We start from the raw sequence: 56827 nt of genomic DNA, 5'->3' as shown, positions 1-56827 counted from the left end.
ATAGAGGATACCGATCGTGATGCCTGCGAAAAACCAAGGCAGCTGGTTGCTGTGCAGCTTCAAAACAGACGAAATGTAAACGGTCATAAATGCGATCATCGATAATGAAAAATACCGCACACCAAACCGCGTCAAATAAAAACTGCAGAAAATAATAATGATCATCATCGCATCGATGTAATACGCATTACCAGATAAAGAGCCGATCGTTATCCCAAACATGGCAGAAGGGGCCATCAGTAAGGTGGTAATCTTCATCTTTTCCTTCGTGTCATCCATGACCGCCATGATTCCGAGCAATCCAGCCATACCGGAAACGATGGCAGGTGTGATCACGGAATTTCCAGTAGTCCGCAAGATCAATAGCGTTGTGAAAACGGAGGCGATCAAGCTGATCGTCGCGCGGCTCGCTTTATAAAAGCGGATCTGTCCCGGGTCAGATGCGAGCAGCCTTCCGAGCCAGTCATTTTTTCTATGAAGTTCTCTCATCCATTTCACCCTGTTTCTCCCTATAAATAATAAGTATCATCCTACCACACGCTTATTTATTATCCCAAGTTATTGCCTTTTACTCCTCTAAACATGCATGGGAGAAAGCAGTTTACTTATTTGGAGAGGAATATCCTTCCAAACAATGGAATATAGAGAGGATAGGTTTTTTAATGCAAAAGCAGCATCTACTTTTAAATAGAGGTGATAACTATGGAAAAGTGCGTATACTTCAATGACAATTTTTTCTCTTCGGGGAAAACGGATATTTACAATGAATCACAAGAAAGAATCGGAGAAATTGATTTAAAGAGTGCATTCGGTTCGAGTTTGAACGTAGAGAATGAAAGAGGAGAAGTTGTGGTCGAAGGAAGCTTTCCTTTCTTCTCGGGAAGATGGAATATCAAACAGTCAGATGGGACTGAGTTAGGCGAAGTGAAATCGTCATTCCCTTTTTTCCAAAGCGGTATCATTATCTCACCTATGACGCCACATATGAGATCGAATCCCCTGCATTTTCAAAAGAATACACCATTCTTAATGAAAATAAATCGGAAGCAGCAACGTTCAAAAAAGTGAACGGTTTCTTTCAATCTGCAGCTTTCGAATTGAGAAATTACTCAGATTCACTAACAACAGAAGAACTGATCGCGGTTGTAATGGGAGTTAATGCGATCGAGAAACGCAATAGTTCAAATGCCGGCGGAGGAGCCGTTACATAAAACGAATCTTAAAGGAGAGTAACGAGTTTTGATTACTAGATTCCTTATTATATTAGTAGTCCTGTTTCTAACCGCTTGCCAAGATCATGAAAACAGAGTGTACGTGCATTGGGGAGAAGCAGGAGAAAATGTGGTTGAGAGATTGAGCGAAAACGGGATTGATTACAAGTTGAAAAATGGAGAAGTCTATATTCCAAGAGATCAATTGAAAAAAGCGACGTATTGCTGTACATAGCGTATTAAAAGCCTTTTAACTCAGTAGAAATTTAAAGTAAAACGTACTTGTTTACATAGGAGGGGTGGCCGTGATATACGGGTTCATTGCTTTTCTTTTGATTTTTATTACACTTTTAGGAATCGAGGTCCAGCTCAAAAAGAATCATAAACAAAATGAAAGAATAGCAGAATTGCTGGAAGAAATAAAAGAAAATCAGCGTTACTAAACAAATAGGATTTTGATCAGCAGGAGGTACAGGTTGAAAAGAAGAACAAAAATAATATTTGCTTCACTAATCGGTTCTATTTTAATAGCAGCGTGTTATGTGAAATATGGACTTATCTGGAACTACTTTTATTACAAACAAGAATTTGAAGATGTGCTTGAATACAAGTACGATAAGCCTGTAATCATCAAAAACATGAGTTTTGAAATGCTTTATAATGAATATCATGCTTACGCTTATTTTGAAGAGAATCCTGAAGTCGTCTTCCATGTCGGACAAACCGGAAAAAACAAACAGATAGAAGACGCTTTTGAATATGAGCTTTTTAGAATAAAAGTTTCCTCAGATATTAAATCGGTCGTGGATAGATTGTTGCCAGACAACAAGCATGCTCGAGCCGAATTGATGGATGAGACGAAAAAAGAAATCGAAGTGGTTATCTGGCATGATAAGGGTGTTAGTATAGAAACAAAAAAGAAATTAATAAAAGCTATTACAGACCAAGGATACGAAGTTAAAAACATGACGATCACAAATGAGTACCAAGAACGCTAGTACCTCACTCAATAAAATAAGATGACCGACCGTATAAAGGAAAAGGGGAGTTGAAATATGACTTATATCGTGCAATATGCGATAGCCATCTTTACGTTTTTGTTTTCAACATTTTCAGCTTGGTATGAAGGAAGCGAGTTAAGAAATGTTCAATGGGAGTGGAATCACACGGCTATTTTCTCGAGATGGATGAACGGAACGGTAACAGCTCCATCAGATATTTCCGGACTCGACCATTTTATTTATGCAGCGAAATTCAAGCCGGTCTTTCCAATGCTCATGGCAGTTAGCGGATTGTACATAATGATACTAACAGCAACATGGCTGCTAAAGAATCAAAGGAACAAACTGTTTATGTTCTTTAGTATACTGGGACTGTTATTAATCTTTACGAGTTTACTTACTTATCAATCACCAACAAAAGGACTGGAATTGTTTACGTTGCTGTTTATCGTAACCGGGTTAATGAGTATCATGGCTTCGGCTGTTATCAAAGTAAAGTTGCCAATAAAAGAAAATATCTATTAATTGTTTTTGCTCATTGCACACAATCTTGAGAAAAAAGAAAGACTTATAAACCATTTTGTTTTCTTGTAACGTTAATGATGGTAATGAACAGTTAGAAGAAAACAGAGGTGGAATATGTCAAATATAAAAATAGAATCACCCAAAATTCATCCTGACCAAAAGAGTGCGAACTTCCAGGATATCTTCTATGAAGAAGAACAGGAACTCATAAACTGTACAGTCGTTAATTCCCAAGCAGACAATGAGGTAATGGATAAGGTTGTATTTTCAAAAGTTTTTTTTAAGAATACCACTTTTATAAATTGTACGTTTATGAACATCGATATGACGGATGTGGTTTTTGAAAATTGTAATCTATCGAATACACGGATGTGTGAAGGGATTATACATAGAGTCACGTTTAAGGAATGCAAATTGTTAGGTGTGGATTTTTCAGGCGCTCATATTGGAAACGTCCTTTTCGAAAATTGTGATTTGAAACTGAGCAATTTTACAGAGGCGCGGTTCAAACAAGCTGGATTCGAGGGAGCGTCATTAAGAAGTGCTAATTTTTTCGATGCTAAGTTGAATAAGGTTCGTTTGCAAAACTGCGATCTGAATGATGTGGACTTTACACAAACGATGTTAAAAGGCATTGATATAAGCACGTGCATCTATGAGCAGATCAATGTCACTGCTGAAAGTTTAAAAGGATACGAAGTTTCACCCCACCAAGCGATAGGATTCTCAAGATTGTTAGGACTTAAAATTAAAGAGTAATAGAAAAAAGACGTCCAACAGGACGTCTTTTGTGCGTATTGCGGCGAGAGACAGCACTCCACATAGTGCCTTGCCAAAAAGGCGCGTCAATCTCGTCTTATGCAAATTAGCTCATCGCATGATTTAGTATATCACCCTTCACGCTGAATGAGAAGGGGGTACCTATCTTTTGATATAGGCATATGATAATCCCATAAGTCTTTGAAGGGAATGAGCAGAGTGTATAATTCTTACTACCGGAATGACCATTCACAAGCAGAAGCTTTACTAATGAGTATTCAAAGAGAAGCTTCAGCGATCAATTTATACCAGAGGCTAGCACATACTGCACCTAATGAGCATCATAGGAATCACATTCTTTATGCACTTGAAGGCAAACAAAATCATCTACAGCAATTTACAGAGCTTTATCTTTCTCTTACGGGATCTCAGCCAGAATATCGCGTAGATCCGATAGCGTTTTATAGTTACAAAGATGGATTAAGAATCGCTTATGAAGCGGAATTAGAAGGTTCTCATGCTTATCAGAACCATTTCCAGCGCAGTGAAAACCCTTATGTTCAGCAAGTTTTTATGCAAGTTTTCTCAGAAAAAAAGGAAAGTGCAGCTCGAATGGAATGGTTATACAGAGATACTCCAGCGGAAATTAGAGATTATGGAGGAAAACCGTTAGTTATTAATATTGATGAGGCTTCTAAACAAAATAATACGTATCGTACGGCTTTATGGACTGGCGAGCATCTGCAAGTAACCTTGATGAGTATAGATGTTGGAGATGACATCGGATTAGAAGTTCATCCGAATACGGATCAATTTTTACGGATCGAAGAAGGTGAAGGAATCGTTCAGATGGGAGATTCCCAAAATCAACTTGATTTTGTAGTTCAAGCATATGACGATTTTGCCATCATGATTCCTGCGGGGAAGTGGCACAACTTAACGAATACAGGGAATAAACCACTCAAAATTTATGCGATCTATGCACCGCCTGAACATCCATTCGGAACCGTTCACCCTACAAAAGCGGCGGCCATGGCTGCTGAAGCAAGTGAATAAATAAGAGCCCAGATAACCTTATCTGGGCTCTTATTTATTAAATTCTTGAAACAGTTTCCTCTGTTTCATATAATCAATGGCTTTTGTTTTGTTTTTCTGATTAGCAATATGTTCTGCTTCTTTCTTCTCCCTGTAATAGTTGTGAAATGTTTCTTCAAGTAGAATACCTTCTGAAATAGCTGCTTTAACTGCACACTCATTCTCACTTGTATGTGTACAATCAGTATACTTACATCTTGTAGATAATTCTAAAATCATAGGATATTCTTTCTCAATGTTTTCAGAATTAGTTACATCGGATCCCTTTTTATAAGATTTCATTATTAAATCCCCCTTTAATAGGTATTCGATTGGATATATCTTAATCCTTTATCAAATATCGCTAAGAAAGGTTTTATAAAAAGTTATATAATAATTTCTTGTGAAATATTTTATGAACGTATTGACACACTGGAAGCATTCCAATAAAATGAAAATCGAGATTGATAATCATTTTCAATTGGGATATTGATTTACTATTACCAGTACAAAAGGGAGGGCTACAACATGTCCAGACTGTATGCGGAACAATTACATATTGCTTATGGTGAACGGGACATTGTGAAAGATCTCAACATTTCTATTCCTGATGGGAAGATCACTACGATTATCGGACCAAACGGTTGCGGAAAATCAACGGTTTTGAAAACGTTGTCGCGCATATTAAATCCGAAGTCGGGTTCTGTTTACTTAGATGGAAAAGCTGTGAGTAAAGAATCAACGAAGAAAATCGCACAAAAGATGGCGATCTTGCCACAGTCTCCAGATTCACCAGAAGGACTTACAGTAGGTGAACTTGTTTCTTACGGAAGATTTCCATATCAAAAAGGATTTGGAAAGCTGACAAAGAGGGATTTTGAAGTGATCGATTGGGCTCTCCATGTGACGGGTGTTTCTGAGTTTAAGGACCGTCCGGTAGATGCACTCTCAGGGGGTCAGCGCCAGCGTGTTTGGATTGCGATGGCTTTAGCACAAGAGACAGATATTATTTTGCTGGATGAGCCGACTACATACTTGGATCTGTCTCATCAGTTAGAAGTCCTTGAGTTATTGCACCAGTTGAACCGTGATGAGAAGCGCACGATCGTCATGGTCATTCATGACTTGAATCATGCTGCAAGGTTTGCTCATCATATGGTGGCGATGAAAGATGGCTCGATCTTAAAAGAGGGGACAGCAGAAGAAGTGATGACACGGTCAGTGCTTCGGAACGTTTTCCATATCGACGCTGAGATTGGTGTCGATCCAAGAACGAGAAAACCTGTCTGTCTGACGTATGATCTAATCAAAAATGTTCAGCTAGTTGAGAACTTGGCGTAATTGATCGCCTTTCTTTTTTACTGTTAATTGAGAATGATTTTTATTATCGAATATTTGGGGGATAACAAAATGACGAAACGCACTAAACAACTACTAATAACTTTTATGACAATGCTGCTCGTGTTCGCACTTGCTGCATGCGGAAATAAATCAGAAGAGGGTGCAAGTTCAGGAGAAAAAGACGCCAAAAAAGAAACAAGAATTTATAAAGGCGAGAATGGTGACGTAGAAGTACCAGCTGAACCGAAACGAGTTGCGATGATGGCAGCAACATACGCTGGTAACTTACTAGATTTAGGAATCACGCCGATTGCGGTGAACGAATATCCGAAACAAAACAAATTCTATGGAAACAAACTGGACAAAGCAGAAGTGGTTACAGCAGATTCATATGAAAAGCTTTTAGAACTAAATCCAGATCTAATCATTACGTATTCTGATGACAAAAACATTAAAAAGTACGAAGAAATCGCTCCAACCGCTACAATGACTTATGACAAATACGACTATAAAGAACAGCACGTTGAAATCGGTAAGATGGTAGGCAAAGAAAAAGAAGCAAAAGCATGGGTTAAAGAGTGGGATAAGAAAGCAGCTGAGGCTCGTAAAAAAGTAAAAGACGCGATCGGTGAAGACAAAACGTTCATGGTTATGGAAGCTTACGGAAAAGACATGTATGTGTACGGTGAGAACTGGGGTCGAGGAACAGAAGTAATCTATCAAGCTCTTGAACTAAAAGCTCCTAAGAAACTAGAAGAAGATGTTTTCGGCCCTGGCTGGAAAGCGATCTCTACTGAAACGATTCCAACATATGCAGGAGACTATATTTTTGTTGGAACAGGTGCGGGTAATCCAGATAACTCATTCATGGAGTCAGCTGTTTGGAAAGAGCTTCCGGCTGTTAAGAACGGAAACGCAATTAAGTTCGATTCAGAGTCATTCTATTTCAATGACCCGATCTCACTAGAAAAAGAATTAGATTTTATTGTAGAAGAATTAACGAAAAAGAAATAATAGGTTGTTTTTCTTTTCGCTCCTTCATTGACAAAGTTGATTGGAGTGTAAGATGCGAGACTCCTCGAAAATGAAAATCAATTTTCTTCGTGCGATGAAACGCTGTCGAAGCCTTCCTTGTCCTGCGGGACGAGTGGGACAGGTGAGACGCCTAAAGGCGCAAAGCGGCAGAAGGCTCACCGCCCGCCCCGCGGAAAGCGAGCATCTGGAACGGAAATCAATCACTTACAATAGCAAAAATAAAAGCCTCAAAAAGGAAAATAGGCCATGTTCAAAACAAAGACCAAGCTCATAAAAAATAATAAAGTGTACTCGAGGCCAGCCGTTGGTTTAGTGATTCTGCTTTTTGGATTCATTCTCTTGTTGGCGAGTATGGGTCTTGCGATTTCAGTAGGTGCTGCCCAGATTAATTTTCCGACCGTGTGGAATTCTATCTTAAACTATGATCCTAGCAGGGAAGCGGACCGTATAATAATGAGCCTCCGATTACCGAGGGAGCTTGGAGCTGCGATCGTCGGAGCGGCATTTGCGGTCAGTGGTGCAATCATGCAGGGGATGACGCGAAATCCCCTTGCAGACCCTGGCTTGCTTGGTTTGAACGCAGGAGCGAGTTTAGCTCTAGCGTGTGTGTTCGCTTTTAACACGGGTGCAGATTATTTTACCGTGATGCTAATTTCCTTTATTGGTGCAGGAATAGGTGCAGGCATGGTGTTCGAATTAGGCTCGATGAGCAGAGGAGGACTTTCTCCCATCCGGATCACTCTAGCCGGTGCAGCTGTTTCTGCACTGCTTTCTTCATTAGGAGAGGGAATTGCGCTTTATTTTAAACTCTCACAAGACTTAGCATTCTGGACAGCAGGCGGTGTTTCGGGAACAAACTGGGCACAGCTGAAGCTGATCGTACCTGTGGTCATTGTGGGGATTCTCATTGCCGTTATGTTTTCAAGACAGCTCACGATCCTTAGTTTTGGTGAAGAAGTGGCAAGAGGACTCGGGCAACGCACGCTGCTCACAAAAGTGGTACTCATGACGGTCGTGCTGATTCTTGCAGGTGCAGCAGTCTCACTTGTCGGTGCCATCGCATTCGTTGGTTTGATGGTTCCGCATATCGTACGTTTCCTTGTTGGGACGGATTACCGCTGGATTATTCCATGCTCGGCGATGTTCGGCAGTGTGCTGATGGTGTTGGCAGATACGTTCGCACGGACGGTTAACGCTCCTTATGAAACGCCAGTCGGCGCGGTCGTTGCAATGATCGGTGTTCCTTTCTTCCTATACCTTGCTAGAAAGGGAGGGAGGAAACTGTCATGATGAACCCAGCTCAAATTAAGAGAATTAGAATAACAACGATTGCAGCTATAATTCTGCTTTTAGCCGTTTTTATCATCAGTGTAGCAACAGGTTTTGCGTCACTCACTCCTGCAGAACTGTTTCGGACCATCATCGGACAGGGCACTCCTCGCGAAAATCTGATTTTGTTTGAGTTTCGGCTGCCAAGAATATTTGTAGCGATCTTAGCAGGAATGGGGCTTGCGGTTTCTGGTGCCATCCTCCAAAGTTTGACGAAGAACCCGCTTTCTGACCCTGGTATTTTAGGAATTAATGCCGGTGCAGGTTTGATGGTAGTGGTGTATATCATGTTCTTCACAGTTGAAACATCAAGCTTCTTATACGTTCTGCCGCTCTTTGCATTAGCAGGCGGTATGGCAACAGCGGCCGTCATCTACATCATGTCTTACATAAAAGGCGAGGGAGTCGAGCCAACACGGCTTGTGCTTGTCGGGGTGGGTCTTGCCGCGGCATTATACGGAGCAACGCTAACTTTATCAACAAGATTAGATATGGAAGATTACTCATTTATGGCGAACTGGATAGCGGGAAGAATCTGGGGTGATGATTGGATGTTTGTCCTATCATTGCTGCCATGGATCTTAATCCTGATTCCGATCACAATCTTGAAGTCAAATGTGCTCAATACATTGAACCTTCATGAGAATGTTTCAATTGGTGTGGGAGTGAATGTAGAGCGGGAGCGAATCATCTTGATTGTGATCGCGGTCGCACTTGCATCTGCATCCGTTGCGGTGAGCGGCGGGATCGGTTTTGTTGGACTGATGGCCCCACACATCGCAAGGTCACTTGTAGGTCCGAGGCATCAGGCTTTCTTGCCCGTTGCCGCATTAATCGGAGGAATCTTGCTCCTTGTTGCAGACACGATAGGAAGAGTCGTCCTCGATCCAAGTGGTATCCCAGCAGGGATCATTGTAACGATAATTGGGGCGCCTTATTTTATGTATTTACTAGCCAAAAAGTAATAAAAAAGAAAGCTGCCTTTAAAGGACATGAATTACGTCCTTTACCTTGGCAGTTTTTGTTTATATAATTTCTTTTCCAGTATTAATATCATTATTCTATATTGGCAGTAACCTTAAAATTCACTTTCAGATTAGGATAATATTCATTTCTCCAGTCTTTTAATTCATTGTATGAGAACTGCTGGCGAAATTGTTGGCCAAACCCAAAAATATCAGTGTGATTTTGCTGGGATTGTTTAAGTATGTGGTAAAATCTCTTTTCAGTAACCTTTTCAAGTTCCTTCTTAATTCTCCTATTTGTGATTCCCGCTTTTCTTTCTAAAATGTATATTTTTAAATTTAAGTCGCTTGTTACCAATGGTGTATTGTTATTCAATGATGTTTTATTTTGAATTGAACTGTTGGTGACTATAATACTGGCAAAGCCCAGACTCTCTATTCTTCCTTTTTCATTTTTGTTTTGGAACACATTTACTAATTGACCTTCATCTGGTCTTATCCTTCCAATTAGAATTCCTTTCTTCATAATAGCTGCACCCTCAAATGTTAATACTGTATCTTTTCCCGAACGAACAACAGGAATGGCTAAATCTTTCGTATAGGAATACAGACTTCGATAAACTTCCCAAATAGGAACACTAAAGATCTCTGGTGCCCAGCCAGCTCCTTTATTAAAAAAATCATAAATAGAGGAAGCATGTACACCTAATTTTTTATTAATATTTGATAAAACATTCTCAATGTTATCATCTGTAATGGAGACTAATGCTCTTGACGGGATATCTTCTGAAACCATTAGGAACTTAATAAGTTTCTTTAACTCTTTTTGGTTTTTTGCCAAATTCTTATGAATAACAATTAATCGTATTTGAGAATAATCAATAGCATCTTCGAAGTTTGTACGAAGTTGTCCAAGTACACTTGCAACGGTTTCTCCACTTCCTGTAACGGTTCTTGATAAATGGGCATCTTCTTGTGGGATAGGGATTTGCAAGGTTACTTTATAATCATCATTGTTTTCTTTGGAAATTCCTATCACTAAAGGAAGGGCTCGTTTATCTATATCTTTAATATCCCAACAGCCGGAAAGTAGGATTATCGAAATGCACCCTATCAAAAGTTTGAAACCTCTACTTTTCATATTTCAACACGCCTCTTTTCGACAGGAAACCATAGATGAAAACGATAAATGGAGTAGTAACCATAAAAAAGGATTGAGCTCCTATACTCCACAAAAAGTATTGTTCGTTTAACGATTTATTCGGAACAATCACCGCCAAAACAAAGGAGAGTACAGAAGCCCCAATGATCCAATGAGGGGCTCTCACTTTTCGAGGTTGAAACATTTTCTCCATGACATGACCGATCATCAAAAGGATGACTGCGTTTGCAAATATCACTAATCCGACCAAAGATACACCAAAGAACACTGTTTGCCTGTTAAACGAGAACCAACTAATGTCCACTGAATCCATCGCTTCTAAAAAAGGATTGGAAAGTCTAACAACGGTTTCTTGTCCAAAAATAAACAACGGTATATAAACTACTGAAAGTAAAAATAGTATTACGCTAATCCACGCTACAATAAGCTTGCGGAATGATATGTTTGTTTCAAAAGTGATAAATCCTAAAAATAAAAACGGAGATAATCCCAACAGATAGAAAAATTTTATATCTAACCAAGATTGAATAGGTAAGTCCCAAACTTGCGAAAGATTGTGTAAATCAAAATTTACTGTAGAAGAAAAAATGTTAAAGGCCACTAAGGGAATAACCAATAAGGAGATAAAGACCGAGCAGCGCAAAATGGTTCCAATTCCTTTTGTAGCCGTATATGCCGAAATGAAAAATAATAGTATTAAAATTGACCAATAGGGAGTACGGGGTAGAAATATTGAAATAATGACTTCGGTATGTAGGCGATTATTAAACGCAACAATCAAGATTAAGTTGATAACAAACGGGATGAAGTATAGGAATGTAACCCATCTGCCAAGTTTTAAATAAACTTCAACGACATCACTTTGTGGAAAATAACTTAGACCTTTAAAATACATCCAAATTAAAAACAATTGGAAAATCCCAAGGCACATAACCAACTCCCAATGGGCTGTGTTGGTTATGTCATATATGAGATCAGGAAAGATTAAATAACCAAAACTCAACTGTATGATAATGAATGTTAATCCTATTTGGAGTGGTCGAGTCACTTTATGTCTCCTTTTCATCAATACGAAACGTTGTATAGGGAATGTCGTTCGATGTTAAGCTAGCTAAATATATAATCGTGAAAATTAAACCTATACAGACACCTAGAATCCCAAAAATGGATGCTAAGATTAAGATGGGATACTTTAGTAAACGAATGTACAAAGAGTTTTGCATTCCGATTACTGCAGAACTAGCAATTACAACAGCTGTAATCACGATAACTAATAAATTACTGACCAACTTTGCCTCAACCATCGCTTGTCCCAAGATGATTCCTCCTACCATTGTAATAGCGGGACCAACGCTCTTAGGAAGTCTCACAATCGCCTCTAGTATTAAATCCACGAGAACTACCATAGTAATTGTTTCAAGAAAAGCAGATAATGGAATACCTTCCCTGCTTTTTATTACAAACAATGCAAGATCTGTTTTAAATACTTCAGGGTTGACTGAAACCAAAGCGACATAAAGAGCGGGCAGTATAAGCGTTGCAACAGCTCCTATAATTCTAAAGACTCGAAGCATAATCGACAGTGAAAAGGTAAAATTGCGATCGTTGACACTACTAAACATGTCCCAAAGTAGATGTGGAAAAACAAGCGCAAAGGGACAATTGTCAATAAAAAGAACGATTCTGTTCTTTTTTAAGGAATGAATGGCTTGAATCGGAAGTTCAGTAGAAAACAAATGACTGACAGGACTCAACTTACGTTTACCAAAATGATTATTTAGATCATCAATGGTTCCAATATCTGAATTGATTTGCCTTAACTGTTGGTTGACTCTGTCAACAAGAGCAACTGGGGCACTTCCTTTAATATAAAGCATTGATAGTTTTCTCTTTTCAAGCTTTCCAACTTGATAGGAACAATGGCAAAGGTGTTCAGTACTCAATCTTTTTCTAATCATCCCAACATTAATGTTAATATCATCTCCAAAGGCATCCACTGAAGCTTGAATAGGACTTTCATTCTTAGGCTCTTCAATGCCTCTATTCAGATTTTGGAAGATCGGATCAACAATGGTATTCCATTCACCGTTTTCAGAAATAAGTACTAATTTTCCTTCTAATACTGATTCAATTATTTTTTCTTTATCAACGTTAATCTGGTCACTAAGATTTTTGAAAAGTGCTATTACTGACGGGGATGAAACCGCTATTTGCTGAAGATATAATTTAGATCTTGTTAAATCAACTAGCGTCCTAAATCCAATAAGAGAGATTTCTGTTTTATCTACTAACTCTTTTTCGATGAAAAAATCATCGTGATTGATAAACAAGGATTCCATTTCTTTCACTAAATTCCTCATTAACTCTCCCCTTAACAAATAGTTATCTAAAAAAATTATGTGCAATTAGGAACGTTTATATACGATTACTGATGTATAGCTAACCAAAACTAGCAAGCTTGGTAAATGATTATAAAAACTATTATTTTACTTATTGTTTTTTATCCCAAGAGGACCGTTTCAAATAGCGGCTTTTAAGTTTTAGGTAACTATGTTATTCAGCAACAATCGGGTGCATATCTGTTTCAAGATATGTGCTATTTTTTTAGGTATTGGAAGCTTCGATGTTAATTTCATCCTTACTTAATTAATTAAGAAAGTCTTAAGATTTTTGCTAGGAAATTATAAAGGAATGCCATGTAGAATGAAGATAATTTCAAATATATACCATGCTATAATGCAGAAGGGAGAGTGAGAACATGAATGGATTTACTGTGTTAGTCGTGGATGATGAAAAAGAAATTCGCGATGCCATTGAAATATATTTAAAAAACGAAGGAATAACCGTTGTGCAGGCAAGTGACGGAATTGAAGCGATTGAAAAATTGGATGAGCATCAGATTCATCTCATTATAATGGACATCATGATGCCGAAATTAGATGGCATCTCTACCACGTTTAAAATACGAGAACAAAAAAACATTCCGATCATCATCTTAAGTGCGAAAAGCGAAGATACCGACAAAGTACTGGGACTTCAGATTGGTGCAGATGATTATGTGACAAAGCCTTTTAATCCTTTGGAGCTGATCGCCCGCGTTAAATCGCAGCTCAGGCGGTACGTCACACTTGGTACATATGAGGGGAGAACAGAACTGATCAATCTTAACGGCTTGACCCTTGATAAGGAAGCGAAAGAAGTAGCTGTAAATGGCGATCCTGTAAAATTAACACCTATCGAATATAAGATAGTGGAGCTACTCATGTCTTATCCGGGAAGGGTATTTTCCATCAATGACATTTATGAGCGGGTATGGAAAGAGCCTAGTTATAATGCGGAAAATACAGTTGCTGTTCATATTCGGAAAATTAGAGAAAAAATAGAGATTGATCCGAAAAATCCAAGATATTTAAAGGTGGTATGGGGGATTGGATACAAAATGGAAAAGTAGAATAAAAGTCTCTGTGTGGGTCTTGTTGGTAACCTTTGGTCTAAGCGGAATTCTATCAATATTAGATAATGGTCATTGGTACTTGAATAAAGATTATTTTCATACGGATGATTTCAACATGCACGTAAATGAATTTATAGAATACATCACCATCGCTGATATTAATCATATTTCTGAAAAAGAATTAAAGAACGATATCAAGGTGTCAAAAGAAGAAATTGAGGAACATCGCAATCGCTATGGTACTTTATCGGAACAAGTTACAAACATTAAAGAGCAGTACCAGCCGAAGATAGAAGAAGCTAAAGCTGCAGAGAATAAAGATGTTGTGAAGCTCTATGAACAGCAAAGAGATGAGAAGATTAGCGATATTATTGAAAACTTTAAAAGTGATGAACATGTCAAAGCTAAAGTAATAAAAGAGAAGGAAAAGCAAATTGATGCATTTCTTAAGCAAAGAGAAGAGTTCATTGCCAATTACGATGATAATCTGTTGGGCTTTCACTACTATCTGGAAGATGCGAAAACGGGAGAAGTTTTCACAAATGTTAAAGAAGCCAATAAACCTGAAGATCTGAAGGAACAGCCAAATTTATATACAAAACAATATTCCTCATCCGTAAATGGTTCTTTGCAGTTAAATGGTCTTTATCCATTTTTAGATTTCATACAAGACGAGAACTTTGCTCAAAAACCAAGAATCATTCAAGGGATTATTACATTGCCAAATTCCGGTCCAACAGGGAACTGGATCAGAGAACAAAAAGAAGAATATGAGAACAGGCAAATGTTTTTTTATATAACATCCATAAGCAGTCTCTTAATCCTCTGCTTTGCGGTGTTTTGGGCAAGAAAATTGCATCCGTTCCAGGTGATTGCAGCTTCGGATAAAAGGAACTATTACAAGAGGCTGCCTATTGATATTAAGCTTGTGGGTCTTCTGCTTTCCATTTTCTTGATGGCTGTGGCACTTGTAGCCAATGGCCAGAATTACGATAACCTGTATTTTTCTTTTCTCTATAGCAGCGGACTCTTTGAATTTCTGTTCGCGTTTCTAATGGTAGGGATTACCCTTATACAAATGGTATGGATCTACAGAGAACTCGGCAAAAGACAACTGTATAAAGAAGCTTTCGTAATAAAAATGTCACGATGGTTCTACCGATTAGGGTCAGATGCGTTTTATGATAAAAGTGTGGGAATTCAAATTCTGCTGCTCCTCATTGTGATCTTCTTATCCGGGTTCGGTGCAGGAATCGTTTTTATAGAACCTGAGCCCGATTTGTTTGGAATTTATGCAGTCCTATTTCTTGTTGTCACCATTCCTGTTCTGTTATACATGTTTAAACACATCGGAAATTTTAATCGAATTATTCAACATTCCAATGAGCTTGCGGGAGGAAAACTGGAACAAGATCTTCCTTATAAGGGGAAGTCGTCATTAGCAATGCTTGCTGGGAATCTTAATCTTTTAAAACACGGTGTAAAAACCTCCAAAAAAGCAGAAGCGAAAAGTGAGCGCTTAAAAACCGAGCTGATCACAAATGTTAGTCATGATCTCCGAACACCGTTAACCTCAATCATTACGTATACAGAACTGCTGAAGGCAGAAGGGGTTACAAAAGAGGATCATGATTCTTATTTGGAAATTATCGACCGCAAATCAAAACGGCTAAAAGTCCTTATTGATGATTTGTTTGAAGCTTCTAAAATGGCAACCGGAAACATTGAACTGAATAAACAAAAAGTAGATATTTTACAGCTGCTGCAGCAAGCACTGGCTGAATACAATGAAACGATAAAAGAGTCTTCATTAACCTTCAGACTTGCAACTCCTAAAAGTCCAATCTTCACATATGTAGACGGACAAAAGATGTGGCGAGTATTTGATAATTTAATTGGTAACGTTCTAAAGTATTCGATGGAAAACACAAGAGTCTACGTTTCCGTTGTTCATGAAAAACAGAAGGTACTGATTTCTTTTAAGAACGTTTCTAAATATGAGTTAGGCGCAAACATTGAAGAATTGTTTGAACGATTCAAGCGAGGAGATACTTCCCGTCATACAGATGGGTCGGGTTTAGGTCTTGCCATAGCGAAATCCATCGTAGACCTTCACGAAGGAAACATGGAGATTGATGTAGATGGAGACTTATTCAAAGTCACGATAGAATTGGATGCAATGGAGTCATGAAGATGAACAAGAAACTTTTTGTTGGTATAACAATTGTAATATATAGCATATTTGGGTTTGCCGATAATGCTGGAACCCCGGGACTTAAAGAATCGATTCAAACGAAACAAATCTCTGAGATTGCTGAATGATTAGGTGAACGACCAGATGGAATTCTGGTCGTTTTGACTTTTCGTATAAAAATGGATCTTCTTTCATAGGTGGGAAAGAGCTTAATTATTGATTTCCTTTATTCTCTGCATTTTTTACGGATTCACTTAATTTATTCATTTTCGAATTAAGAACCATACCAAAGACAAAAGAAGTAACAAGACTCAGGATAGTAAAGAAAATTATTGCTGCAAAGCCAGTTTCATTACGCATAACTAAACCTCCAAGTGATTGTTAGATTTAGTTAGTATTTGTTTTCAACTATCTTTTATCCCATCAAAAAAGAGGCTGCCGGCAAAAAACGATCCGGTCAGCTTCTTTTACTTTTTATTGTTAAGTCTTCAACAAATACCAAAGCATGTTCGTGAATAACTGAGCTTGTGATTGAACGGGAGTCTCATGGAACAGCTTCTGAAAAGGTTTTAACAATGGCTGAAGAACGACTTTACGCATTCTTTCACGCTGTAATTCACCAACGATGACATCGAATAAATCCTGCTGTTCTTCGTTAAAGGTGTGATGATCCTGCAGCTGAATCGCAAGTTTCATGACATCTTCCTTGGTTACGACATTTCTACTCACATTCGTTCGGAGCAGATCTATAGCTGAATGATTTACCATCACTTTCTGATTCATAATCATTTTGGGCGCGATCAATTCGATATACGACAAAATAGTATCAACCACTTCATTTAATGAATACGTACTGTTTGTAACTCGCAACGTAAATAACATATGCTGCACCATGCCAAAAAACAATATGGTCGCTTCAAACGCGTGATCGCGAATGTCTTCACCCATGATATCTATAAAGCGATTCGACAGCCATTCCATCTCATAAACACGATGCTGCATCACCAATTTTTTCAGGTCAGCTTCATTGGATGAAAGAATAGCCTCAAAAAGCGGTGTTACATTTCGCTCTTGATTCAAACGCATGATGATTGTGATCTGGTCGATAAAAACTTGGCGGTCACTAGGATCCTTGCCGATCTGCAGCGCGATCCGCTGCTGGCTTGCATCATAGCGCAGGAACTCCAGTATATCTGCAATACAATCACTCTTCGAGGAAAAATAATTATAAAACGTACCTTTTGAAATGTTCGCTTTTTCAATGATCTCCTGTATAGAGGTTTGCTGAATACCTTTTTCTATAAACAGTCTTAGTGCAATGTCCGCTACTTTTCTTTTCTTATTATTCATGTATTCAAGCCATCCCCTTGGTTTTCTTCTACTTGTAGTATAAATTTCTTCTGCTGGAAAAACAAATATTTTTTAGACTCTTAGTATAAAAGTGTTGCCTTTTTTGAACCTCGAGTATAAACTTAATAAAGTTAAGTATTAATTTTATAAAACAGAGGGGAAAATACATGAAAAATACGGATACAGCTTTAGAGCTTAAAAAGCCTCCTTATCTAATGCTCGCTATTTTGTTCGTCGGAGCATTTGTTTCGTTTTTGAACAACTCATTGCTGAACGTAGCACTTCCAACAATTATGGTGGATTTAGAAATAAAAGATTACTCAACGGTACAATGGCTCGTAACAGGCTTCATGCTTGTCAGTGGAGTATTAATCCCTGCATCAGCCTTCTTGATCACACGCTTTTCAAATAGGGCACTTTTTATTTCTGCAATGGCTATTTTTACATTGGGAACAGCTATTTCAGCGTTCGCACCAAACTTTGGTCTGTTACTGACAGGACGAATGATTCAAGCTGCAGGTTCTTCCGTTATGGGACCGCTCTTAATGAACATCATGCTCGTCAGCTTCCCGCGCGAGAAGCGGGGAATGGCGATGGGGATCTTTGGTCTGGTTATGATTACAGCCCCAGCGATCGGACCTACTTTATCTGGATATATCGTAGAATACTATGACTGGCGTTTGCTTTTTGAAATGATTCTGCCTTTAGCGATCATAAGTTTATTGTTTGCAGTATGGAAACTCGATAACGTGATGGCTCAAAACAAAAAGGCAACACTTGACTACACGTCACTCGTCTTATCAAGCATCGGGTTCGGTGGCATTCTTTATGGGTGCAGTACCGCTAGTTCAGATGGATGGACGGATACGATCGTACTCAGCACACTTATTACGGGCGGCATCGCATTAATTCTGTTCTTACTGCGCCAACTCAAACTCGATGAGCCGCTATTAAACATTCGTGTTTATAAATATCCCATGTTTGCACTCGCTTCCGTGATTGCGATTGTAAACGCAGTAGCGATGTTCTCGGGCATGATCTTAACTCCAGCTTATGTACAAAGTGTTCGCGGCATTTCCCCATTAGACTCTGGTCTAATGATGCTGCCGGGTGCGGTGGTGATGGCGATCATGTCACCGATCACTGGGAAGCTGTTCGATAAATTCGGACCACGTGCATTGGCAGTAGTGGGATTATCGATTACAGCTGTCTCCACATACATGCTCGCACACTTGGATGCTCAATCGGCGTATTCATATATCATCTTTGTTTACTCACTTCGCATGTTCGGACTTTCGATGGTAATGATGCCGATCATGACGAACGGTTTAAACCAGCTGCCCACGAAACTTAATCCGCACGGTACAGCTGTCAATAACACGGCACAGCAAGTGTCTGGTTCGATCGGAACAGCAATCCTTGTGACACTCATGAACTCTGTGACAAAAACAGAAGCGGAAAGCTTGATGAGCGGAGTAGATCCTGCAACGATAACTGAAGCATCAACCGCTGCTTTATCGCAGCAAGCTTTATTGTCCGGAATCCAATATTCCTTCTATGTTGCATTAGGGATGAATTTAGTTGCACTATTGCTAGCACTGTTCGTGAAACGGGTAGATACAAGTGCAGAAGCTGTTAACAAGATAGAAAATCAAGGCAAACCAGTAGTAAAGCCTGTAACAAATTAATAAAAAATACGAGCTGATACAAAGGGATCAATAAACTCTTTTGTGTCAGCTTTTCTTATGTGGATGGATGAAAAAAATGAGTAATCCGCAACGGAAAAGCAATACTAAAAAGGAAGTTCAGAATTTAAGGAGGGAATGAGATGACGAATCGTAACGGAAGTGTAGGAAGCCAAAATCAAGGTTCACCAAAAGCGCAGCACGATCAAGAATTTGCAAGTGAACTGATAAGCGGCAACAACAACAAAGGAAACGAATATCGTTCCAAAAAGGGAAGTAAGTCGAAGGCAAAACCAAAGCAGAGCGAATAAAAAATCGTGAGGAGTTATTCTCACGATTTTTTGTCATTATGTCTACAAATAAGAGGCACGGATTTACTTACGAGAACGCCCGCCGCCCCAACCTCCAAAATATTGTTGAAGCCACCATGGCCAGCCTTGTTGACCACCTTGCCCCATCTGTCCTTGCTGCCCCATTTGGCCGCCCATCTGGCCCATCTGTCCGGGCTGACCCATTTGGCCACCCATCTGACCCATCTGTCCGGGCTGCCCCATTTGGCCGCCCATCTGACCCATACCAGATCCGAAGACTGGAGGAATTGGTCCTTGATATGGAGCAATTCCGTACATATCAGTTTCATGTACTTGTAAAGCTCTTACTCCACTAGGTGTAAATACGTTAAGGGTTGCCATCTTGCTGGCTTTATCATATTTAACGACTTGTGCCACTACCTGCCCGTACCCTGTAATGGCAGTCGTAATATATTGACCAATAAATTGTTCAATCGTGCTACCTGGTACTAAATACGCTCTTTTACCTTGAAACAAAAAGATCCATCCTTTATATAAATTTTCTTCCGTATATGTATATGTTTATGCATTTGATAGGTATGGACGAGAACCTAATATTTACTGATTAATATGAGAATCGGATTTTTCTGCGTAGGGTTCATGGTTTCAAGAAGATTTTACTTTTGTCCACACGCATCCAAAGATACACCATATATTTATAACAAGAGAATTTATTTAGAAAGGTTTGCTTTAAGTGTTTCAAAAAAGGTTAACTTATGATGAAGTAAAGAGTTTAGTAGGTCAGTATGGTACGACTCATCTTTTAGGTTATGGTGAAGCTATAGTTAAAATAACTGGTTATGAAATTGACCCTTCTGGTACAAAGGTAGCCAAATTAATTATATTTCTCCCAGAAGGCGAAATTAGTGGGTATCGTGCAGTTGAAGATATGGTGGGCTGGACTCCTTATCATGGTCCAATTCCCCCTCATTTTGGCGGTCTTCCTGGCGGCATGGGAGGTCAGGGGTATGGTCAAGGACAATCTTTCCCATCACCTTGGGGAGGCCAAGGTACACCTGGCGGCTGGGGTACTTGGAATTGAAACCCGAAAACACGTTGATTTGTTAAAAAAAGAAGCCACCTAATTCATATGCGAATTAGGTGGCTATTTTGAATTGCTTATATATTGAACTTAGTAAAGAACTTCATGAAGAAACTTTTCCAATACGGCAACATCCGTGATCTTCTTGTTACATTCTTCGCTGTCCACACACATATAGTTTCCGATCGCTTTATAGTAATCAGGTGATGCGTTCGCCGGTTTATATTTAGTGATCGCTGAAAATAGCGCTACATCTCCAATCCCATTACATAAAAAGCATACGCCTTTGCTTGCAGGTGTGTATCGACCTTGAATGCCCACTGTTTGGCCGTTCAGATGATAGACGATGAACAGCTTTTGAGTGGCGATGTCCACCCAGCCGAGGTAGCTGATCTTGTGATGATCGATCACATTTAAGTTAGGTGTCTTTAACTTCTTGTTTTTCGGGAACAACTTCTGAATCTTTTTTCCAGTTACTTGCGAAAATGCTTCTAAATAAGGTTCCAGCGAAAAGAAGTATTGCTGAAATTCTTCTGTTTTACGCAATCCCACAAACTTTTCTAACGTATGTTTTTGAAGATCAGATAGTTCCGGAAATGAATCCGAAATTTTACATAAAGCGTTGAACTCTACGGCTTCAATAACTTTAGGGTCAGCACCGTTATTGCAGGCATGCTGCAGCTGTCCGACCTGTTTTTTGATGAGGTTATATTGATGGTTTCTAATGAATGGTGTATTCATTGCTTTTCAGCTCCTTTTGTTTTAATAAAAATAAAACAAGCTGCAAAGCCCATTATTAGAAACGATAACTGCTCTCGGGCGACAATCCTACTAATTTCGATCCGCCCATACAAAGTATCGCCCTAACAACAAGGCTTTGCATGAGCAGGTTTTGATTACGGCAAACTGATTTGCCATTTCCATCACACTCCAATCATCACATTTTATTATAAAAAGTATTCTGGGGAACTGCAATTGAAAACATCCGAATCAGCAATGTGGAAAGTGGTTCATAAAAACCCCTTTATTATTTACTAGAGAATTACCTTTAGAACCTAGTTTTAAAGTACCGGTATCCATTTGAATATTGAGACGTTTTGTTCTTTTATTTTCGACACATTTTTCCTAGAATGGACCTGTTAGAGCAATCTAACAAAAAATAAGGTTGAGGAGGAATGCGCACTTGAATAATATCATGAGCAACGAACAATTGATTTCCGCTTATCGGGATGCCTTGAAATCAGGAAAAGACAGTGAGCTTGCAAAACACCTTAAAGATGAAATAAACCGACGCGGATTAAAGCCTGTTGTCAATTCATAATGAAGATCGAGCCACCTTTCTATTTTTAGGAAGGTGGTTTTTTATATATGCCATACAAATAGAGTACCAATTTCACGCACTTCCTCAAGCAAAAGAAGTGCTTTTTTAGTGCTCGTAAAAGGTTACAGGTTTACGTTTAACGCGGTTAAGGTATGGAACAAATAGAGTCATTAGTAGTTGGATAGGAGGATTTTAGATTTGGATTCCATAGAAAATTATCTTCAAGAACACATGCAGGAGATGAACGATTTATTAGAGGAGCTCGTAAATATTGATAGCGGATCTTATTATAAAGATGGGGTGGATGAAGTCGGCTCTATCATCAAAACAAAATTTGAAGAGCTTGGCATGTATGTGAAAGTCCACCGTGAGGCTGAATATGGAAATCACCTTGAAATTAAATCAAGTGAAGAAGCGGAACCAAAGATTTTAATCGTTGCCCACATGGATACCGTTTTTCCAGTTGGTGATGCGGAGAAGCGCCCCTATAAGATCATTGATGATAAAGCGTATGGGCCAGGGGTAAGTGATGAAAAAGCTAGCCATGTAGCTGTCCTTTATGCGCTAAAAGCTTTAATAGAAAACGGATCAGACGCTTATCAAAATGTCCATATCATTTTTAATAGTGATGAGGAAATTGGCTCACCTTCTTCTAAATCGATCATTAAAGGAGCAGCGAAGGGAAAAGAATATTCCCTCGTAGTGGAATCTGGCAGACCGAATGATGGGGTAGTCACCGAAAGAAAAGGGGCAGGAAGTTATACGTTCGATGTACAGGGGAAAAGTGCCCATGCGGGAGTGGAGCCGGAGAGAGGGAAAAGTGCGATTGAAGAACTGGCTTATAAAACGATCAAGCTCCAGAAATTAAATGATTATGACAGGGGAATCTCTGTCAATGTTGGCTTAGTCGATGGCGGAACTTCTACCAATACTGTGCCCTCTGAAGCTAAAGCTTCTGTCGATGTTCGATTTAAAACGAAAGAGCAAGGAAAAGAAATCGCAGCAGATCTATCCGAAATCGCTTCTGAGGAAACCGTAGAAGGAACACGCACAGAGCTGACAGGGAGCCTTGGAAGACCGCCGATGGAAAAGGTCCAAGGGACAGAACGATTGATGGATGCCATCCGATCGGTGGGTAAAGAATTGGGAATGGACATAAGGGAAGAGAGTACGGGCGGCGGTTCAGATGCAGCCTATACATCGACCGAGAATGTGCCGACAGTTGATGGAATGGGGCCACTTGGGGAATTCTCGCACAGTGAAACCGATGAATATGTTGATTTGCCTTCCTTTCCCAAGCGTACAGCCCTTTTAGCCAAGACAATCGCCCGTTTAAGCAACGGAAATCAATAGTCCCAAGAGTAAAACTAATCAAGTGCTTAAGTCACCTTCTTGTTATAGAGGGTGGCTTTTTTTAGCCTAATTGATCTTGATACTACTGGAACCTATTCAGACGAACAAGGAAATCTTTAGAAATTGTCGAAAAAATAGAGCAGGTAAAACTTAAAGTAATAGGATTGCAAAGTACTAAGTAAAAGATTTCATCACGATATATATATTGATTGCGAACAGGCTGTTTATGCAACAAGCGTAGCAGGAAGGGAAAAATTTTAGGGGATCTACATATCAAAAGAAGGAGTAGATTTGTATGCTGTTTATGTTGATTGTCAAAGCCTCTGAGAATTCGGAAGGTGGAAATCTCCCGAGTCCTGAACTTATTGAAGCCATGACGAGATACAACGAAGAATTAGTTAAGGCAGGCGTGCGGGTTATGGCTAAAGGACTACAACCAAGTTCAAATGGAATTCGCATTTCTTTTCCGAAACCAGGAGAAAAGCCGGTGGTTACGGATGGACCATTTACGGGATCGAAAGAATTAATTGCCGGGTTCATTCTAATTGATGTGCAGTCGAGAGAAGAAGCCATCGAGTGGGCCATGCGGATGCCCGACCCACAAGGACATGGGGAAGGTCAGATTGAATTGCGACAAGTATTTGAGTGAGGCTTAATTAGAAGGAGAAAAAGTATCATTCAGTGACTAATAGATGATTTTAAATGTAAAAAAATTCACTTTAGGAGTGTGAAAACATGGTACATGCAAAAGATTTATTGTCTGATCAATTATTGGCTAATGCAAATGATCCGAGCTGGTATGATCCGTTTTCCGACTCGGTTAAGAATCTATCAGAAGAACAAGCCTTTTGGAAACCTGACGAAAATTGTAATAGCATTGCTGAAATTGTGCAGCATCTGCTTTATTGGAATGAAACATGGCAAACCAGGTACAAAAAATCTCATGTTAATGCCGTACCGTCCATAGGTGACAATAATAAAAGCTTTGTCATACCGGAAAATGAAAATTTTATCCACTTGAAAGAACGCCTTTTAGAGGTTCTTTTGCAATGGCAAGAGCTATTAACGGAAGAAAAACTTGAAAGTGAAGTTAATGGTTTTCCTGTGCCTGCGAAATGGTGGGAGATCATTGGAAACGTTGCAACACATAATGCTTATCATATTGGGCAGATCATTTTTATTCGAAAACTGCAAAAGAGCTGGGAAGTAGAAGTTGTTGAAGCATAATTAGATTATCTTTTTTGAATAAGATAACGGCGCGACCCAGAACAAGGAAAGCGTCTTTTATAATTAAATAAAGCATGAGGTGAATTCTCATTATTTTGGAATGATTATTATTGAGCAATCGTGCAGGATTCTTGAATAAAGTTATTTACTTTTTTATCAATAAGGATTGAGAATGATGAATAATAAATCAAATCGTTTTTTATGTTTCATAGAAAAAATTATTAAAATTTAATGGAATCATTTAGTTGAGCCTCGTTTGTAAGGGTGTCTTTTTTCAAGAAAGTTTGAAAGCCAAATGTTAGCGGCAAAAACAACGATATAAACGAAAAAAGAGAAATACAATTTCCAACCTGTATACGTAAAAACATGAAATTTTACTGAAATCCATTCTATAGAAATCGCTACCCCAGCCCAAAAAATAATATAAAATAAACCCTTTAAGCCTTTAGGTTTTTTATATTGATAGAAGTTTACGACAAAGTAAGGAAGAGTTGGGTAAGTTACAAAATGCAAGATTACATCAAATAGTTCATGGGTGTAATGATCGATTGTAAAATAAAAGTTGTAAGGTTTTATACTTATGGTGATATCGGCCATCAAAGCAAGAAAAACATTAAATGTCCAAATAATAACGATGATAACAGCAGACAAACGTCTAGGTAATTTATAGACCAGGAATAAGGTAATTATTGTCGATAAGATAATAAATATTTCGTTCGCATCAAATTTCTCAGGAAGAGGTAATATCATATCGTGTCCACCTCTTTGTTTCTAGTAATAAGTTTTTCTAAATAAAATGAATAGATAGCCAGTAATAAAATGATCAGACTATATCTCACATACGAATAAAATACGTTCCAATTGACCCATTCTAAATATCCAATATGAACAAAATATATTTCACTTGAAACAAGTGCGGTTAAGAAGATAAAGAGATGAATAAGTTTACTAATCATACTTCTTTTAGAGAATAAAATGTAAATTAACCATAAAAGTAACGCTGGTTTAAGTGAGAGCTCTGGGAACTTTTGTGTCCAAAAAATTAAGGTGCTTGTGGGATCCTGTTTTGTTAATTTTAAATTCAAATTAATGATCACACCTGTATTTGTAATAAGAATATTAGAGAAAAAATAACAGCCCAAGATATTTGTTACGTTCATTTTCTTCATCAAAATGTAAAAGGAACCAAAGGATATTATGGCTAAGACAATAAAAAGCCACAATGTTTTCATATAAGTCACCAACTTTATTAATATAGATATTAGTTTTCACATAAATTAGCTGAAATACACGAAGAAAACAAATCGCAACAGGATCGTCTAATAACTCAATAAAGGAGTAGGTTACTCTTTATTAAATCTTCAAAATTGGGGCATTTCTTCAGAAGGAGAAGTGCTCTTTTTTATTGAAATTAAGGTACAGCGTTCTTTAAAGGGTGACTGCAAAATGTGGAGGTCTTGTTAATGATAAAAGGTATGAATGTTTATATAAATCCGGTGGATCGGAGTGAAGTAGAATCTTTACTTGAACTTGAAACAAGGAACAAGGATTTTTTTAATCAATATGCCCCAAATCGTGATGCTGATTTTTATACGTTGGAAGGACAAGTGAAAAGACTCGGAAAAATGGTGGAGAACAGAGAAAAGGATTTAGGATACTCATTTGGTATATACCTCAATGAAAACAATGAACTCATCGGTCAAATTGGTTTTTTCAAGCTGGAAAGAGGTCCTGCGCAAAAGGCGATGGTTGGGTACTCTCTTGATAAAGAGTGGAACGGGAAGGGCTATATGACAGAGGCACTTAAATTAATCATTGACTTTGGATTCAATCAGATTAATTTGCACCGAATCGAAGCTGAAGTAATGCCTCGTAATATTGGATCCATAAGAATATTAGAGAAGGCAGGATTTCATAAAGAGGGAATTGCAAAGAAAAATGTGATGATAAACGGGAAATGGGAAGACCATCAAGTACTTGCGATCATTAATAATAATTATGAAAAAGAATAAAATGAAATGGTTAGTAATAGTATCTTTAATTATCGTATTTACGATCTTGCATGCCACTCCGAGTATTGCCTTGAAAACACACGTTTTTGCTATGGGTTATCCAATAGCAGCTATTACAACGGGAATCATTGAGGATGATTTTCATAATAAAGTAGATAAAGAGAAGTTTGCAAAAATAAATGCCAAAGCATACACATTAACAAAACCTCCTATTGAAAAAGCTACGCAAGGAGAATTAAGAAATTACCTAGTAAGAAAGATTGGAATATGGTATTTTGCGGAATATTTAGGAGAAGGTTAATGTGTTGAGAAATGGATGAATGGTGGAAAACGTTGGGCTCAAATCTAACGGATTTTCTTTTGAGTGAGGGTAAAAACACAAAAAAACAAGCAAAAAAGTATAGCAATTAGCATTTTAAATCGCAACGTAATTCGTTGCGGTTTTTTCTGGGTATATAAGGGATTTGGTGACAAAACACCACTTTTATCATCTTAATTATCACAACTTTTTGGGTTCTCTGTAAAGATATTGTTAAAGGAATTGAGCAAGGGAAGCTTAATTAACTTGATGATAAGTTAAGTTGCTAAATAGTTCAGCTGTTTTTTAGAGAACTGTCCTTATTTAACAAACGGTTGCATTTCTTTAATAAGAAATGCACTTTTTTTATAGCAAAAAAATTTAAAAAAATGTATTTCCATTTTTTTGTCGAAGTTTGTAACGTGAAAAATGAACCCATAACAACCAAATGTATCCAATAATAAATCTCAGCTTTAACTAAAGAGTGAAAAAAATTTAAAAATTTTTGATAGATTTTTGTTTCCAAATGCATCTCTAGTAGTGGAGGTGTTGAAAGGAGTCTATTTTTATGAATGTTATTCTCACCGATGGAAGTGAGCAAGCCTTAAGTAATATGCAAAATGAGGAATCTGAGTCTAGAATCCAAGAGATGAAAAAAGAAAATTTGGTCCACCTGGCCAGAAAGGGGAATCAAGAAGCTTTTAATGAACTAGTAAGGTTGCATCGGGCAAAGGCTCATGGTTGGGCTTTTTCTGTCACTAAGGATACTTTTTTAGCAGAAGACATCGTTCAAGAAGCGTTGTACCGAGCTTTTATTAAAATCGGAACACTTATAGACACGAATAGGTTTACTCCTTGGCTTAAACAGATCGTACGTAATCAAGCTTACATGAAAGTACGAAAAGCCAGCTATCGTATGGAAAGCTCAATAAGTTCACTAACTGCTAGAAGAGAAAGTAAGCTTTCCCCATCCTCAATAGACTGGGGAGATATTGATCAGATCTTATGTTTTATTTCTTCTTCCGCTACTAAAAGATCACAAGAGGATAACCCCGAAGAACATTTAATGCGGTTAAGCGTGGTAGAGGGAATTTGTACTTTATTGAAGTGTTTGACCAAACGTGAAAAAGCGTTCTTTGAAGCATACTTTTTTGAAGATCTTCCACCACTTGAAATTGCTAAGCTTTTCAATACGACCAAAGCAAATGTGTATAATACCATCTCACGCTCTAGGGTAAAAGTACAAAAAGAAAGACTTCGTATCACGATTCATCAGTTCGTTCAGAGAAAGGAAGAGCGAGGAGTTTGTAAACGAAAGGTCTTGTTGAAGCCGGATATTTAGGAGGATTAACGTTGGAACGCAAGGATAAAAACAAAGAAGAGTGTTGGTTAAGAACGAAAACTTCAGCGGCCGCTGCGCTTCATGGAGCCATCAAATACACCGATAAAAAACATCTAAGTCTTGTAGATGTCATGGGAATCTCGGGTCATGCTTTTCGCATTAACATCGATCCAAAAGAAATCAACGTAGCCGGACCGACTGCAATACCTGGAGGATACCTCTTACGAAAAAACTTATGTAACCTAGGCTTTACGAGCAACCTCGCAGACTCTCTAACACCGGTGCAACCGAAAAAATTAGAAGAAACCATCGAGTTAATTCAAGAATCTGTAGATAGAGGGATACCGGCTATTGTATTCGATATGTTCATACCAGAGTTCGGATTGGTTTATGGCTATGACGACGATAAAAAAGTATTTTATGCGAAGGATTGTTCAAAAGACGGAGAAGTAACTTATGAAGATTTTGCAGATGTAAACGGTGTTCTATATACAACCACAATTGGTGAGAGTCTTCCTCACTCTAAATACGAGATGCTTCGAATGTGTCTAGATACAATTATAGATCATGCCCATGGCAGAGAGTGGCAGCATGTTTTAGAAGGTAAGTACATTATAGGATTAAAAGCGTATGATGCATGGATTAATGTATTGGAAGAAGGAAATGCCGACCCGCACGGTAACGCGTTTAATGCTCTTGTAGTATCTGATGCAAGGGAGTTTGCGATGAAGTTCTTGCATGATCTTACAATCAAATGGGACGGTTCGAACATAGTAGAGCGAGGTGTCAGAAAGTTAGCATCCGATGCACTAAAACAATACGCTATAGTCGTCGATGCGCTTGTTGAACTTCGTGAGTTGTTTCCTTTTCCACACGGTGGTGATCCATCAAAAGAAGAGAATGCAAGTATTGCTGTCAACCTCTTAAGCAAAGCAAAAGATGCTGAGACAGAAGGTGTGAAGTGTTTAGAGACGCTACATAACTTTATGAAGAACTATTATGCAGAGAAATGGGTCAATTAACTGAGGAGGAATAGTAAATGAAGGTTCAGTTGATACAGAACTTATCTGTAAAAGAAGTTAGAGAACTCAAGCTTGTTGGATTTAGAGTGTTGTGTGGAAACGACGAATACAAAAACGAGATTCCTAAAGCGGCAAAATTCTTGAGCAATCGGTTGAATGAGATTAAACATCTGTTGAACAAAGATATTCAATTTGGAGCTTTTTTCGTTGATTCAAAAAAGGAAGAGGAAGACGGGTATTGGGTCTGTGTGGAAGTGGAGAAGTTTGAAGATATCCCAAAAGATATGGTAATGATAACAATACCACGTCAAAGGTATGCTGCAGCAAACTTTAAAGGGTCAAATCAACAAATATTTGAAGCATATGATGAACTACATCAATGGGCTGAGGACAACAGTTATAAAAGACTAAAAAATACATGGCACATCGAGATTTTTCAGTCGTGGGAAGACTCGAAAAACCTTAATGTAGAGCTGCTAGATACGATCAAATAAAACTACTTATAAAGAGGGGTATATAAAATGAAAGAAAAATTACAAAGAGTAGGTACAACCTATATTCCAGTTACAGACATTAATAGATCCAAAGATTGGTATGTTAATAAACTAGGTGCAGAATTAAGTTACCTTGATGAAGATAAGGCGATTCTTAACCTTGCAGATCAAAGCGTTTTTTTAGTAAGGTCACACCAGGGACAAACCTCTAACTTTGAGGATTTCAACGGAGAAGAACGTTTCTCTCTAACGTTTGAAGTGAATGGGCTTGAAGCGTTAGAGACAATGCATCGTGAATTTATTGAACAAGAAATTAATGTTGGAAAAATAGAAAACAGAGGTCATGCTGGAAGGAACTTTGTATTTCAAGATCCCAATGGGAATTTGTTTGATGTATGGAGTGAGTTAAGCCCGAAATATAAAAAGTTACACATGATTACACCATAAATAATCCGAGATGAAATGGAGTCTTATATATACATTTTTCAAAAGGTGGTTAATAGATTATGAATAGAAGAATAAACAAAGTGTTTCAAGTAGTGGGGATGAAGAACAAAGGTATTTACAGCAACTTCGGAAGTGAGGTGCCAAAGAATGCACAAAGATTCATGAGTAGAATTGATGAAATAAAGAACCATTTAGGGATAGAGGTTTCGCTTTTCGAACCCAAAAAAGGCGAGGATCATAAAGAAGGACAATATTATGTTGGTGTCCTAGTGAAGGATAAGACGGATGAAGTGCCATCTGGCATGGAGTATATAGAAATTTCAGGTGAATTTGTTTCAACAAGAGGGAGTATGACGGTTGTATCTGATCTTTATAATTCGTTACAAAAATGGTCTGAAGAACACGGATATTACCCAACCCAACAATCGTATTTTATCGAGATGTATCATCAAGTTGAAGAAGGAGAAGAAGTTGAGATTTACCTACCGATAATTATCAATAACGTTATAAGCAAAGAAAATCAAAAAGTCACATAGTACGATTTTAATTATCCTTCTATTATTTTCATAGAAAATTAATATTCCACAATCTGTTGCGATTGTGGAAGAAGGCTAAAAGTAAACGACCAGACAAAAATCTAGTCGTTTTTTAATGTCATATACATATCCAATTATGGTGCTATTTCACCTGCTAAAAGGTTTGTGAATTACAATTTTCCTCCTCCAATAGAGAACCCGTTGGTTCAAATCTGGACGTTTTTTTTCACTCCAAAGAGGTATTGGTTAAGCTGCTTATTATTCGTCTAAGCTTTTTAAAGAACTTAATTTTAATAGAAACTTTTTTATAAAATAGACGTATTTGTACAGAGCCTATTAAAAAAGTTACATCTTAGTTTTGATTAAAGGAGTTTACGATGGAAAATTGGTTAACGAGCATTATGAACGAATTCGGCTATGTTGGCATCTTATTGCTGATTGCGCTGGAGAATATATTTCCGCCCATCCCGTCGGAGATCATATTAACGTTTGGCGGGTTCATGACACAAACCGCTAACCTGAGTATTATTGGGGTAGTCTTATCAGCAACAGCAGGTTCTGTCCTCGGTGCTTTAGTGTTATACGGAATCGGCCGTCAACTGGATGTTGAAAGAATGGAGAAGATCGTTGACCGATGGGGACATATCCTGCGTATAACGAAAAAGGACATCCATAAAGCGGATGCATGGTTTGATAAATATGGTCCCTGGACGGTATTCTTCTGCCGTTTTGTTCCGCTCGTCCGCAGTTTGATATCGATCCCTGCGGGAATGTCTAACATGAACATGGGTGTGTTCCTGCTGCTGACAACTCTTGGAACACTGATATGGAACGTGGTACTTGTGAATCTCGGTGCTTATTTCGGAGAATCATGGGATGTGATCGCTCACTATATGGATGTTTATTCGAGAGTGATCTATGTGGTGTTGATCGTTTTATTCATAGTTATGGTTGGACTATATATTAGGAAACGTCAAAAGAGATAATTAGAAATTCTTTGGATTGTGAAACAACCTCAATTATACTTGATGTAAGAAAATAACAAGTTTTAAGAGGAGGAACTATGAAACTAGGCGCATTTTCTGCAAGTTTAACGGTAAAAGATATTCATGCTTCTAAGGAATTTTATGAAAAGTTAGGGTTTTCTACACTAGGTGGGGACATTACGCAAAATTGGCTGATCATGAAGAACGAAAGCTGTGTGATCGGTCTATTCCAAGGCATGTTTGAAAAGAACATCCTCACATTTAATCCAGGCTGGAATCAAAACGCCGAAAATCTCGACTCGTTTACTGACGTTCGGGAACTCCAAAAAGAGCTAAAAGCGAAAGGCATTAAGATGCTTACAGAAGCAGACGAAAGCGGCGAAGGACCTGGAAGTTTTATGATAGAAGATCCGGATGGAAACCCAATTCTTGTGGATCAGCATAGATAATATGTGATAAAAACGAATGAAAACAAAGCTAGCCTGAGAGATTATGTACTCTCAGGCTTTTGTTGTGTGTTTTTAATTAGAACATATTTTTGAATTTGTTCTTACTAGGTGTACATATTCATTTATTACAGGGTAATTCATTTTTTAAACGATTTTCGACACCGTGCGAAAATGAGGGTGCCCTATTCAAACCCGCAAACTGCCCTGCAGCCTTCCATTAGGACGATAGTACCCGATTGGGAGGTGTAGCAGACTGGTTTTTGCACTTTGTTTTAAATGAAAAAGCTCATCATACCAGGGGACATGAAACCCCAGAATCGGATGTGCGCCTAGGTTTGAAGCAGAAGCGGCTAAATTCAGCGAATGGGAGAGCACTCCGGCTTCCATGTGCTGAATCCGGTGACCCCTATAGCCGTAAGCATGTTTATAGTGATCCTGATCGCCAACAAACGTTAACGAGAGTGGAATCTGCGCTGTATTCACAAAGTCGGATAGGATTCCATCTTGTAATGCGGTTCGGTAATCGCCTTCTGCTAAAGGGATTAAACTGTGCTTCGAATCATTGTAAACGTACAGACCATTCGGCAATCCATCTATTTGATAGGTGCTCACATAAAGTGATACTCGGGACGAAAGATGTTCGCCATCTCTATCTAGGTCATTTCGATAAGAACGTACAGCACTCGTTTCGGTCAAAAGCGAAGATAATGTAAGCTCGGTTATCGGCTTTAACACAAAATCTAAGCCAGGTGAATAACGTTTACGGCATGCTGAAGAAAAGTCATAAGATAACCGCTCAACCTTAGTCAGTGGAATAGCTGGTTTATTCCGTTTTTCACTTTTTAATCTCATTTTCTTGGGGGCAACTGTAAAGGAATCCATCATGCACGCTTCATTCATCTTAAGCAGCATCGGGTAATCGATGATTTCCTTCGACCGAATATAATGCTGATGGTGGAGAGGTTCTAGTTCAACGCATAAATTTTTTGCTGATAGCGGAGCAGACGCTTTATCACGAAACCAACTCATTTTTTTATCTACTGAAAGTGGCACAACAGCATATACACTTTCTTCACAATCGTTGATGCCGATCAGATGATTAATGGCATGATCCAAAAAATGATAATAGACGCCTGTTTCAAATCCAAGGCGACGCCCGACCTCGAGCAGCTGACCCATCACGAAACCGGCATCTAATCCTTGCAGCCGGTAAGAGAAGTTATGATATTTGAAAAAGTTCTTCCAAAAGAAAGTGGAGATAAAAACAGCTCCAAAAATAGATGAGATATCACAGCGGCTGCCGAGTGCACGATCTAAGTAATCATCAAAATTTCCTTCCCGCAAACAAACTAAGCGGTGGTGTGCAACGTCGTAATGATAGATGCCATCAGCCGCATCCTCTATTTTTAAATAAAGATAAAGTTCATTCGGATAAAGCCCTCCCCCTGATGGGACAAAGCGGCGGCACGTTGTCCAAGAGTTCGTATCGCCAGGAAAAGGGAACGATTCGCTCACTTGAGTCAGTCCGAAACTATACCAAAGAAAGTGGCTGATTTCTTTTAACATAGGTTTCGCCGTTTGTTCAAGTACTTGTGGTATATCTGAATCTAATTCCACAGCCGGCAGGTCCCGGTACAGTTTGTAGGGAAGAGGGGCGTCTTCCCAGTTTACCTCCCAGTCAGGGGGTGTTATCTTGTCACTCTCATAATGAAGTTTATATAAAAACTCATCAAGGTTCATAACGCTCCCCCTTTGGTTATCTTATGGAAAAGGATGTGGATACGGATTGAGTTCGCCGTAAGTGAGAGGCTGCTGCACGTACCCGAGTTTGGCCGGAACTGTCAGGACGCGGTCCAGTCCTTCCAACCGAGTCAGGTGGTGTCCGAATGTCATCGGCAGCATCCCTGGAATCACAACTTTTACACAGTGAAGTCCGTTTCGTTTCAGCTCAGGTCCTGTCTGATCCACAACAATCACTTCCAGCTTCAACTTTTTAAACGTTTCCAGAACTCCATTTAAATCATCCAACAAATCAGCGGTCTGACAGACTGGCTTGAATTCTTCTTTAAAATTTCTTTTCATCCGTTTATCGAGCAGAAAGAACATCCGTTTCTCCGCTTCTTTTAACCCATACAGCATCGAATGATCTTCCATATGGCGGACGCGGTACGAGTCGTGTAGCATCTCTTCGTATTTTTTGCGGTTCTTTACAAACACATCGTCCATGTTCAAGAGCATGCCGGATAGTTCTTGGACGGCACCTTTCACCGCTCGGATCGGATCGAGGTGAGCACCTGCAGCACATAGCAGATTCAATCCGTCATCCTTCTTGTTTTTCGCCATCGCCAAAATGCTCGGAATGCCGTTTTCCGTCGTCGAATTAAAAAGATGGATCTCATAGCCCGTCATACTCTGAAGGCGATGAAGCATGAGCTGAAACTCCGTATCATCGATCGTTTTACAGTCGAGGCGGGGAATAGGAAGCTGTCCGTACCATGCCATAAGAAACGCATCGCGCTCAACGATTTCGAAGATTCCATACAAAATCGCTTCCTCTAAACTGCCGCCTACCGCACAGCCGTTAGATGTTTCGTAAACAAAACCTTCTCCGCCACCTAAGCTGTAATAAGCGTACGTTTCAGGAACAAGGATCGGACGCTCTTCAGTTAACGAATAACCCCAAACCCAATGAACAGAGCGTTCGCGGTCCAACGGCTTAAAAGGAAAATGAGGCCGCTCATATTGTTCCTTCGTATGAACGCCGAGCGATACAGGATTCAGCGCATACTTTTCTACCTTTGAATACGGTTCATAAACTGTTGTTTGTTTCCCTCTCGGCGCATAGCCGCAATATCTCTCAAGCCCCTCCAAAATACCAGAGAGCTCACTATGTGCATAAGAATGAGTGCGTCCCGCGTTCAACTCATTGCCCGAGAGCAAAGGGAGATTGACGACCGTATCTGCAAAAGGGGACAAGTAATCATAGCGCTTGAAATTTAATACACCCGCCCGGCTGTCCAAATAGTCTTTGCTGAGTACTTTCTGAAGCTCCTCGATCGAACGGGACCGGTAACTTTCCAGTGATGTTTTCGGGCTTTGTTTCAGAGTTATTTTTGCCGAATCCGCTGTATCTTCCGGCAGGTCGCCACAAACCGAACAATACGGGTCAGGTAAAAAGAAATGACGAGAAAGCCTGAACGTGTGCAGATGCAGAAAAAGGATGTGCTGAGCGGTCTGAGTTTTTTCTCCATTAAAGAAGCGATGGACCTCATCTTGTATAAGAGCAGTAGTTTGAGAGATTGCAAGATTAGTTCCCCATGGATCTGGTGACCGATCAACTTGATTCAGCTTGCTTTCTTTTATCTGAAAAAGTTCTCTTCGGTCTGTTGCCGTTATAAAATGGCGAAGATCAGCACACTGCGAGCAGCCGGGTTCATCAAGCAGAACGAGGGGACCAATGTTCGCTTCACCAAATGAAAAGAATGATCTAAGCCAGGGGATGCCCCTCGATCGGAATACTTCTTCAGCTTTTACATGTTCAGTAGGATTCCATGAATCGTGAAGGACCAATGCTAGATTTTCGTTATGTGGGTCGGCTTCTTCTACTGAATCCCAGCGTGCAATTTGATAGGTTTCAAATAATTTCATAGACACATAGTCAGCTAACCGACCGTTACCAATGATAGCGATGGAGTGCTTCATGACTGTTCCTCCTCGCACAGTGTGACACCGAAAATGTCGGCTGTATGTTCATTAAGAATCGTTTCAGTCTGCAGCAAGAAAAACTCTGCCCGAATGTTATTCTTTTCTAGTGTTTGAAGAGCTGAAGCGAATGTTTCATGAAGTGACTGATCAGAAAATGAAAAGGCCTGTGATTCCGTTTTAAAAGGGATAGAATCAACCTTGACGCCATAAGGGTTAAACAGGTTTTCGGTATTTTGTGTGTCGATCAAAGCGGTTTTTAATGCGCGCTCTAAAGCTATCTTATTATTCAAACCAGCACTTCCGTACCAGTGGTCATTCGTCTGAACCAAGACGACAGGGAAACCGAGCACTTTAACACCGCTATATATTTTTGTTTCCGGACAAAATGCAGATAAGGACTGGAACAAAAAGTGGCATCGGTCATCTTGCATATGGCTTACGTCTAATTTAGATAAAACAGCAAATTCCTTTGATTTTACAAAAGTTTCATGAAGGCTGTTCTGTAAAGCTCTGCACATACCTTCTGCAGCCGTTTGACCAGCACCAACGCTCAATAAGGAAGAGGGATCTCCGTATAATCCCTTTACATATGTTTCGATTCCCGAAAGACCTGCTTCTGTCCTTGCTTCATCATGCGTAAGTCCTGAACAGACGATCTCTGTGTGTGGATCGGCGACCGTAACTTTGCATTGTGATAACGGAAGCTGCAGCAAATCTTCTTCTTCCCACGTATGAAAAATACCGGTTTCTCTTGAAGTGATCTGATAAAAAAGTGACTGGAAATCCTTTTGCGGTTCATTTGCGTCCAACATGTGCAGCAGCGGGTCTGGAATAGGCACAGCTTGAAGGCTCTTTGTGACATGAGGATGAGGAATAACAGAGTGCCAGCTACCCTCGAGTGTTTCCAAGTTCAGTCTGTAGATCAGACTGTCTTTGTTATTATCGTGAACACCGGTAATCGTTTTAAAAAGTTCAAAAACCGCAACGTTCGCGAGCATGGAAACAGCGGTAGACGAAGGGGAGTAATGTTTTTTATGATGCAGCCGGCGATAAGCGGACTCCCAGCATGCCTTGGACTCTTCGGATACTATAGGTCCCGCGAATGCAGCATCTTTCTCAATCGTAACAGGTAAAAAGATCTTACCGTGTTTCTTGCACAGATCTTGTGTCGTGCGAAGCTGATCCAGATTATCCCCATTTGATCCGTAGATGATGCATTCAAACGGAAGTAAGGTTTCGTTAGCCTGTTTAATGGAGATCAGGATTTCCTGATCTGCCGCCTTCACATCAGCGATCATCTTATGCAGTCTGTTTTCATCTGCTTTTTGAGTGGGAAAGATACTGAACGCAGGAAGACCAGAATCGATCAATGCATGAACAAGAGAGTAAAGAAGAGAACCAGAACTTATGACGGCTACTTTTGTCTCTCGATAGGTTTGAAACCGGTGTGCACCAGAGTCTTTTAGATGGTTGATGTATTCAATCTGTGAGGCGAATTTTTCAAGAATATGTTCAGGAAGCTCATGGGGAAGATCCTGACTGACATCCCGCACAAATCCATTTTCAAATAAAACATCGGTAATCTTATACACTTGCTCTTTATAGGGTTCCGGTAAACCGTTTGTGATTTCGCCAAGTGTCAGGCTGCCGTCCAGCATAGGAATTAACTTTTCCAGCCACTTTTCTATCGTGCTTCCTTCCATTCGAACTGAGGTGACATTGTTACGGAGATAGACCCCTTTGTTCGATTCCGGATAAATGAAAAGATCTTTTTTTACCTTTAAACACATAGAAGGATTAACTTTGTTCATAAGACCACTCCTCCAAAAAAGCTCATCATTTATTCATATGGAGGTCTATTGTCCATTATGTATTTTAAAAAGTGTGCCCCAAGAATACGCTGGATAGGTTTCACGGTACGTGTTCTTTTATTTATTACACGTTCGCTCAAAACCACTGTCGTTTCGCTCCAACTAGCCTTCGTTTCGCTCTGGAGTGCACTCGTTTCGCTCAAGAATGCCTTAGTTTCGCTCAAAGGCGTACATCTGCACCATAGAATGACAAATTTAACTAAGCAAATACCCCTCCAATATGAAAAAGCTGACTTCAAAGGGCGCTTTTGGTACCTTTTTCGGTCAGCTTCTATCCATTTTTATTAAAAATAGCTTACTTCATGTCTCACAATGAGATTAATGTCCTCCACAACGTCCGCCGCAACCACCGCAACGGCCGGCACAACCGCCACAACGACCAGCGCATCCTCCGCAACGACCAGCACATCCACCACAACCGCCGCAGCCGAAGCATCCGCCACAACCTCCGCAAAAGTTAAAACAGATTCCGATTACACAAACGCCAACACAAGTACCGATGAAAATACGGGGATCTTGTTCACGCGGATCTTGTGGATGATGCGGGTTACCGCCACTGACCTGAAAATCACCCGTGCTTAAGCCATCCAGATTCCATTGGTGTTTATTATTATCCAATAAGAACACCTCCTCGATTGTTTGTTTGTATTTTTTATAACGAGTTAAGATTGATCGCAACATTACGTGAAAACCTTTACTCGATTTCCTCATATTAAAATATGGATTTTGCCTGTCCCGAGTTACTGGATTGGGTATTAAACCTGAATGAGAGAAAGTACACCATCGAATCACTCATTGTACAAAGTGTCATATTTTGAAATAATTGTAATTGAAGGTATAGAAGATAAACTTGTGAGCTGAAAAAACAGCTTTTTTTTATAAAATTAAATCCTTTTGAAAACTATCCCGTCTTACTGAATGAGGTGATGAAAATGCCTGAAGATGAACAGCTCGTGAAAGAGATCTTAGCTGGCAGCCAAGCAGCCATGGAGGTCTTAACGCGAAAATATTATAAACAGATCTTCGCCTATGTTTACCGAAAAGTCGGAAACAAAGAAACGGCGTATGATCTGACTCAGGAAATCTTTATAAAAGTCATACAAAGAATCCAGTCGTATTCCAATAAAGGAAAGTTCTCGAGCTGGCTGTATACGATCGCGGTCAACCACTGCAGAGACTATTGGAGAAGCTCCGACTTTAAGCAGACATCCAAACAAGCGGAACTAAATGAAGCGCTTGTGTGCGACAAAAGCCATGTACCTTACATATTTGAGCGGAAAGAAATACGCGAACAAGTGAAAACAGCCGTTAGCACACTACCGGAACATCAGCGGGAAGCCGTCCTGCTCAAGTATTTTCACCACATGAAAATAAAAGAAATAGCTGATGTGACGGAAACGAACGTCTCGACGGTAAAGTCAAGATTGCATCAAGGGCTAGGCAAGCTAGCCAAACTCTTAAAGCGAGGTGTTGAGGATGAAGAGCAGAAAACTACACCATACTTTTGATAAAAATGTGGATGATGAGATAGAAGAATTGGAGCAGGAGATTGGCAGTTTGTTAGATGAGTACGATGTGGAATTTCCGGGGGAAGAACAGATCATGATGACGATCGATGCGATGAAACCGCATGTTCCGGTTCGGAAAAATAGGTGGAGAGAAGCTCGTAGAGGAATGACTGCCATTACGAAGCAAGCGTATAAAGAAGTTTTCTATATGAGTTCTCTGTTCTGGATCGCTAACGGATTATTAATCGCCGCTGCACTATCTGGTGTACTTCTCATGCAAGTAGATCCTTATGCGATGGTCATGATGTTCGCGCCGATCACAATGATAATGGGTTTGATCGAAGTGTTGAAGAGCAGGAACGCCGGCATGGCTGAACTGGAAATGTCTTATAAATATAACTTTCAGGAAATCATGCTCTCGAAGATGCTCGTTGTCGGTGGGTTCAACCTCGTTGTTAACCTTTTGATCACCGTGAGTTTAGGTATTTTTCATCAAGAGGTTTTGATTTCTAAGATGCTTCTATACTGGATCACACCGTTCACGTTCATAGCTGCACTTTCATTGTTTTTTGTAAGCAGATACCGTCAGATTTATGCCATAACAGCTGGCATGATCATATGGCTAACGGTCAGCGGATTCTTAAGCCAGCCGCGAATCATAGAAAAATTAGAGTCGCTGCCAGCAGAACTGTATGTAACCGCAAGTGCCGTAGCGTTGATCCTTTCATTGTTCAAAGCCGTCCATATTTATAAAAGAGGTGTGTTATATGAAGTTAACCATTGAGAACATAACGAAGACTTTCAAGGATAAACAGGCGCTAAATGATATCAACCTGGAACTTACAACAGGCGTTTATGGAATTTTAGGGGCGAACGGTTCTGGTAAGACGACATTGATGCGGATACTGGCGAGCGTGATGAAACCAAGCTCTGGCCGTGTGCTCTTGAACGGGCAAGATATCACGGACATGAATGAGAAGTACCGGGAGCTGATCGGCTATCTGCCGCAGCATGTCGGCTATTATAAAAACTTTACAGCCGAAAAATTCCTGAAGTACATCGCTGCGTTAAAAGGACTGCCGAAAGAAGAAACGAGTGAAAAAGTTGAAGAAGTATTAGAGTTAGTCGGATTAACTGAATATCGGAAGAAAAAAATCGGCGGCTTTTCCGGCGGGATGAAGCGCCGTATCGGGATTGCTCAGGCATTATTGAACGATCCGAAAATTTTAATCGTGGATGAACCGACGGCAGGGTTAGACCCGAAGGAAAGGATCCGATTCAGAAATCTATTATCTAAGATCTCAACGAACCGAATTGTTCTTCTGTCGACACATATTGTTTCAGACATTGAATTCATAGCGAAAGAAGTACTGATCTTAAAGGATGGCCAGCTCGTGAAAAAAGAAACACCTCAGTCTTTATTAAAAGGAATCGAAGACAAAGTGTGGACACTCCTTATAGAAGAGAAAGAGATTCCGAGATTCCAGTCTGCATACAAAGTCGGGAACATCGCACGTATCGAAGACAGATTCCAGCTGCGTATCCTTAGTGATGAACAGCCTGAGCCTGACGCCGAAAAGGATATTCCGAATCTCGAAGACTTGTATCTATATTACTTTGATGAGGAGGAAACGGCGTGAAAGAACTCGTGAAATTTGAACTCTACAAGATTTTTAAGCAACGAACGGTCTATATCACGCTTTTCTTATTGGTGCTTTTTTCAACGGGGTTCACGTTCAATCATAGTACAGAAATGGAAAGGCAGCTGTATAAGGATTGGGAAGGACCGATCACAAAAGAAAAAGCTGAACTTGCTGAAAAAGAATACCAGAACCTGATGAGAATAATGGATCAAAGAGCGGAAGATCAAGGTCACCAAGGCGGTCACATGTATACAGATAAAGAGGAGACCCAAGCCGGTATCTATGAAACGATTGCTTTTATAAAAGGTTCAGAGCAAAGGCTGAAGAGTCGATATAAAGAGATTCGTGAGGACAATAAATATAATACCGAGTTAGAGAAATCTATGATTCAAAAAGTAGATCTGTCTTATTTTTCTTATAATGAAGGACCGAGGGAAACCGTAGATTATGCGAGTACGTATGCTCTTCTGATTACCGGAGCTATGCTTTTAATCGGACTTTCTACGACTTATACTAAAGAATACAGCTCACGGGTGGACCGTTATATTCTCAGCTCCAGTAAAGGTAGAGAGAGTTTGCTGTGGTCTAAAATCATGGCAGCGCTCATTTATGCTTGTTCCATCGTAATGATCACGGAGATCTTTAACTTAATATGGAATGGAATCAGATATGGATATGACGGATGGACGAGTCCGATCCAGAACATGCACACTTATTTCTTTTCAAACTATAGTTTTACATTAATAGAGTTTCATTTCATTCAATTAGGGTTCCACTTGCTTGCAGCATTCAGTTTTGCACTGGTGATCATCTTGGTCTCATCACTATCCAAGAATTCGTTTATTTCTTTTATCATCAATGGAGTGATTTTCGCATTGCCATATTGGTTTGTTGAATCAATGAATCCTCCAATCTGGTTAAGTGATGTGTTCAGCTTCTCATTCCTCTATATCATGAAAGTAGAATTTTTGTTCCATCACTTTAACACGATTAACCTATTTGGAATGCCAGTTCTATATCCGTTCATCGCATTAGTCTGGATTCTCGTTGTTTCATTCATCGCCGTGCTGGTGTCCAGTCGTGTGATGAAAAGTAAGGAAGTTACCATATAGTTTAAAAATACGGTGTAGGGTAGGGGTCTGACCCCTACCCTACACCGTATTTTTTGTCCAAAGTCACATCACGTGTAAAATCCCAGAATTCCTTCTATACTAATGTTGAAGATGACAAGAGCAATTGGAGGAATCGTTTATGTATATTGAAATGTGGACTGACTTCGCTTGACCATTCTGCTATATTGGCAAAAAGCGTCTGGAGGACGCTATTAAGCAGATTGACCATCCGATCGAAGTGACGTATAGATGCTTCGAGTTGGATCCGACGATGGAACGCGATGTAAAAGATAACATGTACGAAAAGCTCGCTAAAAAATACGGCATGAGTATAGAAACAGCAAAAGCGAATACAGCGAACATGACACAGATGGGGAAAGAAGCTGGGGTGGATTTTAACTTTGAAACCCTTATCCTAACCAACACGTTTGATGCTCACCGTGTGACGATGCTTGCCAAAAAACATGGCTTGATGCATGAGATGACAGATCGCATCCTGCTTGCTTACTTCACAGAATCCAAACACATTGGAGACCATGAAACATTAGCTGAGCTTGCAGCTGAAGTTGGATTGAACAGGGAAGAAGTAGAGAAAATGCTCGCAAGTGATGAGATGTCAGATGCCGTCCGTGCCGATCAACAAACAGGTCAGCAGTATGGCATCACAGGTGTACCATTCTTTTTGATCAATAAAAAGTACGCCCTTACTGGTGCTCAGCCAACGGATGTGTTTGTGAATGCGCTCAAAAAAATCATCGCAGAGGATGAGGTCACTTCTTTAAACGAAGAAGACGGAGCAAGCTGTGATGACGATGGCTGTGACATTCCTCAAAAATAGCCACAGAAAATAAGATGCACTTTTCCTTTATTGGAGGAGTGTATTTTTTTGTGGTTTCAAAACTAAGCAATCACAGTCGGTTCCATCACAGTAATCGTTCGGTTAGTAGTATTCATGTTCACATTAACCCCGAAAGGTACCGCCGCTTTATAAAATCCATGTCCGCTTGCGAGGTTCGTCATCAATGGTTTGCCTAGCGGAACAATGAATTCATCGATCACATTTTCAAACGTTTTCCCGTACGCTGGATTACAGTTCGTGCATTCTCCCATGATGATTCCGAGGCAATCTTCAAACTTGCCAGCTAACTTCAGATGATTCAAGTATCGGAAAATTGTGTTTACCGGCTCATGTGTATCTTCAATAAGTAGAATTTTACCCTTCGTGTCGATCTCATACGGAGTTCCTAACGTACCTACAAATGATGTGAGGTTACCGCCGACAATTGGTCCCGTTACATTGCCAGGAACTTTACTGACAAGCTGGATTTCGGGAGGGTTATTAATCGGCCAAGGTGCTGTCAATCGGGTAGTGGCATTGAAAAACTGATTATAGTTATATTCAGGAGTACCTGGTTTAAAATCAAGGAGCAGTAAGCTATGAAAAGTAACGAGATTCGTATATTGGTATAGAACATTCAACAAAATCGTGATGTCGCTGTAACCCGAAATCAATTTAGGATTTTTGCTGATGATAGAATAGTCCAGATAAGGGAGGATGCTGGCTACACCCACACCGCCTCTTGTAGGGAGGATCATTTTTACTTGTGGATTTTCAAACATGGACATCAAATCGGCTGCCTGTTGCTCGGGCGTCCCCGCGAGAAAACCGCTAGCGGCATATACGTGATCACCCACGATCACTTGGAATCCCATATTTCTTAACGTATTGATCCCCTGATTAATCGTAGTGGCATCCAACGGGCTGCCTAACGTAACAATACCAATCGTATCACCCCGTTGCAGCTGTCGCGGTTTATTCGCCATCTCCCTGCCCCTCCCCTCAATAAACACAAAGCTCCAATTCTATTTATATTCACTAAGAAGTGTGTCAGTACATAAAACCTAAAGAATATTAAAGGAAAAAACCATCCAAACACGAAAGGTAAACGTATCACACAAACCAAGCATTTAGGAGGGCTATAATGCTAAAAGAAGATAAGATAAAGGGACGAATCGATTTACTTATAAACGTACTCGATTCAACGTACGAAAAGGAGAGTTGGTATGCTCCGCTAAAACACGCGATTGAAGGGATTACCGCAGATCAAGCCACCTGGAAACCAGCGGGAGAGGCAACGAAAACAATCTGGGAGAACGTAAATCATCTCATTTATTACAAAGAAAGACTTGTGTCCAACATGCAGGGAATTGAATGGACAAATAATCTTGATGGTGATCAAACCTTCTCACTAACAGAACAATCTAATGACGAGGCAGAGTGGAATAAAGTTATTAAACGTGCAGAGGATGTTTATCAAAAGTTGCGCCAGTTGCTGACTAACACTCCAGAAAAAGAGATTGAACAACTCGAAGGGAAGCTGCTGGATATCTTCCTCCACGACGCCTATCATACCGGTCAGATTATTCAGATCAGAAAAATGCAAGGATCTTGGCCATCTCATCGTTAAACATACTTTATAACACAACGCCCGTTTTTCTCCGGGCGTTTATTTATTTGGCGTGAAAAGGGAATAATGGTGAGGCAGAATGAGACTCAATTGAATCTGTATTGTGTTAATGTGAAGATAGATAAGCAATTTATAATAGAAAAAGGAAAGGAGACATCATGACTAATAAAACAGGATGGAACCTAGAAAATAGTTATGCAAGTCTGCCTGACAAGTTTTATTCAACGATCAATCCGAATCCAGTTGAAGCACCAAAACTAGTGGTGTTGAATGAACCTCTTGCAAAAGAGTTAGGATTGAATGCTGAGTCACTTCAAGGTGAAGATGCCCTGAACATATTCGCAGGAAATAAAGTTCCTGAAGGCGGTTCTTCACTTGCTCAAGCATACGCCGGCCATCAGTTCGGTAACTTTACGATGCTTGGTGACGGACGGGCACTCATGGTCGGTGAGCAGATTACGCCAAAAGGAGAGCGGTTCGACATCCAGCTAAAAGGTTCAGGAAGAACACCGTATTCTCGTGGAGGAGATGGTCGAGCAGCACTTGGACCGATGCTGCGCGAGTACATCATCAGTGAAGCGATGCATGGACTAGGTATACCGACGACTCGCAGTCTTGCTGTTGTGACTACGGGGGAACCAGTTATCCGTGAAACGAACCTTCCTGGTGCGATCATGACTCGTGTTGCTTCCAGTCACCTGCGTGTTGGAACTTTCGAGTTCGCTCGTCAATGGGGGAGTGTTGACGAACTTCAGGCTCTAGCCGACTATGCGATCGATCGCCATTATCCACATGTAAAAGACGACGAAAACAAATACCTCAGTTTTTATAAAGAAGTGATTAAACGTCAAGCGTCACTCATTGCGAAGTGGCAGCTCGCCGGCTTTATCCACGGTGTAATGAACACTGATAACATGACAATCAGCGGGGAAACCATCGATTATGGTCCATGCGCGTTCATGGATACGTACGATCCGGCAACCGTGTTCAGCTCCATCGATGTCCAGGGCCGTTACGCATATGGCAATCAGCCGAGTATCGGCGGGTGGAATCTTGCAAGGTTGGCAGAAACGCTTTTACCACTGTTCCATGATGATCAGGAAAAAGCGGTGGAAATGGCTCAAGAGGCGTTATCCGATTATGGTGATCAATTCAACAGCAACTGGATGACGGGAATGAGAGCAAAGCTTGGTCTTTTTAATGAAGAAAAAGAAGATGAAGCTCTAATCAAAGAACTTCTCAATCTGATGAAAGATCATTCAGCAGACTATACAAACACATTCCGAGCACTCACTCTTCATAAAGAGGAAGATACAACACTCTTTAATGCTCCTGATTTTGATGAGTGGGATAAAAAGTGGCAAGAAAGACGAGAGAGACAGGAAGAATCAAAAGAGTCTTCCAATGAGTTGATGCGAAACAGCAATCCAGCAGTCATTCCTCGAAACCACCGGGTAGAAGAAGCATTAGAAGCTGCTGTGCAAAATGGTGATTACAGTGTGATGGAGAAGCTTTTAAACCAACTTAAAAATCCTTTTGCATACACACCAGATCAAGAAGAGTATTGCAAACTGCCACCTGAAACGGAAGGCCATTACAGAACGTTTTGCGGAACATGATACTTATGAACACTTTGAAATAGCTTGTTCTCTTTTTTAGAGAACAAGCTTTTTTGTTTTTTTGAGAATTTGTAAATAAAACCAATAATATACATGGGAAGGGAATATGAAAAAAAGTGAGGGGATACAATGGCGAATCCAATTGTGGCTCGATCATTAGATGAAATTCAATTTTGGTCTAGGATTATGAAGGAACATGCCTTATTTCTAAGCTTGGGATTCACTTATGAACAGAAACAATTGATCGACGAAGCACGTCAGTTTATAACTGTATTTGAAAGAATTGAGGAAGAGTTATCCAGATTTAATGTGAACTCAGACCTGAATCAGGTTAAAGCTTTTAACACGGAGGTCTACCAAGCAGCAGCTGCAATTTGGAGCTATAAACGAAAGGTATTAGATTTAACATTACGCTGTGTGATCCGTACAAACAATTTCCCATTATTGGTTGACCATATTAGCAGAGAAGCGGCTTATTTTGCCAATCGATTAAAAGAACTAAATCAAGGTGTGTTAGTCCCTGAAGCCAATGAAGTTATCCAAGAAAATGTATTCTTTTTAAGAATTATGGCAGATCATGCTAAGTTTATCGGTCATCTGCTAGATCCTTCTGAGAGAAAGTTGGTAGACCAAGCGAGAGAGTTTAGTCATGATTTCGACCAACTGCTATTTCAAGCTATTGACTTAGATTCGATGCGGCCGCAATCTGAAACAAGACCATTACTTAGCCAATTTTTAAATCAAAATAAAGTATCAGTTGCTTCATTGAGAGATTTTAAGAAAACAGCGAGAGAACTGATAGAAGCATGCCGCATCAAGAGCAATATTCATCCTTTATTAGCCGATCATACCTTTAGAGAAGCAGAACGCTTCTTAGAAATTATTGATTTATTTGAGTCCAATCTAAATACAAGCCAACGTTGAAATGAAAAAAGAACTTTTGATATGAAGTAAGCTCGGGTCACCAAGACTCGAGTTTTTCTATAAATAGCAGATTGAAGAGGGGAAATATGTTTAATTACTAGAAAAAGAACCACGGTTAAAACAAAAAAGAAACAGCCCTTAAGCAGGTGTTGTTTGAAGATAATCATACTTCTTCATCTGTTGGATACTATCATTTAAATTTTTAGCACTTTTATGGCATGTATTTATATAGTTATGAATGATGGAAACTACTCAATTAACCCATCCCCAATAACTTTACATCATCTACATGACTTGTAAGAATAATTTTATAATACTCCTTACTCCATTTTTCATTCTATCGATTATTTTTCTTAAACATGGGAAGGTTAAAAAGATACTTTAGAAAGAGGTGACCTTTGTGTTTATTAACATTGTGGTCGCGTTCATTTTTCCTTGGCTCTTAGTTATTTTTTTTGCATATAAAGTTGATAAATTAATCCTCTGTTTGATAGCTCCATTAGGAAGTGTCTTAGCGTTTACAATCGATGAACTCGGTTTTTATTTTGGTTATTGGAATGTTATACCGTTTAATGAAGATACTATTGCTGAATTACCATTTAATTTAGGTATATATAGTATTTTTGCTTTTTTACTGATTTTAGTAATACATAAATACAAGTATCCCACATTAACAATCTTATTTTTTTCATTAATAACGACAGCGCTTGAGTTCATTTACTTATTGATTGGAAGAGTAGAATACGGTAATGGTTGGAATATTGGTTGGACCTTTGTTTCTTATCTTGTACCATATTGCTTTTTGTGGAGCTACTATAAATTGTTATTAAGATTGAAGATATTATAGTATCTATTCTCTAGATAATGAGAGGGAATCGACAAAGACAATCGATTACATAAAAATAAAGCATGAGTCAGATAACCCCAACTCATGCCTTTTTATTATTTACTTTTTCTGTCGAGTAGCTGCGTACACGTCGATTCCACCTAAGCAGCTACTGTTTCAGAAACGTGTCTACCATGGCTGTTACTTCGTAAAATGAAGAGGTCTATGATCGGTCTTAATCAATGGGTGATGGATTACATTTTGTTTGAGAGGGTGAGTGTGCGTCCGTGTTCAGCCTGGTCCACAGAACTAGTCGAGATCGAACTCCCCACGATGACAGCCGTTAGGACAAGGGATGAGAGAATGATTCCTGATAAGATACGTTTCATTTTAGTGCCTCCTTTTTTTGCAGGTTCTTTTTAGCAAGGTATGCCTTATAAAAATAATGACTCGCTCTTTGATGATCCTCTTTATTATGAAAGTATTGTGCTAACTCACCGCAATAGTCTTCAATAAATCCAAATAGTTCATGTGTCTCAAAGTATTGGATTCCCTCCATCACGATGTTTTCTAACTCCTGGTCAACTAGACTATTATGGAAAGCTCTCACGATATTAAAGTGATGTTTATATTCTTCATTAGTGTACTGAATTCCTTTTTGCACGAATATCTCTGCTTTTTCAAAATCGTTCAGTTTAAAATATTCACGCGCTAAGAGGAAAATGGTCTTATAATATGGCTCCTCTTGTTCATATACTTCTTGAAGATAACGGATTGCTAAATCTGAGATGTTCTGTTCGGCATAAAGGTAGCCTAGGTTATACCTGATTAGAAGGGTAAGGTTCTTATGTTCTTGCTTGTTTGCCATATCCAGCGCACTCAGGAAATGTTCTTCGGCTTTTGTATACTGCTTTAGTGAGGTACAACTGAGTCCCTTAATGTTCTCGCAGTCTGCTGTTATCACCTCATAACCTTTAACTTCGCTAAAAATATTCAGTGCATCGTTTGCATAGTGTAAAGCCGTTAATGGCTGACGAATATGATAGTACAGGATAGACGCCTTATAGAAGAAGTCCGCCCTTATCGTATCATCAGAAACATAGTCTAATAGGTGGTATGCGTCTATAAAGCTCGATTCAGCTCGATCGTATTCTCCCAGGTTGGTCGAGAGGATACCGTTATAGAAATGATAGTAAAAACCTATTAGATCGTTCCCAATTCTATGGATATCATGTATCTGTTTGAGTGTTGCATGAGCAGCAGACATATCTCGCTTTAATATAAGGTAGCGGCTTTTCAATAACTGGTAGTAAACTTCTGAGTCAGGGTCACTCAACTCTTTTATAGATTTATTTATTTCATTATGTAGTCTATCTGCTTCTTCAATTATGTTTGTCCGTATACTCTCATGCCAAAGCTCTAACGCTTGAAAGATCGGATCTCCTTTGACTATCTGAACACTCATTAAATTTCTCCTCTCAAAAGATTCTACTTTAAATCTAGCATAAATTGGAAATAAAAAACTTGGGAAAATACGGGTGTTTTTGGTGCGTTAATCATACAAATTTAACCATGTTTTTCCCAATACAGAATGATAACGAAGATAAGTTAGTACTTGAAAACACTCTAATACTATTTTCACGATTTAAGGAAGGAGTATAGATAGATACATTTCTACAAAAAGTAGAGAGGCATTTTTTACTTTGAAATGCTCAATAAGACTGCAGCGCTTTTAAATAAATACATATAAAAACACTCCCTGAAAAGGAGTGTGAATTACTTTATACCTTTATAAAAGTTATATTCATCGATGTTTTCAATACAGTTCATACGATCACCAATTAATAACCCGAAATCGGTAAACGCATGAGATTTTGCTGTTATTAAATTCTTATCTTCAACTAGTCGTTTATTAACATAAATTCCATCTGAGAAATTTGGAATCATGGATGAAGTTGTGTATGTTCGGCCTTTTAATAGACCTGCACGACATAATAAGTCAACCCCGTGGCCGATCGCTGCAACTCTTAGCTTTTCACGGTTAAAATCTTGTAGCAATTTCACCAAGTGATGATTCATAGGTCCAGTAGTTTCTCCTCCAGGGAGAATCAACATATCATACTCCCAAGATCTTATATTTTTTATCTTTATATTCGGTTGTATGATTAATCCGCAAGCTGATTTAATTTGTCCAGGAAATAGGGAAAAAGTATGGAGATTATAATTCTTCTTTAAAATTGAAAGAACGGGTGCCACTTCAACTTCTTTAAATTTTGGATAAATATATAATAAAATATTCTCTGCCACTGACACTTTCCAATCTACTATATAAACTACCCAGGGGGCGTATTAAAATTGTAGCACTTAAAGAACATGTTGGTTATTGGGAAAATAGACACGGGTAGATAGTAATGAGTTGTTCTAATGAAAAGCAATTTTCCCAAGTTTTCATATCGAATTACTTAAAAAATTTTTGAAATGGTTCATTATTTGATTATTTCCTGTAGTATGAATGGAAGCTTTTATATTTATTTATGGAATTTTTAATCAAAATTCCCTAGTTTTACTTTATCTCTTTAGTGTAATAAGGTAATATAGTCTTTTAAAATCATAGGCAGGTGTCTACGTTGGTTATTTTTACGGGAAAAACATATAAAAATAATAAAGGTTATCTTTATATACCTGTTACTTGGAGAGAAGAATTTAATTTGAGATCAGGAAAGGTAGTTGGAATAGATTATAAGAATGATTGTCTTGTTATCGATTCTAAACCTTCAAGAGAATATAAACAAAAGATAGATTCTAAGGGCAATTTAACAATTCCTTTAGACCTAAGAGAGAAATTACATAGCAATAATTTTCATATCATAATTGAACAACTGGAAGAGAGAATAATCCTTGCACCCATACTAGATTAATTTTAGATAGGAGGAAAAAAAATTAACAATTTAAATGATCAGCAAAGAAAATTAAATTTGATAAATAAGAAAAGAGAAAAGTTGATCGAATTGGGTATCATTCTGAATAACTTAACTGACCCTCGATTAATTAAATTAAGTGAAGAGTTGGATAGAATGATCATTGAATACCAAAAGATGTGTTTAGGAAGCAAAAAGCACGCCAGTAATAGCGTGCCATACTTTTAATTGAACTTTTCTAATAACTTAACCAAAACATTTCTTGATTGTTCAATATTCATTCCATTCGCGACATTTCTTAAAGACGCTCGCCAACCAGCTGAAATGATGAATTCAGTTCCTTCCATTTCTTCATTCAATATTTCTTTAAAAAGAATCGCTGCTAAATCTTTATTGTCACTAGGATCTTGTTCACTTAATAGCCGGCATACATTTAATTTTACAGCAGAATCAAAACCTACAAGGATTGCGGCTTTTATAGACAAAATAGGTTCTTCATGAACCGCAGAAGCTCCCTCCATTCTACTAATAATCCTTCGTTCAACTTCTTCGCGAACAATTCGATACAACTCTAGTTTATTTCCAAAATGATGATAGAGTGCACCGGTAGTGACTCCGATTGATTTCGCGAATTGCTGGACGTTCACTCCTTCAAAACCGTGTGTTCCAAAGTCTTTAATCGCTTGATTTAAAATTCTTTCTCTTAGCGTTCCTGGGATTGGGATGTTTGATTTCATAGGTTAATAATAACATCTTGACGCTATTACGTAAATGATTTATGATTTACGTAAATCGTTTATGTTTACCTAATATTTGGATAAGGGAGAGAGTATTATGAAGTTAGTTTTTCATTCACAACCTGTTAAACAGATGAAGAAGGCAGTAACTTTTTACCGTGATGTTTTGGGTATGGAAGAGGCGTGGAGAGAAGGAGATCATACTGTGGCATTCAAAACAAATGCGGATACCCAAATCCTGCTTGAAGATGATGCGGAAGAACATACATACGGACCAGGAAGTGTTTTCTTAGTCGATAGTGTTGATGAGTTTTATAACGAAAACAATACATCGCTTAAATTTGTAAAAGAACCGAGTGATATTCCACCGGGAAGATATGCGATTTTTAGTGATGATTCAGGGAATCCGATTCGTATAATTGACATGTCAAAAAAATAAGAAAGTCGAGTGCACTTCTTCAACAAGGAGAAGTGCACTTTATTATTGCACTTTTTTACATGAATAAACGTACTTAACCACATAAAAATAATAGTTAATTAGGGTGTAGTGAGTACATAACTTAGCTTTTTTCATAGTTAAATATCGAATATACTAAGTTATTCGTTTAAAAGGTTGTGAATAAATGTTAAGGAATAGTAAGACAGAAAAGCAAAAAAGAAAATTAAAATCGGTTCAATTGAATGTTTATTTTATCTATCGGCTGTCTTTTTTCAGCGCTATAATTAATTCTTCCTTTCATACTTGAGAAGCACTGCAGATTTTTCTTAATTAAAGAGACCCCATTATTCACTTTTTACATTCCGAAGTGTTGAACGTTCCTGTTTGTCCGACTTTTTAAGCACGGACATACTTCCATCTGTTTCAAGGACAACTGCTTCAACTTGCTCCATGGAATGAATACCGGAAGAACGGGCGGCTTGAAGGATCTCTACAGTCTGAACACGCGCTTTCTTCATGGTTTTATCTAAATAACGGCCGTGATAATAGAGCAACTCCGGTGACGCCTTAACAAGATTTTGGACAGATTTAGATCGGACTGACAACCAGGCAACAATGTATTGCATACCGATAAGGACAAGCATAGCTGTAATTCCTTCTGTATACTTTACATTTTTGTTTAGCAGGATTGTAGCCAGTGTTGAACCGAGCGCTACCGTTACAACTAAATCGAATGCATTCATTTTGGATAATGTGCGTTTGCCAGAAACGCGCAAAAGAATAATCAATGATGTATATGAGAGCACACCGACTATAACTGTTCTAACGATCACATCCCATGATGAAAAAAACATATAACCCCTCCTGTAAAAAATATACGGTCTTTATTCAGTTTCCTTTTTATCAGTGTGGAAAACATTAAAATTGTTGAGGTCAGATCGGTGATAGGGTCTGGTTGGGCTATATTTATTCTATCTTCAACCGGGGGAGAACGAACGGACCAATTAAAACGTTTATACAATTATTACTAAGGTTACTTATATAAGATAAGTCTTTATGTAAACAACCTGGAAGGATGTGATTATTTGTATTTATTGCTGAGTCTCTTGTTCGCGATAGGATTTGCCATTATTCATATGAGTTCTAAATATCTTAACTTTATTAAAGAGACCCCTCGAAGCCGTTTTTTATCAGTTGCTGGAGGAGTGGCGGTTGCATACGTATTTGTTCATCTTTTACCAGAATTGAACCACTATCAGCAGAATCTTAATGAAACATTAAAAGAAGGTGTAGGTAGATACATAGAAAATCATATCTACTTGATTGCTATGCTTGGCCTTGCGATGTTTTACGGACTTGAACGTATGATTAAGATTTCGAAAAAGAAGCAAAAGAACATTTATCATACCTCTCCAGGCGTATTTTGGATTCATGTGTCGTCTTTTTTTATTTATAACGCGGTAATAGGATACCTCCTGGTCAGAGACGAATTTCGAAGCGGCTGGGAAATGTTATTTTACTTTATTGCCTTAAGTATTCATTTTATTACGAATGATCGTGGACTGCGGAGAGACCATAAAAATGTTTACGACAAATATGGAAGGGTGCTGTTAGCCCTTTCGACTTTAATCGGCTGGGGAATCGGTGTTATAACTGAAGTTCATGAAGTAATTATCTCTGTATTAGTTGCCTTTTTGGCAGGAGGTATAATCTTGAATGTTATGAAGGAAGAGCTTCCAGAAGAACGTGAAAGCAGTTTCTCTGCCTTTGCACTAGGAATTGTGAGTTACACACTACTATTAATGTTAGTTTAATATCCATATGGAGGAGAAAGTGGAGGTAACTTTTCTTTTGAAAAATATCACTGGTAGCAAAATGGCATTTTTTTATTCAACTGTGGCTTATTGCTTTAAAAATGAGTAATGGTCTTTTTCTTGGATAACATTTAATCATAATTCAATATTATTTATAGAACTAAACTTTATATATCAGGGGAAGGTGACATAAATGTATCCGAATCAAAATATTCTACATACCTGGAAAAAGTTTGATCGTTTCCCGATGGAAACACTAACGAAGGCTTGGTATTTTGACCAAGGAAAAGAAAAGAAACAAAGAGATGTTTCCTTGATGAAAGAGCATCGGGAACAATACGGAATTACGGGTAACTGTTTTGATCTCGCACTTTGGTTGCTGGACGAATTCAAAAAAGATGGGATAACAGCCTATCCGATCGGTTCAAAGTTTAACACCGAAAAAGCACATGTTGCTGTCATTGCTCTAGACGAGAAGGGTAGGGGGTATTTGTGTGATTTGGGAGACCAGTGGTTAACTCCGATCTTGGTGGATACTAGTGCCGAAGATTATACGAACGAGAAGCTGACTGGTTTTTTTCCTGGGGCCAAGATTCAAATAGAACGCGAAAAAGGTGGATTAATATATATTCAATATCACCGGCCAAACGGAAAGGCATCAACACAAACGTTCAACCTCAACCCCATTGAGATGAGCGAGTTTATGAAAGCCGCAGAGTTCTCGCAGAATCATATCCATCCAATTCCGCTTTTTGAATGCAGAATACCTTACGAGGATGAGATTGCTCACTGGGAATTTTATAATTGGGAAAGCTTTCTTAGTACGAATAATGGTTTGCATAGAGGCGATCAATCAGATTCTATCGAGCACTGGGTAGATGTTATACATGAGAAATCTAGTTACAGCAAACAATTTTTGATAGAAGCCCTTACCAAATACAAAAACGTGACTAACGATTAAGACATATGTACTTATGAATAGAGAATAAACTAGTTTAAAAAACGATCTCCATATTTATCGATATAAAGAGAGCCGTCCTTTTGAACTTCAGCATAAAAAACTTCGTTCATACTTTTGATCCCTTGTTTGATCAACTCAGCTTCCAACCAACTTTTTGAAAGGTTTAATTGTTCAAGATTCTCTTGTGAAAGTTGTCCGTCAGAGATAATCATCGTGGGAACTTCAAATGTATTTGTTTTTGGTGTAATATTCAGATCTTCCTTCATTAGTTGCTGTTTTGCCTCTTTCTTCATTACCGAAAGCGTGCCATCTGTTTCAAAGATGGCATAATCAACGTCTTTTAAGGAAAATATATTCTTCTTTCTTAACATCACATTGAGGGCACCGATATCTAGGCGAAGCTTTCTCAGTTCACCTTCCAAAACTTTTCCCTTTCTTACAACAATCCGTGGTGAACCTTCAATAAGGAGGCGAGCCTTTCTAGATTTGATATCTAGAAGTCCCATGACAATCGTAAAGATACTCCAGGCAATCAAAGCGATTAGCCCCTTTGTGATACTGATGCTATTGTCGATCGCTAAAGAAGCACCTAGTGTGCCTAACGAAATAGCAGATACGAAGTTAAAAAAGGTAAGCTGGGATATCTCCTTTCTGCCCATAAATCTAGTGAGAAGAAGGAGTACAATAAATGAAAGAACCAGTCTAAGTAACAATTCTGTAATGGACATAATCTTTCTCCTGAATTTTGTTTCAATTAGTATCTGTTGGTTCAAACCATTTATTCATGAAGGATGAGCAATGACATACGTTAGTCATCAGATGTTGGGTTTTTATGGTAAAATCAAAAAGAAAGGGGGCTTGTCTATGTTTTTATATAAAATAGATGAAAATATCGCTTTACGATCGTTAAATGTAAATGATTCAGAGGAGCTTTTCCATTTAACCATCGACTCAAAAGACTATCTGAAAGAATGGTTAGGCTGGCTGGATTATACAAATGAAATAGAAGATACGAGAGAGTTCATCCAAGCCACGTTAAAAGGTTTTGTCGAAACGGGAGGTTATCCCAAATCGGCGACTATCTTATATCAAGGGAAAATTGCGGGTACGATCGGATTTAATGAAATAAACAAACTCCACAAGATTGGCGTTATGGGCTATTGGCTGGGGAAAGATTTTCAAGGGCACGGAATCATGACAAAAGCGTGTAAAGCGTTTATCGAATACGGATTTAATGAACTGAACCTGAACCGAATCGAGATTAGAGTGGCAGAAGAAAATAGAAAAAGCCGGTCGATACCTGAAAGACTCGGATTTACAGAAGAAGGTAAGATCAGACAAGCGGAATGGCTATATGACCATTACGTGGACCATATCATTTATGGTCTTTTAGCAGAAGAATGGTCAAAGAATAAACAAGAAAACATGCAGCAAACGAAACAGCCTTCTTGATGAAGTGCTGTTTTTTTATCATGTATCTATCATCTTCCTGTTATGTAAAAAAATACAAATACATACTATGATGAATATAGAATCAAAGAATCATAGGAGGTAACAATTATGGCGATGCCAACTCATATCGTAGCAGTAGGTGCATGGGTAGAAGATGATCATGGAAACATTTTATTGGTAAAAACACATGATGAAGGCTGGGTGTTTCCTGGCGGGCAGGTGGAAAACGGGGAAAGCTTAATGGATGCAGTGATCAGAGAAACGAAGGAAGAAAGCGGGATCGATATTGAGGTCTCACATCTATCAGGAGTTTATTCCAACACATGTGAATACATAGGGCATGATGGAGTAACACACATTCCAACAAAAGTGATGTTCGACTTCGTCTGCAAACCCATCGGAGGAAAATTGGACATTCAAGAAGGAGAAACCACTGAAAGCCGCTGGGTGCCGATAGATCAAGTATTAGATTTCGTTAAAGAGGAAGCGATTCGAACCCGCTTGAAAGATTTCTTAAAAAAAAATGGAAACATTCACTACAAGGACTATGTGACAAAACCAGAGTTTAAATTAAAACTGGAAAGGACCGTTTAGGTGAGTTGAGTGAATAGAAAAATATTTATTGTATTATTCATCATTCTAAGTTTATTTATCTTTCCTCCGCTGCTGGCACCATCCGTTCATGACAGCGACAATCAGGAATCGGCCATTCGGGCAGATCTAGTAGAGAGAGGACATCCTTATCAGAGTTTCATAGCGTACATAGAAGAGAATGGCAGTGATCCCGAATATGGTGAAAGGTTCGACGTGACCTGGCATGATTTTGAAAGTGCAACAGGAATGACACCGACTATATTTTATGTGAA

At 39.0% G+C, this 56827-nt stretch carries 68 protein-coding genes (2 of these 68 only partly in view); 47 read left to right on the top strand and 21 right to left on the bottom strand.

All coding sequences use genetic code 11. The features are described from left to right. A protein-coding gene (locus EV282_RS13705) for an FUSC family protein (protein ID WP_165389516.1) crosses the window boundary here: on the bottom strand, nucleotides 1-489 show its start. The gene continues 1680 nt to the left of window position 1, outside the view; the window shows 489 of its 2169 coding nt (coding positions 1-489); it begins with the start codon at nucleotides 487-489; the stop codon falls past the left edge of the window. Between the two features lie 213 nt (nucleotides 490-702). On the opposite strand from EV282_RS13705, the gene EV282_RS13700 reads away from it, so the two are divergent. The 7 genes from EV282_RS13700 (at nucleotide 703) to EV282_RS13675 (ending at nucleotide 4552) form a co-directional block, all read left to right on the top strand. Next, on the top strand, nucleotides 703-1068 hold the full coding sequence (locus EV282_RS13700; RefSeq protein ID WP_242611878.1) for a hypothetical protein: 366 nt from the start codon (nucleotides 703-705) through the stop codon (nucleotides 1066-1068). A gap of 171 nt (nucleotides 1069-1239) precedes the next feature. Next, complete coding sequence (locus EV282_RS13695; RefSeq protein WP_130296332.1) at nucleotides 1240-1446, top strand: hypothetical protein; 207 nt, start codon at nucleotides 1240-1242, stop codon at nucleotides 1444-1446. A gap of 70 nt (nucleotides 1447-1516) precedes the next feature. Next, nucleotides 1517-1654 (top strand): hypothetical protein, encoded by a 138-nt coding sequence (locus EV282_RS20310; RefSeq protein WP_165389467.1) that lies wholly within the window; start codon nucleotides 1517-1519, stop codon nucleotides 1652-1654. Between the two features lie 33 nt (nucleotides 1655-1687). After that, on the top strand, nucleotides 1688-2209 hold the full coding sequence (locus EV282_RS13690) for a hypothetical protein (RefSeq protein ID WP_130296331.1): 522 nt from the start codon (nucleotides 1688-1690) through the stop codon (nucleotides 2207-2209). Nucleotides 2210-2266: 57 nt separating this feature from the next. Continuing rightward, the gene (locus EV282_RS13685; RefSeq protein ID WP_130296330.1) at nucleotides 2267-2737 is read left to right on the top strand and encodes a YjdJ family protein; all 471 of its coding nucleotides are present in this window, start codon (nucleotides 2267-2269) and stop codon (nucleotides 2735-2737) included. 114 nt (nucleotides 2738-2851) lie between these two features. Continuing rightward, nucleotides 2852-3496 (top strand): pentapeptide repeat-containing protein, encoded by a 645-nt coding sequence (locus EV282_RS13680; protein ID WP_130296329.1) that lies wholly within the window; start codon nucleotides 2852-2854, stop codon nucleotides 3494-3496. Nucleotides 3497-3766: 270 nt separating this feature from the next. Continuing rightward, nucleotides 3767-4552, top strand: a complete 786-nt coding sequence (locus tag EV282_RS13675) for a cupin domain-containing protein (protein ID WP_226537498.1) — start codon at nucleotides 3767-3769, stop codon at nucleotides 4550-4552. 30 nt (nucleotides 4553-4582) lie between these two features. On the opposite strand, the gene EV282_RS13670 is transcribed toward EV282_RS13675, so the two are convergent. Continuing rightward, nucleotides 4583-4873 (bottom strand): hypothetical protein, encoded by a 291-nt coding sequence (locus EV282_RS13670; protein ID WP_413466173.1) that lies wholly within the window; start codon nucleotides 4871-4873, stop codon nucleotides 4583-4585. Between the two features lie 225 nt (nucleotides 4874-5098). Between EV282_RS13670 and EV282_RS13665 the strand changes: the two genes are divergently transcribed. The 4 genes from EV282_RS13665 (at nucleotide 5099) to EV282_RS13650 (ending at nucleotide 9240) form a co-directional block, all read left to right on the top strand. Further along, complete coding sequence (locus EV282_RS13665) at nucleotides 5099-5911, top strand: ABC transporter ATP-binding protein (protein ID WP_130296327.1); 813 nt, start codon at nucleotides 5099-5101, stop codon at nucleotides 5909-5911. A gap of 69 nt (nucleotides 5912-5980) precedes the next feature. Beyond that, entirely contained in the window at nucleotides 5981-6925 is a 945-nt protein-coding gene (locus EV282_RS13660; RefSeq protein ID WP_130296326.1) for an iron-hydroxamate ABC transporter substrate-binding protein, read from the top strand. Nucleotides 6926-7192: 267 nt separating this feature from the next. Next, the gene (locus EV282_RS13655; RefSeq protein WP_130296325.1) at nucleotides 7193-8236 is read left to right on the top strand and encodes a FecCD family ABC transporter permease; all 1044 of its coding nucleotides are present in this window, start codon (nucleotides 7193-7195) and stop codon (nucleotides 8234-8236) included. Next, on the top strand, nucleotides 8233-9240 hold the full coding sequence (locus EV282_RS13650; RefSeq protein WP_130296324.1) for a FecCD family ABC transporter permease: 1008 nt from the start codon (nucleotides 8233-8235) through the stop codon (nucleotides 9238-9240). The genes EV282_RS13655 and EV282_RS13650 overlap by 4 nt, the downstream gene beginning before the upstream one ends. 91 nt (nucleotides 9241-9331) lie before the next feature. Here the strand turns inward: EV282_RS13650 and EV282_RS13645 are convergent, their stop codons facing one another. The 3 genes from EV282_RS13645 to EV282_RS13635 are packed head-to-tail and all read right to left on the bottom strand — an operon-like array spanning nucleotide 9332 to nucleotide 12762. Beyond that, nucleotides 9332-10381, bottom strand: a complete 1050-nt coding sequence (locus tag EV282_RS13645; protein ID WP_130296323.1) for a Ger(x)C family spore germination protein — start codon at nucleotides 10379-10381, stop codon at nucleotides 9332-9334. Next, a complete protein-coding gene (locus EV282_RS13640; protein WP_130296322.1) occupies nucleotides 10371-11468 on the bottom strand; it encodes a GerAB/ArcD/ProY family transporter in 1098 nt (365 codons plus the stop codon). The genes EV282_RS13645 and EV282_RS13640 overlap by 11 nt, the downstream gene beginning before the upstream one ends. After that, nucleotides 11452-12762, bottom strand: coding sequence for a spore germination protein (locus EV282_RS13635; RefSeq protein ID WP_130296321.1), 1311 nt, complete (start codon nucleotides 12760-12762; stop codon nucleotides 11452-11454). Before EV282_RS13635 ends, EV282_RS13640 begins: the two co-directional genes overlap by 17 nt. A gap of 398 nt (nucleotides 12763-13160) precedes the next feature. Here EV282_RS13635 and EV282_RS13630 point away from each other — a divergent pair, with 398 nt between their 5' ends. From EV282_RS13630 to EV282_RS20610, 3 genes are read left to right on the top strand one after another with little or no spacing between them, the layout of a single operon-like run. Continuing rightward, a complete protein-coding gene (locus tag EV282_RS13630; RefSeq protein ID WP_130296320.1) occupies nucleotides 13161-13853 on the top strand; it encodes a response regulator transcription factor in 693 nt (230 codons plus the stop codon). Then, the gene (locus tag EV282_RS13625; RefSeq protein ID WP_130296319.1) at nucleotides 13831-16047 is read left to right on the top strand and encodes a sensor histidine kinase; all 2217 of its coding nucleotides are present in this window, start codon (nucleotides 13831-13833) and stop codon (nucleotides 16045-16047) included. Before EV282_RS13630 ends, EV282_RS13625 begins: the two co-directional genes overlap by 23 nt. Continuing rightward, nucleotides 16044-16178: a hypothetical protein gene (locus EV282_RS20610; protein WP_278043773.1), complete on the top strand. Its 135-nt coding sequence runs from the start codon at nucleotides 16044-16046 to the stop codon at nucleotides 16176-16178. The genes EV282_RS13625 and EV282_RS20610 overlap by 4 nt, the downstream gene beginning before the upstream one ends. An 85-nt stretch (nucleotides 16179-16263) precedes the next feature. Here the strand turns inward: EV282_RS20610 and EV282_RS20305 are convergent, their stop codons facing one another. Together EV282_RS20305 and EV282_RS13620 are read right to left on the bottom strand one after the other, a co-directional pair. After that, on the bottom strand, nucleotides 16264-16410 hold the full coding sequence (locus tag EV282_RS20305; RefSeq protein WP_165389465.1) for a hypothetical protein: 147 nt from the start codon (nucleotides 16408-16410) through the stop codon (nucleotides 16264-16266). Between the two features lie 120 nt (nucleotides 16411-16530). After that, nucleotides 16531-17400 carry a TetR/AcrR family transcriptional regulator gene (locus EV282_RS13620; protein WP_130296318.1) on the bottom strand — a complete coding sequence of 290 codons (870 nt, stop codon included), beginning with the start codon at nucleotides 17398-17400 and terminating at the stop codon, nucleotides 16531-16533. 167 nt (nucleotides 17401-17567) lie between these two features. Between EV282_RS13620 and EV282_RS13615 the strand changes: the two genes are divergently transcribed. Both EV282_RS13615 and EV282_RS13610 read left to right on the top strand, forming a co-directional pair. Continuing rightward, the gene (locus EV282_RS13615; protein WP_130296317.1) at nucleotides 17568-19088 is read left to right on the top strand and encodes a DHA2 family efflux MFS transporter permease subunit; all 1521 of its coding nucleotides are present in this window, start codon (nucleotides 17568-17570) and stop codon (nucleotides 19086-19088) included. 140 nt (nucleotides 19089-19228) lie between these two features. Further along, complete coding sequence (locus EV282_RS13610) at nucleotides 19229-19396, top strand: imidazoleglycerol-phosphate dehydratase (RefSeq protein WP_130296316.1); 168 nt, start codon at nucleotides 19229-19231, stop codon at nucleotides 19394-19396. Between the two features lie 63 nt (nucleotides 19397-19459). Here the strand turns inward: EV282_RS13610 and EV282_RS20450 are convergent, their stop codons facing one another. Continuing rightward, nucleotides 19460-19912, bottom strand: a complete 453-nt coding sequence (locus EV282_RS20450; protein ID WP_207224303.1) for a hypothetical protein — start codon at nucleotides 19910-19912, stop codon at nucleotides 19460-19462. Nucleotides 19913-20129: 217 nt separating this feature from the next. Here EV282_RS20450 and EV282_RS13600 point away from each other — a divergent pair, with 217 nt between their 5' ends. Next, the gene (locus EV282_RS13600; protein WP_130296315.1) at nucleotides 20130-20477 is read left to right on the top strand and encodes a hypothetical protein; all 348 of its coding nucleotides are present in this window, start codon (nucleotides 20130-20132) and stop codon (nucleotides 20475-20477) included. A gap of 90 nt (nucleotides 20478-20567) precedes the next feature. Here EV282_RS13600 and EV282_RS13595 read toward each other — a convergent pair whose 3' ends face one another. Continuing rightward, the gene (locus EV282_RS13595) at nucleotides 20568-21218 is read right to left on the bottom strand and encodes a FusB/FusC family EF-G-binding protein (RefSeq protein ID WP_130296314.1); all 651 of its coding nucleotides are present in this window, start codon (nucleotides 21216-21218) and stop codon (nucleotides 20568-20570) included. Nucleotides 21219-21660: 442 nt separating this feature from the next. On the opposite strand from EV282_RS13595, the gene sda reads away from it, so the two are divergent. From sda to EV282_RS13575, 4 genes are all read left to right on the top strand, one after another. Next, complete coding sequence (sda, locus tag EV282_RS13590; RefSeq protein WP_347400188.1) at nucleotides 21661-21798, top strand: sporulation histidine kinase inhibitor Sda; 138 nt, start codon at nucleotides 21661-21663, stop codon at nucleotides 21796-21798. A 198-nt stretch (nucleotides 21799-21996) separates the two neighbouring features. Beyond that, nucleotides 21997-23151 carry a M20 family metallopeptidase gene (locus EV282_RS13585; protein WP_347400187.1) on the top strand — a complete coding sequence of 385 codons (1155 nt, stop codon included), beginning with the start codon at nucleotides 21997-21999 and terminating at the stop codon, nucleotides 23149-23151. Between the two features lie 295 nt (nucleotides 23152-23446). Beyond that, nucleotides 23447-23800: a YciI family protein gene (locus EV282_RS13580; protein ID WP_130296313.1), complete on the top strand. Its 354-nt coding sequence runs from the start codon at nucleotides 23447-23449 to the stop codon at nucleotides 23798-23800. A gap of 86 nt (nucleotides 23801-23886) precedes the next feature. Continuing rightward, nucleotides 23887-24378 carry a DinB family protein gene (locus EV282_RS13575; protein WP_130296312.1) on the top strand — a complete coding sequence of 164 codons (492 nt, stop codon included), beginning with the start codon at nucleotides 23887-23889 and terminating at the stop codon, nucleotides 24376-24378. Between the two features lie 237 nt (nucleotides 24379-24615). Here EV282_RS13575 and EV282_RS13570 read toward each other — a convergent pair whose 3' ends face one another. Then, on the bottom strand, nucleotides 24616-25128 hold the full coding sequence (locus EV282_RS13570; protein ID WP_130296311.1) for a hypothetical protein: 513 nt from the start codon (nucleotides 25126-25128) through the stop codon (nucleotides 24616-24618). Nucleotides 25129-25841: 713 nt separating this feature from the next. Between EV282_RS13570 and EV282_RS13565 the strand changes: the two genes are divergently transcribed. The 9 genes from EV282_RS13565 to EV282_RS13525 all read left to right on the top strand — a co-directional run bounded on the left by EV282_RS13565 (nucleotide 25842) and on the right by EV282_RS13525 (nucleotide 31964). Then, a complete protein-coding gene (locus EV282_RS13565) occupies nucleotides 25842-26390 on the top strand; it encodes a GNAT family N-acetyltransferase (RefSeq protein ID WP_130296310.1) in 549 nt (182 codons plus the stop codon). 1 nt (nucleotide 26391) lies between these two features. Beyond that, nucleotides 26392-26691 carry a hypothetical protein gene (locus tag EV282_RS13560; RefSeq protein ID WP_130296309.1) on the top strand — a complete coding sequence of 100 codons (300 nt, stop codon included), beginning with the start codon at nucleotides 26392-26394 and terminating at the stop codon, nucleotides 26689-26691. Between the two features lie 565 nt (nucleotides 26692-27256). Then, nucleotides 27257-28030 carry an RNA polymerase sigma factor gene (locus EV282_RS13555; protein ID WP_130296308.1) on the top strand — a complete coding sequence of 258 codons (774 nt, stop codon included), beginning with the start codon at nucleotides 27257-27259 and terminating at the stop codon, nucleotides 28028-28030. Between the two features lie 11 nt (nucleotides 28031-28041). Further along, entirely contained in the window at nucleotides 28042-29052 is a 1011-nt protein-coding gene (locus EV282_RS13550) for a hypothetical protein (protein WP_130296307.1), read from the top strand. 17 nt (nucleotides 29053-29069) lie between these two features. After that, entirely contained in the window at nucleotides 29070-29546 is a 477-nt protein-coding gene (locus EV282_RS13545; protein WP_130296306.1) for a GyrI-like domain-containing protein, read from the top strand. A gap of 27 nt (nucleotides 29547-29573) precedes the next feature. Next, nucleotides 29574-29993 (top strand): VOC family protein, encoded by a 420-nt coding sequence (locus EV282_RS13540; protein ID WP_130296305.1) that lies wholly within the window; start codon nucleotides 29574-29576, stop codon nucleotides 29991-29993. A 59-nt stretch (nucleotides 29994-30052) separates the two neighbouring features. Beyond that, nucleotides 30053-30529: a GyrI-like domain-containing protein gene (locus EV282_RS13535; protein WP_130296304.1), complete on the top strand. Its 477-nt coding sequence runs from the start codon at nucleotides 30053-30055 to the stop codon at nucleotides 30527-30529. A 377-nt stretch (nucleotides 30530-30906) separates the two neighbouring features. Then, the gene (locus EV282_RS13530; protein ID WP_130296303.1) at nucleotides 30907-31515 is read left to right on the top strand and encodes a DedA family protein; all 609 of its coding nucleotides are present in this window, start codon (nucleotides 30907-30909) and stop codon (nucleotides 31513-31515) included. A 77-nt stretch (nucleotides 31516-31592) separates the two neighbouring features. Beyond that, entirely contained in the window at nucleotides 31593-31964 is a 372-nt protein-coding gene (locus tag EV282_RS13525; protein WP_130296302.1) for a VOC family protein, read from the top strand. Nucleotides 31965-32150: 186 nt separating this feature from the next. Here EV282_RS13525 and EV282_RS13520 read toward each other — a convergent pair whose 3' ends face one another. The 4 genes from EV282_RS13520 to EV282_RS20445 form a co-directional block, all read right to left on the bottom strand. Next, on the bottom strand, nucleotides 32151-33704 hold the full coding sequence (locus EV282_RS13520) for a SagB family peptide dehydrogenase (protein WP_130296301.1): 1554 nt from the start codon (nucleotides 33702-33704) through the stop codon (nucleotides 32151-32153). 21 nt (nucleotides 33705-33725) lie between these two features. Continuing rightward, the gene (locus EV282_RS13515) at nucleotides 33726-35666 is read right to left on the bottom strand and encodes a TOMM precursor leader peptide-binding protein (RefSeq protein WP_130296300.1); all 1941 of its coding nucleotides are present in this window, start codon (nucleotides 35664-35666) and stop codon (nucleotides 33726-33728) included. Beyond that, complete coding sequence (locus EV282_RS13510; RefSeq protein WP_130296299.1) at nucleotides 35663-37480, bottom strand: bacteriocin maturation protein; 1818 nt, start codon at nucleotides 37478-37480, stop codon at nucleotides 35663-35665. Before EV282_RS13510 ends, EV282_RS13515 begins: the two co-directional genes overlap by 4 nt. A gap of 344 nt (nucleotides 37481-37824) precedes the next feature. Next, nucleotides 37825-37983, bottom strand: coding sequence for a hypothetical protein (locus EV282_RS20445; protein ID WP_207224302.1), 159 nt, complete (start codon nucleotides 37981-37983; stop codon nucleotides 37825-37827). Nucleotides 37984-38472: 489 nt separating this feature from the next. On the opposite strand from EV282_RS20445, the gene EV282_RS13500 reads away from it, so the two are divergent. The 5 genes from EV282_RS13500 to EV282_RS13480 all read left to right on the top strand — a co-directional run bounded on the left by EV282_RS13500 (nucleotide 38473) and on the right by EV282_RS13480 (nucleotide 42641). Continuing rightward, the gene (locus EV282_RS13500; RefSeq protein WP_130296297.1) at nucleotides 38473-39048 is read left to right on the top strand and encodes an RNA polymerase sigma factor; all 576 of its coding nucleotides are present in this window, start codon (nucleotides 38473-38475) and stop codon (nucleotides 39046-39048) included. Further along, the gene (locus EV282_RS13495) at nucleotides 39017-39832 is read left to right on the top strand and encodes a hypothetical protein (RefSeq protein WP_130296296.1); all 816 of its coding nucleotides are present in this window, start codon (nucleotides 39017-39019) and stop codon (nucleotides 39830-39832) included. The genes EV282_RS13500 and EV282_RS13495 overlap by 32 nt, the downstream gene beginning before the upstream one ends. Further along, nucleotides 39816-40688, top strand: coding sequence for an ABC transporter ATP-binding protein (locus EV282_RS13490; protein ID WP_130296295.1), 873 nt, complete (start codon nucleotides 39816-39818; stop codon nucleotides 40686-40688). The genes EV282_RS13495 and EV282_RS13490 overlap by 17 nt, the downstream gene beginning before the upstream one ends. Continuing rightward, nucleotides 40685-41803, top strand: a complete 1119-nt coding sequence (locus EV282_RS13485; RefSeq protein WP_130296294.1) for a hypothetical protein — start codon at nucleotides 40685-40687, stop codon at nucleotides 41801-41803. Before EV282_RS13490 ends, EV282_RS13485 begins: the two co-directional genes overlap by 4 nt. 184 nt (nucleotides 41804-41987) lie before the next feature. Next, nucleotides 41988-42641 (top strand): DsbA family oxidoreductase, encoded by a 654-nt coding sequence (locus EV282_RS13480; protein WP_278043786.1) that lies wholly within the window; start codon nucleotides 41988-41990, stop codon nucleotides 42639-42641. A 62-nt stretch (nucleotides 42642-42703) separates the two neighbouring features. Here the strand turns inward: EV282_RS13480 and EV282_RS13475 are convergent, their stop codons facing one another. Beyond that, entirely contained in the window at nucleotides 42704-43627 is a 924-nt protein-coding gene (locus EV282_RS13475) for a S66 peptidase family protein (protein WP_130296293.1), read from the bottom strand. Between the two features lie 158 nt (nucleotides 43628-43785). Here EV282_RS13475 and EV282_RS13470 point away from each other — a divergent pair, with 158 nt between their 5' ends. The 4 genes from EV282_RS13470 (at nucleotide 43786) to EV282_RS13450 (ending at nucleotide 47661) form a co-directional block, all read left to right on the top strand. Then, nucleotides 43786-44271, top strand: a complete 486-nt coding sequence (locus EV282_RS13470) for a DinB family protein (RefSeq protein ID WP_130296292.1) — start codon at nucleotides 43786-43788, stop codon at nucleotides 44269-44271. Nucleotides 44272-44429: 158 nt separating this feature from the next. Beyond that, the gene (locus EV282_RS13465; RefSeq protein WP_130296291.1) at nucleotides 44430-45890 is read left to right on the top strand and encodes a protein adenylyltransferase SelO; all 1461 of its coding nucleotides are present in this window, start codon (nucleotides 44430-44432) and stop codon (nucleotides 45888-45890) included. A gap of 129 nt (nucleotides 45891-46019) precedes the next feature. After that, nucleotides 46020-46814: a DUF2935 domain-containing protein gene (locus EV282_RS13460; protein ID WP_130296290.1), complete on the top strand. Its 795-nt coding sequence runs from the start codon at nucleotides 46020-46022 to the stop codon at nucleotides 46812-46814. A gap of 400 nt (nucleotides 46815-47214) precedes the next feature. Continuing rightward, nucleotides 47215-47661: a hypothetical protein gene (locus EV282_RS13450; protein ID WP_130296289.1), complete on the top strand. Its 447-nt coding sequence runs from the start codon at nucleotides 47215-47217 to the stop codon at nucleotides 47659-47661. A 233-nt stretch (nucleotides 47662-47894) separates the two neighbouring features. On the opposite strand, the gene EV282_RS20605 is transcribed toward EV282_RS13450, so the two are convergent. The 3 genes from EV282_RS20605 to EV282_RS13440 all read right to left on the bottom strand — a co-directional run bounded on the left by EV282_RS20605 (nucleotide 47895) and on the right by EV282_RS13440 (nucleotide 49947). Continuing rightward, nucleotides 47895-48029 carry a hypothetical protein gene (locus tag EV282_RS20605; protein ID WP_278043772.1) on the bottom strand — a complete coding sequence of 45 codons (135 nt, stop codon included), beginning with the start codon at nucleotides 48027-48029 and terminating at the stop codon, nucleotides 47895-47897. Then, nucleotides 48026-49105: a tetratricopeptide repeat protein gene (locus EV282_RS13445; RefSeq protein ID WP_130296288.1), complete on the bottom strand. Its 1080-nt coding sequence runs from the start codon at nucleotides 49103-49105 to the stop codon at nucleotides 48026-48028. The genes EV282_RS20605 and EV282_RS13445 overlap by 4 nt, the downstream gene beginning before the upstream one ends. A 311-nt stretch (nucleotides 49106-49416) precedes the next feature. Beyond that, a complete protein-coding gene (locus tag EV282_RS13440; RefSeq protein WP_165389464.1) occupies nucleotides 49417-49947 on the bottom strand; it encodes a DJ-1/PfpI family protein in 531 nt (176 codons plus the stop codon). 320 nt (nucleotides 49948-50267) lie between these two features. Here EV282_RS13440 and EV282_RS13435 point away from each other — a divergent pair, with 320 nt between their 5' ends. Next, complete coding sequence (locus tag EV282_RS13435; protein ID WP_130296286.1) at nucleotides 50268-50558, top strand: hypothetical protein; 291 nt, start codon at nucleotides 50268-50270, stop codon at nucleotides 50556-50558. Nucleotides 50559-50615: 57 nt separating this feature from the next. After that, on the top strand, nucleotides 50616-50786 hold the full coding sequence (locus EV282_RS13430) for an aspartyl-phosphate phosphatase Spo0E family protein (RefSeq protein WP_130296285.1): 171 nt from the start codon (nucleotides 50616-50618) through the stop codon (nucleotides 50784-50786). Here the strand turns inward: EV282_RS13430 and EV282_RS13425 are convergent. Then, nucleotides 50783-51295 (bottom strand): TetR/AcrR family transcriptional regulator, encoded by a 513-nt coding sequence (locus EV282_RS13425; RefSeq protein ID WP_130296284.1) that lies wholly within the window; start codon nucleotides 51293-51295, stop codon nucleotides 50783-50785. The two genes, EV282_RS13430 and EV282_RS13425, sit on opposite strands and share 4 nt — an antisense overlap. 97 nt (nucleotides 51296-51392) lie before the next feature. Between EV282_RS13425 and EV282_RS13420 the strand changes: the two genes are divergently transcribed. Beyond that, a complete protein-coding gene (locus tag EV282_RS13420) occupies nucleotides 51393-51734 on the top strand; it encodes a VOC family protein (protein WP_130296283.1) in 342 nt (113 codons plus the stop codon). Nucleotides 51735-52078: 344 nt separating this feature from the next. Here the strand turns inward: EV282_RS13420 and EV282_RS13415 are convergent, their stop codons facing one another. Further along, nucleotides 52079-52588, bottom strand: coding sequence for a DUF421 domain-containing protein (locus EV282_RS13415; protein WP_130296282.1), 510 nt, complete (start codon nucleotides 52586-52588; stop codon nucleotides 52079-52081). A gap of 231 nt (nucleotides 52589-52819) precedes the next feature. Here EV282_RS13415 and EV282_RS13410 point away from each other — a divergent pair, with 231 nt between their 5' ends. Further along, nucleotides 52820-53548, top strand: a complete 729-nt coding sequence (locus EV282_RS13410) for a hypothetical protein (RefSeq protein ID WP_130296281.1) — start codon at nucleotides 52820-52822, stop codon at nucleotides 53546-53548. Nucleotides 53549-53741: 193 nt separating this feature from the next. Continuing rightward, nucleotides 53742-54509 carry a hypothetical protein gene (locus EV282_RS13405; RefSeq protein WP_130296280.1) on the top strand — a complete coding sequence of 256 codons (768 nt, stop codon included), beginning with the start codon at nucleotides 53742-53744 and terminating at the stop codon, nucleotides 54507-54509. 29 nt (nucleotides 54510-54538) lie between these two features. Here the strand turns inward: EV282_RS13405 and EV282_RS13400 are convergent, their stop codons facing one another. Next, nucleotides 54539-55237, bottom strand: coding sequence for a YetF domain-containing protein (locus EV282_RS13400; protein ID WP_130296279.1), 699 nt, complete (start codon nucleotides 55235-55237; stop codon nucleotides 54539-54541). Nucleotides 55238-55373: 136 nt separating this feature from the next. Here EV282_RS13400 and EV282_RS13395 point away from each other — a divergent pair, with 136 nt between their 5' ends. The 3 genes from EV282_RS13395 to EV282_RS13385 form a co-directional block, all read left to right on the top strand. Then, the gene (locus EV282_RS13395) at nucleotides 55374-55961 is read left to right on the top strand and encodes a GNAT family N-acetyltransferase (protein ID WP_130296278.1); all 588 of its coding nucleotides are present in this window, start codon (nucleotides 55374-55376) and stop codon (nucleotides 55959-55961) included. Between the two features lie 108 nt (nucleotides 55962-56069). After that, nucleotides 56070-56555, top strand: a complete 486-nt coding sequence (locus EV282_RS13390) for an NUDIX hydrolase (protein WP_130296277.1) — start codon at nucleotides 56070-56072, stop codon at nucleotides 56553-56555. A 9-nt stretch (nucleotides 56556-56564) separates the two neighbouring features. Beyond that, nucleotides 56565-56827: the 5' portion of a hypothetical protein gene (locus EV282_RS13385; RefSeq protein ID WP_130296276.1), read on the top strand. It continues 49 nt past the right edge of the window; the window shows 263 of its 312 coding nt (coding positions 1-263); it begins with the start codon at nucleotides 56565-56567; the stop codon falls past the right edge of the window.

The organism is Fictibacillus sp. BK138, assembly GCF_004216955.1.
Lineage (GTDB): Bacteria > Bacillota > Bacilli > Bacillales > Fictibacillaceae > Fictibacillus.
Note: the sequence above shows the minus strand (reverse complement) of the source record. Positions and strands in the feature narration are given on the sequence as shown.

Coding starts and splice junctions, on each gene's coding strand:
- EV282_RS13700 (WP_242611878.1), top strand. CDS start 703: ATGGAAAAGTGCGTATACTTCAATGACAATTTTTTCTCTTCGGGGAAA.
- EV282_RS13685 (WP_130296330.1), top strand. CDS start 2,267: ATGACTTATATCGTGCAATATGCGATAGCCATCTTTACGTTTTTGTTT.
- EV282_RS13680 (WP_130296329.1), top strand. CDS start 2,852: ATGTCAAATATAAAAATAGAATCACCCAAAATTCATCCTGACCAAAAG.
- EV282_RS13675 (WP_226537498.1), top strand. CDS start 3,767: ATGAGTATTCAAAGAGAAGCTTCAGCGATCAATTTATACCAGAGGCTA.
- EV282_RS13670 (WP_413466173.1), bottom strand. CDS start 4,873: ATGAAATCTTATAAAAAGGGATCCGATGTAACTAATTCTGAAAACATT.
- EV282_RS13665 (WP_130296327.1), top strand. CDS start 5,099: ATGTCCAGACTGTATGCGGAACAATTACATATTGCTTATGGTGAACGG.
- EV282_RS13660 (WP_130296326.1), top strand. CDS start 5,981: ATGACGAAACGCACTAAACAACTACTAATAACTTTTATGACAATGCTG.
- EV282_RS13655 (WP_130296325.1), top strand. CDS start 7,193: ATGTTCAAAACAAAGACCAAGCTCATAAAAAATAATAAAGTGTACTCG.
- EV282_RS13650 (WP_130296324.1), top strand. CDS start 8,233: ATGATGAACCCAGCTCAAATTAAGAGAATTAGAATAACAACGATTGCA.
- EV282_RS13645 (WP_130296323.1), bottom strand. CDS start 10,381: ATGAAAAGTAGAGGTTTCAAACTTTTGATAGGGTGCATTTCGATAATC.
- EV282_RS13640 (WP_130296322.1), bottom strand. CDS start 11,468: ATGAAAAGGAGACATAAAGTGACTCGACCACTCCAAATAGGATTAACA.
- EV282_RS13635 (WP_130296321.1), bottom strand. CDS start 12,762: ATGAGGAATTTAGTGAAAGAAATGGAATCCTTGTTTATCAATCACGAT.
- EV282_RS13630 (WP_130296320.1), top strand. CDS start 13,161: ATGAATGGATTTACTGTGTTAGTCGTGGATGATGAAAAAGAAATTCGC.
- EV282_RS20610 (WP_278043773.1), top strand. CDS start 16,044: ATGAAGATGAACAAGAAACTTTTTGTTGGTATAACAATTGTAATATAT.
- EV282_RS20305 (WP_165389465.1), bottom strand. CDS start 16,410: ATGCGTAATGAAACTGGCTTTGCAGCAATAATTTTCTTTACTATCCTG.
- EV282_RS13620 (WP_130296318.1), bottom strand. CDS start 17,400: ATGAATAATAAGAAAAGAAAAGTAGCGGACATTGCACTAAGACTGTTT.
- EV282_RS13615 (WP_130296317.1), top strand. CDS start 17,568: ATGAAAAATACGGATACAGCTTTAGAGCTTAAAAAGCCTCCTTATCTA.
- EV282_RS13610 (WP_130296316.1), top strand. CDS start 19,229: ATGACGAATCGTAACGGAAGTGTAGGAAGCCAAAATCAAGGTTCACCA.
- EV282_RS13595 (WP_130296314.1), bottom strand. CDS start 21,218: ATGAATACACCATTCATTAGAAACCATCAATATAACCTCATCAAAAAA.
- EV282_RS13580 (WP_130296313.1), top strand. CDS start 23,447: ATGCTGTTTATGTTGATTGTCAAAGCCTCTGAGAATTCGGAAGGTGGA.
- EV282_RS13575 (WP_130296312.1), top strand. CDS start 23,887: ATGGTACATGCAAAAGATTTATTGTCTGATCAATTATTGGCTAATGCA.
- EV282_RS13570 (WP_130296311.1), bottom strand. CDS start 25,128: ATGATATTACCTCTTCCTGAGAAATTTGATGCGAACGAAATATTTATT.
- EV282_RS13565 (WP_130296310.1), top strand. CDS start 25,842: ATGATAAAAGGTATGAATGTTTATATAAATCCGGTGGATCGGAGTGAA.
- EV282_RS13560 (WP_130296309.1), top strand. CDS start 26,392: ATGAAATGGTTAGTAATAGTATCTTTAATTATCGTATTTACGATCTTG.
- EV282_RS13555 (WP_130296308.1), top strand. CDS start 27,257: ATGAATGTTATTCTCACCGATGGAAGTGAGCAAGCCTTAAGTAATATG.
- EV282_RS13545 (WP_130296306.1), top strand. CDS start 29,070: ATGAAGGTTCAGTTGATACAGAACTTATCTGTAAAAGAAGTTAGAGAA.
- EV282_RS13540 (WP_130296305.1), top strand. CDS start 29,574: ATGAAAGAAAAATTACAAAGAGTAGGTACAACCTATATTCCAGTTACA.
- EV282_RS13535 (WP_130296304.1), top strand. CDS start 30,053: ATGAATAGAAGAATAAACAAAGTGTTTCAAGTAGTGGGGATGAAGAAC.
- EV282_RS13530 (WP_130296303.1), top strand. CDS start 30,907: ATGGAAAATTGGTTAACGAGCATTATGAACGAATTCGGCTATGTTGGC.
- EV282_RS13525 (WP_130296302.1), top strand. CDS start 31,593: ATGAAACTAGGCGCATTTTCTGCAAGTTTAACGGTAAAAGATATTCAT.
- EV282_RS13520 (WP_130296301.1), bottom strand. CDS start 33,704: ATGAACCTTGATGAGTTTTTATATAAACTTCATTATGAGAGTGACAAG.
- EV282_RS13515 (WP_130296300.1), bottom strand. CDS start 35,666: ATGAAGCACTCCATCGCTATCATTGGTAACGGTCGGTTAGCTGACTAT.
- EV282_RS13510 (WP_130296299.1), bottom strand. CDS start 37,480: ATGAACAAAGTTAATCCTTCTATGTGTTTAAAGGTAAAAAAAGATCTT.
- EV282_RS13500 (WP_130296297.1), top strand. CDS start 38,473: ATGCCTGAAGATGAACAGCTCGTGAAAGAGATCTTAGCTGGCAGCCAA.
- EV282_RS13495 (WP_130296296.1), top strand. CDS start 39,017: ATGAAGAGCAGAAAACTACACCATACTTTTGATAAAAATGTGGATGAT.
- EV282_RS13490 (WP_130296295.1), top strand. CDS start 39,816: ATGAAGTTAACCATTGAGAACATAACGAAGACTTTCAAGGATAAACAG.
- EV282_RS13475 (WP_130296293.1), bottom strand. CDS start 43,627: ATGGCGAATAAACCGCGACAGCTGCAACGGGGTGATACGATTGGTATT.
- EV282_RS13470 (WP_130296292.1), top strand. CDS start 43,786: ATGCTAAAAGAAGATAAGATAAAGGGACGAATCGATTTACTTATAAAC.
- EV282_RS13465 (WP_130296291.1), top strand. CDS start 44,430: ATGACTAATAAAACAGGATGGAACCTAGAAAATAGTTATGCAAGTCTG.
- EV282_RS13460 (WP_130296290.1), top strand. CDS start 46,020: ATGGCGAATCCAATTGTGGCTCGATCATTAGATGAAATTCAATTTTGG.
- EV282_RS20605 (WP_278043772.1), bottom strand. CDS start 48,029: ATGAAACGTATCTTATCAGGAATCATTCTCTCATCCCTTGTCCTAACG.
- EV282_RS13445 (WP_130296288.1), bottom strand. CDS start 49,105: ATGAGTGTTCAGATAGTCAAAGGAGATCCGATCTTTCAAGCGTTAGAG.
- EV282_RS13425 (WP_130296284.1), bottom strand. CDS start 51,295: ATGAAATCAAACATCCCAATCCCAGGAACGCTAAGAGAAAGAATTTTA.
- EV282_RS13420 (WP_130296283.1), top strand. CDS start 51,393: ATGAAGTTAGTTTTTCATTCACAACCTGTTAAACAGATGAAGAAGGCA.
- EV282_RS13415 (WP_130296282.1), bottom strand. CDS start 52,588: ATGTTTTTTTCATCATGGGATGTGATCGTTAGAACAGTTATAGTCGGT.
- EV282_RS13405 (WP_130296280.1), top strand. CDS start 53,742: ATGTATCCGAATCAAAATATTCTACATACCTGGAAAAAGTTTGATCGT.
- EV282_RS13400 (WP_130296279.1), bottom strand. CDS start 55,237: ATGTCCATTACAGAATTGTTACTTAGACTGGTTCTTTCATTTATTGTA.
- EV282_RS13395 (WP_130296278.1), top strand. CDS start 55,374: ATGTTTTTATATAAAATAGATGAAAATATCGCTTTACGATCGTTAAAT.
- EV282_RS13390 (WP_130296277.1), top strand. CDS start 56,070: ATGGCGATGCCAACTCATATCGTAGCAGTAGGTGCATGGGTAGAAGAT.